This window comes from Enterococcus durans, assembly GCF_002277935.1.
Lineage (GTDB): Bacteria > Bacillota > Bacilli > Lactobacillales > Enterococcaceae > Enterococcus_B > Enterococcus_B durans.
Window position 1 is genome coordinate 1,810,411 of the sequence record NZ_CP022930.1, and the last position, 57,671, is coordinate 1,868,081.

Genomic DNA, 57,671 nt, shown 5'->3' on the forward strand with positions numbered 1-57,671 from the left:
AATAAGAAAGAAGTTTTTGAAACAGACGATGTTTCAAAAATCTCTTTCTTATTTTTATGAAGTTGGTAAGATAGGTATAATATATATTATGAAATAAGTAGAGTACTTTAGAACATTTCTTTTTCTTGTAACCGAACAAAAGTTCTTATATACTGTTCATAGGGGTGAGAGCGATGGAATTACAATTTCCTTTACATAATGATACATCAAGAAAAATCATTCATATTGACATGGATGCTTTTTTTGCCTCCGTCGAAGAACGCGACCATCCTGAGTTTCGCGGACATCCCTTAGTAATTGCTCGACACCCCAGTGATACAGGAGGAAGAGGGGTGGTGACAACGGCAAACTATGAGGCGAGAAAGTATGGTATCCATTCAGCGATGAGTGCGCAAAAAGCATATGAATTATGCCCACAAGCAATTTTTAAACCAGGCGATCATCATAAATACAGTGAAATTTCTAAGATCGTACGTGAAATCTTCTATCGTTACACAGATGTTGTGGAGCCAGTCAGTATCGATGAAGCATACTTAGATGTAACGAATAACAAAATCAACTGTAAATCTGCAATCAAAATTGCCCGTTTGATTCAAAAAGATATTTGGGAAGCTGTCCATCTCACTTGTTCTGCCGGGGTAAGCTATAATAAATTTTTAGCAAAATTAGCCTCTGATTTTCAAAAACCAAGAGGCATTACAGTAGTTGCACCACAAGATGCTGTTTTATTTTTAAAAGCATTACCAATTGAAAAGTTTCATGGTGTGGGAAAAAAGACTGTACCAAAAATGCATGAATTAGGTATTTTTACGGGAGCAGATCTTTATGAATGTACAGAAATGATGTTGATCAGAAACTTTGGTAAGATGGGATATTCACTTTATCGAAAGGTTAGGGGAATCCACGATTCTCCTGTCAATGTGACAAGAGAGAGAAAATCAGTCGGGAAAGAGCATACGTATGGGCAACCTTTGCAGACAGAAGAAGCAGTTTTAGCTCAACTTCGACAATTATCTGAGAACGTGGAAGAAGCGTTGAAACGGGTTCAAAAGCACGGAAAAACAGTTGTGTTAAAAGTACGCTATACGGATTATTCTACTACTACGAAACGAGTGACATTGCCTGAATATATTTATAAAAAAGAAGCACTTTTTTACCAAGCTAGTCTCATCTGGGAAGAAATCCTTGGTGTAGAGAAGGGGATTCGTTTATTAGGGATCACCTTGACTAATTTAGATCCGATGACTTATGAAAACATTGTCTTACCATTATGGGAGACAAAGGAATAAACAAAAGCATTTTTTCTGGTTATGACTTAAGCTAGGTGAAAATTGAAATGGCTTTAAGGAATTAGGATATGATATACTTCAAAGGTAGAAAAGTGAAAAGATGGTGGCTAGTCTCTTGAAAAAGGGGTGATGCCTATGGTTCATCGCTTTATCCCTAGAAGGGAGTAAGTAAGTGTCAACTTTTGAAGCAATTCAACTGATGATCGCGTTTGCGACATTGGTTTTGCTGATCATTGACTCTAAAGACCAAAAAAAATAACCATCTAACACTTTGACCAGTTATAGATGGTTAAAACCGTATATGACAGTCACCGTCTTTTTAACGGTTCTGCATTGGGGCTATGTTCGCGCATAGCTCCTTTTCTTTATATTAGCTGATATAATTCATTAGTGCAAGTGTAGTATTCAATTGAACAGAATGATTTGTATGGTTTGAGGTACAAAAATTGTTGCTAGGTGATGTTTGAACAAGGGGTCCTATGCTGTTAAGGCTATTTTACAGGTTTAATTCAATTTTTCTTCTGGTTGTAACTTAAGCTAAGTAGAATTTGAATGGCTTTTGAAAATTAGGATATGATATACTTCAGAGGTAGAAAAGTGAAAAGATGGTGGCTAGTCTCTTGAAAAAGGGGTGATGCCTATGGTTCATCGCTTTATCCCTAGAAGGGAGTAAGTAAGTGTCAACTTTTGAAGCAATTCAGCTGATGATCGCGTTTGCGACATTGGTCTTGCTGATCATTGACTCTAAAGACCAAAAAAATAACCATCTAATTCGCTTTGGCAGGCTTTAGATGGTTAAAATCCTATTACTGTCACCGTCTTTTTAACGGTTCTGCATTGGGGCTATGTTCACGCATAGCTCCTTTATCGTCTTAAGTATAGCAAAATAATTTTAAATCTGCAAATACTGAAGAATCTTGAAGCCTTTTTCGATTGCCTAGCATAACACTTTACACTCACTATAGATATAATAATACGCCAAATTAAGGAAGCCTTTCCATTTAAGGTCTGTAACTAGAGGTTTTTAGACACAAAAAAACCATTCGTATGAACGAATGGTTACAATTGATAAGGCTAAATCAAGTCTTGTTTTTTGATTTGTTCGTAGGTTTCAGTTGCATCAGTACATTTTTCCCAAATAACTACCTGATTCTCAGCTAAAGAGCGTTGAACATCGATGATACGTTGGTTACTGCTTCCACGAAATTGTAATTTTAAATCTCGTTTGCTGATCTCAAAACGACCATCCACTAAAATATCGATTTTTGACAAGAGCTCCAACTTGTCATCTGAATCTTGCAATAGTTCATCAAAAGTATAGCCAGTCCATGACCAGATATCTTTTGTGTGACCAAATTCCTGACGGATACGATCAACGACTTGCAGGCAGACATCCGTGTTTAAAAATGGTTCGCCACCTAATAAGGTCAGTCCTTGAACATAATCGTGACGTAAATCGTCCATGATTTGCTCTTCAAGTTCTTTAGTGAAGGGAGTGCCATAGCGGAAATTTTGGGCGGCTTTATTGAAGCAACCTTCACAAGCAAATAAACATCCACTAACATAAAGGCTATTTCTTACGCCCTCACCATCCACAAAATTAAATGGTTTGTAATCTGCAATATAGTTCTGGCTGTAATCTTGTGCCAGCCATTCTTTAGGTTTAGGATTTCGCATATAAAAACTTCTTTCTAATATAAGGTTATGAAAGCCCCCGCTTTGCACCATTCGGATAAGAATAGACCGAGCAAAATAGCTTTTCATATTTTGGTGAGGTATAGACTTATCTGAAAAGGTGTAGGGGATTGAATACCGTCAAATAAGGTTATGAAAGCCCCGCTTTGCACCATTCGGAAATAGACCGCGAAGTATGTTGCTCAAGTTATCGAAAACAACGGGCTGACGAGAGTCGTACGCATACAATAAGTAAGGCGAGGTTTGGGCAGAAGGTTTTACCCTGAGAAAGTAAGAAGAGATTCACGAAAATTTTTTTAAAAATTTTTATGCATTTCAGCTTCTTTGCCAAAGGCGTTGTTTCTGCACTAACCGTTTATTCATATTTAGAGCGTGAGACAAAATTATTTCTTTTGGCCCACGCTCTTTCTTTACAAATATAAACTGCTTATTTCATATGTTTTACGCGAGAAGAAATTTCCTTATGACGTCCATGAACCATTGGACGTGCTTGAGGATTTCCTAAATAACCACATGTTCTTTTTACAACATCACATGTTTTAGGATCGTGATTCCCACACTCAGGACATTCAAAGCCGCGTTCTGTTGGTTTAAAATCACCTTCGAAACCACAGTTGTAACAATGATCGATTGGTGTATTTGTTCCTAGATAGCCGATTTTGTCATAAGCATAGTCCCAGACAGCTTCCAATGCTTTAGGATTTTGTTGAAGCATTGGATATTCGCAATAATGGATGAAGCCACCTGAACAATATTGAGGATAATCTTTTTCAAAATCAAGTTTTTCAAAAGGTGTTGGATTCTTTCTAACGTCATAATGGAAACTATTTGTGTAATATTCTTTGTCAGTAATATTTTCGACCAAACCGAATTTTTCTGTATCTAAACGGCAGAAGCGGTCAGTCAAACTTTCACTTGGAGTAGAATAGACACTAAAATGATAACCGTATTCATCGCCCCATGAATCAGCTTTTGCTTTCAATTCTTTTACGATGTCAAGAGTGAAGTTTTTTGCTTCTGGGTTTGTTTCCCATTCGCCACCATAGAAAGCAGAGGCAACTTCGTACAATCCGATATAGCCTAATGAAACAGTAGCACGACGATTTTTGAATAACTCATCAACTGCATCTGTTCTTGAAAGGCGTTTGCCAAAGGCTCCGTACATGTAAAGGATAGGGGCGTTTGCAGGGATTGCTTCTTTACAACGATCTACGCGGTAAACTAAGGCATCTTTCATAATTGCCAAACGATCGGCCAAAATCTGCCAGAACTTTTCTTGATCTCCTTTTGCTTCCATCGCAATACGAGGTAAGTTTAAAGTAACCACGCCTAAATTCATTCTTCCTACATTGACTTCTTGACCATTTTCATCTTTCCATCCTTGTAAAAATGAGCGACAACCCATGGGTACTTTGAAGCTGCCAGTTAATTCAACGATTTTATCGTAGTTCAAAATATCAGGATACATCCGTTTTGTCGCACATTCTAATGCTAACTGTTTGATGTCATAATTAGGATCAGTTGGGTTTAGATTGATGCCATCTTTTAAAGTAAAAATCAATTTAGGGAAGATTGCTGTTCGTTTTTCGCTACCTAATCCATTGATTCTAATTTGTAAGATTGCTTTTTGGATTTCGCGTTCAAACCAATTTTTACCTAAACCAAAACCAAGAGAAGTAAATGGTGTTTGACCATTTGATGTAAACAGTGTATTGATTTCATATTCCAAGCTTTGCATTGCATCAAAAATGTCTTTTTTGGTTTTTGCTTTTGCGTATTCTTTTTGACGTTCGGGTGATTCGATCCATTCTTCGGCATCTTTTAAATGTTTGCTGTAATTTAGTTCAGCGAATGGAGCAAGCAATTCATCTGTTCGGTCAGCAGAACAACCGCCGTATTGGCTAGAAGCAACATTTGCAATGATTTGTGAAATTTGTGCTGTAGCAGTTTGAATCGATTTTGGTGATTCTACTTCGGCATTACCGATCTTGAATCCATTGTTCAGCATCCCTTTAAAGTCGATCAAGCAACAGTTTGTCATAGGCGTATATGGATGATAATCTAAATCGTGGTAATGGATATCTCCTTTTTGATGCGCATTTGCAATGTGTGGAGGTAACATTTTTAGCCCAATTGATTTTCCTACGATCCCTGCAGTCAGATCACGTTGCGTATTGAATACGTTACTATCTTTATTGGCATTTTCATTGACCACAGTTTGGTCTTTATTGATCAATTTTTCGATTGAGAAGTTGATATCAGTAGCTTTGCTTCTTGCAAAGTCACGTTTTGTACGATAATTGATATATTCTTCAGCTAACTCATATTCGTTCTTTTCTAATAAGATATGTTCAACGATATTTTGAATTTCATATATTTTAACATTGTCAGTGAAGCGATTTTTGATTTCTTGGACAACAAGATCAACGATTGTTTGGATTTTTTCATAAGTCAGTGGAGATAAGGAGCCGTGAATTTTCTTTTCTGCTTTGATTAAAGCTTCATTGATTTTTTTGTCATCGAAATCCACACGTCGGCCATCTCGCTTGATGATCGTGATATTCATGGACTCAGTGGTACCCGGATTTGTGTTTTTCACTTTGTATTCTACGTTCATATTCTTCAACTCCTGCTAAATTCTTCTTGTCTATCATAAAACAAAATTCAGCTGTGAGCAACTAAATACTTGCTACATATAGTATGCAAATGGTTGTATATTTGAATGTCTATACTATATATTGTGTATATTTCTTTGTGAAAAGAAGTGAAAACGTAAAGTTATAGCATTTTAAAATCAAAGGTCAGCGTGCAGTGAATAAAATAAATGAATAAAAAAATTTTAAATTTTTGTTTTCTGCGTATGAAGTGACAAAAACTAAAGAGAAAAAAAACTGTGGGTGTGCTACTATGCAAGTAAGACAAGTGCAGGGGGAAATACAATGGATAAGATGATCGAAGTTAGACACTTAAGTAAAAGTTATGGAAATAAACTTTCATCTGTAAAAGTTCTTGATAATATCTCCTTTTCAGTTGAAGAAGGGGAATTTGTCGGTATCATGGGACCAAGTGGTGCAGGCAAAACAACTCTATTGAATATTTTAGCGACTATCAGTTTGCCAACGATGGGAAGTGTTAAGATACAAGGAAATGAGATCACTAAAATGAAAAGCAATGAATTAAGTGATTTTCGCCGAAAAAAATTAGGCTTTATTTTCCAAGAATTCAATCTTGTGGATACTTTGAATGCAAAGGACAATATTTTACTTCCTTTAGCTGTGGAACGGATATCGAAAGTAGAAATGGAACGTAGAGTCTTGCATGCAGCACAGCTATTAAATATTGAAGAGATCCTGAAACGTTATCCTGATGAATTGTCGGTTGGCCAGCGTCAAAGAATTGCTGCTGCAAGGGCACTTGTCGTTCATCCTCAGGTTATTTTTGCCGATGAACCAACAGGATCACTAGATTCTAAGTCAGCGACTGAGCTATTGAACTATCTTAATACGATCAATCAAGTCGAAAAATCAACGATTCTATTAGTGACGCATGACCCGTACACCGCAAGCTATTGTAACCGAATTTTGTTTATCAAAGATGGAGTTATTTTCTCAGAAGTTGTTCGCAGAGGTTCAAGAAATGAATTTTTTGAACGTGTCATTGATATGCAAGCAACGATTGGAGGGGGTGGCAAGGTAAATGCTTTATAAGTTGGCTGCTAAAAGCTTTATGCGACAGTCACGAGGATATCTGGTTTATTTTTTCAGTTTAGTCTTAGCAACGATGATCTATTATTCTTTTAGCGCGATGACTTATGATAAATCATTGATTAGACGGACAAGCCAAGATTTTTCAATCGATGCTTTTTTTAATATTGGAAGCTGGATCATTATCATTGTTTTGTTCTTTTTCGTCATTAGTGCCAATCGTTTTTTTCTCAATCGAAGGCAAAAAGAATTTGGCATCTATCAACTATTTGGTATCAAAAAACGCCAAGTTGCAGTTATCTATGTTCTAGAAACAATGACAATGGGGTTGTTTGCTTGTATAACAGGTGTTGGTTTAGGTATCGTTTTTTCTAAATTATTCTCTATGATCTTGATACGAATGATGAAAATGACGATCAAAAGTCTCTTTTTTGTTTCATTTCCATCAATCGTTGAAACTGTTCTGATCCTTTTGTTACTGTTATCGTCCGTTTCACTCTATTCTTTATGGAAAATATGGCGTTACCCCCGTTTCCGCTCATTCGGTAAAAAAGAGCACACAGAGAGTTCAAAATTACGAATCCGTACACGGCATCGGCTGCTGGGCTTTCTTGGTCTATTGCTTATTTCTAGTGGCTATTTCTTTGCAGTCCATTATCGAGAGTTTATTACCAAAAATTTAGCCGCAACGGGAACATTACATTTTGCGATTTTTTTGACACTTTTGATTATTATTTTTTGCGTGGTGGGCACCTATCTCTTTTTCTGTTATTCTTTTCGCCTGATCTTGAATTTATTCAATCGTTCGGCTGTCAAATATAAAGGAATCAACTTTTTGCTGATTGGAAATACGCAGATCCATTTGCAAAAAAGTTGGCGGATCAATTCATTGATTACATTGGTTATAGCTATTTCATTATCAATGATTGGAGCGATCATGAGTATTTCCACGATCACTGCACGAACGGTCGATATTGCTAATCCAGTTTCTTATCAATTAGAGCCTGAGCTGGCGGAAAAAATCCGGCCGATATTATCTGATGGAAAGCAAAAGATTACAGATGAAATCACTTTGAACTATAAAGTGATCGGGGGCATCAATAATATTGATGATTTAGGTGAAGGTGAGGAGTCAAAGGTATTTAAATTAGTGAATTTGATTTCAGAAAAAGAGTATAATGCCTTTCGCAGAATCAATCCTAAAATGCCTAAGGTTGCGTTGACTTCTGATGAGAGCACTGTCTTACTGGATAGTACGCTTGATTTGTTTAAAAACTTTTCACTGTATGGTTCCACGATCTATCTCCCTGAGGTGAAGCTAGACATCCAGGCAAAAATGGTCAATTTCTTAGGTGATAGTGATGTGAATTATTTAGGCCCCACCTTGGTCGTGAGTGACAAAGTATTTACAGAAGCAAAAGGGGTCCATTATCAGCTCCTTAATTGGAATGTTGAAGGTGGAGATAATGAGCAAATCACAGAACGGTTAACGAAAGAAGTTACTACTACGTGGGACAAAACCGTTTACTACGATTATGATATAAAAGGAGACCAATTAGTCGGTCATATTGAGTCAAAGAAAATCCCTGAAAATATGGATAAAAATAAAGAAAATAATTATTTTTCGGAGGGTAGCCGTCTGAATTTTGTGGCACGTTATCCTGCCGTACGCTGGGCAGATCGAATTATCGGGATCATCACGTTTTTGGCTATTTTTCTCGGAATGATCGTGATCGTGGCAACCGGCAGTATGCTGATGGTGCGATTATTAGCTGAAGCAGAAGAAGAAAAAAGTAATTATCAGTTGTTGACGAAAATTGGAATTGCCCAAAAAAGAACAAATCGGATGATTTTTGAGCAAAATGCCATCATGTTTTTCCCGCCAATGATTTTGGGAATCATGCACACGATATTTGCTGTCAATGTGTTTTCTCAGTTTATAGCGACCGCTAGTTATTGGCTGCCATATCTCATCTGTGGTTTTCTGATCATCATTTATCTACTATTTTATTACATTACGAGTCGACTATATTGTCGAATCATTGAAGAATAACCAGCAGAAGGTGGTATTCCAGTTGAATAAAAAAACAAGTAACCACGAAAATCATGTCCATGATTCGTGGTTGCTTGTTTTTTTTTTGTGAGTGGCTGAAGCAAGTTTGATGAATAGGAAAGTCTGATAGTTTCATTAGATTGATTATTTTTTAATCGTGTATCTAACTTGTGACAAAACTGTTAGCGAGAAAACGCTTTCTGTTAGCGGAACAAATGTTGCTTTTTTCCAAAAGTGGGTAAACTTGTTTTGAGGTTTTAATTGGAGGGAAACAGGAGGGATTTCAAATGAAGAAATGGCGGAGTAATCCTCGGTTCAGGTATTGGGGTACCTTTGTTCTGCGAACACTTTTTTATGGCGCGATACTCTTTGTATTGATTTACTTATACCATTATAAAAATATTCAAGGTGGATCGTTTATTTATAACGAATTTTAGGAGGAAGACGATGAAAAGTAAAACGGTTGTTGAATCCATCGATTGGTTTGGACGTGAAGAACCCGATCGAGTCGCATATCAATCTGATGACGCAAGATATACTTTTGGTGAACTAAAGAAAAAATCAGATGCATTAGCAAATTATTTAGTGAAGAATGTAGTTGGCAATGATCCAATCGTTGTATTTGGAAATTTAGAGTTCGAGATGATTGTTTCATTTATCGGTGCTGTGAAAGCCGGACACGCATATCTTCCTATTGAAGAGCACACGCCGAAAGAACGCATAGAAACGATTCTTCGGGTGGCTCAGCCTTCTATGATCATCAGTGTTGGGGATTGGAAAATCGATTCTACAGATATCCCTGTTATTTCTAAAACTGAACTGGATTCAATCACTAAAGAAGATGTGGCTATTGAACCAAGCTTGATGGTAAAAGGGGATGAAACTTTCTACATTATTTTCACTTCTGGAACGACCGGTGAACCTAAAGGGGTACAAATAAGCCAAGATAATTTATATAGTTTTGTTCAATGGACGTTAGACGATTTTCAAATCAGTGAAGGAATGCGTTTTTTAGCACAGGCACCTTTTTCATTTGATTTATCAGTTTTTTCGATCTATCCCGCACTTGTTTCAGGTGGGGCGTTGAAGCCGCTAGAAAAAGCAGTCATTCAAGATTTCAAGCAATTATTTTCAACTTTAGCTCATTTAGCTATCGATGTGTGGGTCTCTACTCCTTCGTTTATGGATATTTGTTTGATGGAACCAACTTTCGATGAGCAGCATGTACCAGATTTATCAGTTTTCTTATTCTGTGGAGAAGAATTAACCAAAAAAACGGCACAAGAATTACTCACTCGCTTTCCTCATGCGTATATCTACAATACGTATGGACCAACAGAAGCCACTGTAGCCATCTCAGGTGTGCAGATCACTCAAGAGGTACTAGATCAATATGAACGATTGCCAATAGGATACATCAAATCGGACACTCGTGTTCTGATTGCTAGTGAAGGAGAATACGTTTCTGATGATCAAACGGGCGAGATCATTATTTCAGGACCTAGTGTTTCAAAAGGATATCTAAATAATCCGAAAAAAACAGAAGCTGCTTTTTTCAACTATGACGGTCAACCAAGCTATCACACAGGAGATGCGGGAAGATTGACGAAGGAAGGTCTACTCTTTTATGAAGGACGAATTGATCAACAGGTCAAGCTTCATGGCTATCGGATCGAATTAGGTGATATCGAGCATTACCTATTAAAGGATCAACGTGTCAAACAAGCAGTTGTCGTCCCTAAATATCAAGGAACAAAAGTACAGCAACTTGTTGCATTTGTGGTGTTGGAAAAAACAGCAGGACAACCAAACTTTCAATTAACAAAAGCAATCAAAGCGGAGTTAGCAAAAACATTGATGGATTATATGATTCCCCAAAGAATGAATTATGTTGATCTGTTGCCGCAAACAGTCAATGGGAAAATCGATCGAAAAAGACTGATTGCTGAGGTGAATCCGCAATGAATTTTCCACATATGATCCCGTATGCTGAACCGTATTATTTCTTATTTTTAGTCATTGGACTAATACCGATTGTTTTATCATTGCTGATTCGTGGTAAACGTTTATCCATTTATCAAACACTTATTACGCTGGTTTTTCTATTTATCAGTTTTGGTGGCGTTTATTGGCAACAAGGTGTGGCGCTGATTGCTTATGTCATCTGGCAAACATTGCTTGTCTGGGCATATTTTTCTTATCGTCAAAGAAAGAATCAAGGTGGCTGGTTTTATCTAGCCGTATTACTGGCTATTTTTCCTTTGTTTTTGACAAAAGTTACACCATTTGTTGAACATGGTAAGTCATCATTATTTGCTTTTTTAGGGATTTCTTATCTGACATTCAAATCTGTACAAATGATCATGGAAATGAGAGATGGAGCAATCAAAAGCTATCATCCTTTACGCTATATCCAGTTTCTCCTCTTTTTCCCAACGATTTCTTCTGGACCAATCGATCGTTACAGAAGATTTGAAAAAGATCAATTGGAGCCACCTGTACCAGATAAATATGTCGATATGTTGGGAAAAGGTGTTCAAAATATTTTTGTAGGTTTCTTATATAAATTTATTATCGGACACTATTTTGGACAAGTACTCTTACCAATTGTATCAAAAGTAGCATTGCATGATGGTGGCATTTCGTGGGCGCTTGTAGGCTATACTTATGTATACAGTATGTATCTGTTCTTTGACTTTGCCGGTTATAGTCTGTTTGCTGTCGGTACAAGTTACTTAATGGGTTATGACACACCGATAAACTTCAATAAGCCATTTTTATCTTGGAACATCAAAGAATTTTGGAATCGTTGGCATATGACATTGTCATTCTGGTTTAGAGACTATGTCTACATGCGATTGATGTTTTTCTTAATGAAGAAAAAATGGTTCAAAAGTAGAATCGTCACATCGAATATCGGCTACTTTGGCCTGTTTTTATTGATGGGAGTCTGGCATGGATTGACGTGGTACTATATTGTCTATGGCATATACCATGCAGGGTTGATTTGTGTAACAGATGCCTGGTTGAGGTTCAAGAAAAAACATAAACAAAAGATACCGTCAAATCGATTTACTCATGCATTCGCAGTCTTTATGACTTTCCAAGCTGTCTGCTTTAGCTTTTTGATTTTTTCAGGTTTCTTGGATCAGCTTTTCTTTAGATAACAGTAAAGTGAAATGATTGTGTCTATCAAAAAAATATAGAAAAATATGAAGGAGCGATTTTATCATGGAAGAACAAGTTTTGACAATTTTAGAAGAAATAACAGGAACAGATGAAGTAAAAGAAAATAGAGATATCGATTTATTTGGGGAAGGCTTACTTGACTCTCTGGCTTCGGTCCAACTGTTAGTAGAACTAGAAGGGCAATTAGATGTACAAGTACCTGTATCAGAATTTGACCGCGACAATTGGGGGACACCAAATAAAATTATTGCGCAAGTGCAAGAATTGAAGGGATAATGATGAAGAAGAAACTATTCGCTATTTTCGGTCCGATCCTTTTGGCTTTTGGATTAATAGCACTCTTTTTCACTTCTTCTTATCGTGTGAATTTAAATGATCCTACCCTCATAAAAAAAGCATCTACGTCAATGGCTGAGAATGTTTTAAAAGGGGATGCCATTAAGAATGAGGCATTATCGGAAAAACAATATGTTCCCTTTTTTGGATCAAGTGAATTAAGTAGGATTAGTCCATTCCATCCATCGGTATTAGCTGAAAAATACCAACGAAATTATCGGCCGTTTTTATTAGGGGCACCTGGTACACAATCTTTGAGTCAATATATGATGATGCGTTCAGCCGGGGATGACTTGAAACACAAAAAAGTAGTATTCATCATTTCACCTCAATGGTTCGTAAAAGAGGGTGTAAAAGACGACTATTTTAATACGTATTTCTCAGAACTCCAAACATTTGATTGGTTGTTCTCATTGAAAAAGATCACACCAACTGATCGCTATTTAGCAAGACGTCTGTTACATTTTTCTAAAGTAAAAGAGGATGAGGCACTGACAGAGGTGTTAAAAACGATTAAAGCAGGTGAGTTACCAGCGGCAGACAAAATCGATCAGTTCCAAAATAAATGGAACTTGCTGAAAAGGGAAGATGAGCTTTTTAGTAATATTGGCTTGAGCAATCAACAAGCGAAGATCGATCATGAAACAAAGGCTCTGCCAAACTCTTACCAAGAAGATTCTTTGGCAAACTTAGCTGAAAAAATTGGAAGAGCGGAAACGACGAACAATCCTTTTGAACTAAAAAATGATTTTTATACACATCGGATAAAAAAATATGTTGACCGACTAAAAGACTCACAAACACATTGGGATTACCGCTTTTCTCCAGAATTTTCAGATTTCCAATTAGTTTTGCAGCAGTTAGCGGAAGATCATGCGGAAGTCTTATTCATTATCCCTCCCGTTAACCAAAAGTGGAGTGATTACACAGGATTATCACAACAGATGATCCAAGAATTTGCGAAAAAAATCAAATTTCAGTTGAATACTCAAGGGTTTCATCGAATCGCTGACTTTACTCACCAAGCGAACCAACCTTATTTTATGGAAGATACGATCCATTTAGGTTGGAAAGGCTGGTTAGCAGCAGATCAACACATCCAGCCATTTTTAGAAAATGACCAGTCAACAAGCCATTATCAGTTAGACGATTCATTTTATAGTAAGGCGTGGCAAAAGCAATCCCCAGATCAACTGAAGGATGTACAAGTAAAACAGCAGTAAGTTGCGCTGTCTGAAACAATAAGAATGAACTACAAAAAGTAATGCTTGTTGTCTCGGTCTAAAGGAATTGAAAAAAATAGTAAATCCTTTCTCTCAACTGTGGAATAGAACTAAACGACGGGAACAGAAATAACTTCTTTGAACGAAACAAAAATCCTCAAAATTTGAAATTTTTTCGTGGATTTTTGTTTATTCCTTGGAGTTGAATATTTCTGTTCCGGTCGTTTTTCTCTGTTTTTCTTTATAGAAAAACAGAGAAACTAAAAAGTCCACATAATAAATGGTATAATCTTGATATCAATAGTTGAAATGGGGGAAATTGATTTTGGACAAAAAAGAAGAGAAATTACTGATTGATCTAACTTCAGCCAAAGGAGTACCTGGAAATGAAGAAGAGGTCAGAAAAGTTTATAAAAACTATGCCAAAGAATTTGCAGATGATATTTTTTATGATGGCTTAGGAAGTATTATTGCCAAACATGGCGCTGGTGGAGGTCCCAAGGTATTCATCTCTGGTCACATGGATGAAGTCGGATTCATGGTCACAAAAATCACGGATAAAGGATTTTTAGAATTTCAAACATTAGGGGGCTGGTGGGGGCAAGTCATGCTGGCTCAACAAGTAGAAATCAAAACGCAAGAAGGCAAAGTCATCCATGGCGTGATTGGTTCAAAACCACCTCATGTTTTGACTCCAGAAGTTCGGAACAAGCCTTATGATATCAAAGACATGTTCATTGATATTGGTGCAACTAGCGCAGCAGAGGCAAAAGAATGGGGAATCCGCCCGGGAGACATGGTTACTCCTTACATTGAATATAAACGTTTGAATGGTGGGAAATTTCTGTTAGCCAAAGCTTGGGACAATCGAATCGGAACGGCTGTTTCGTTACGCGTTCTTGAAAATTTGGCAAAAGAAAATCATCCGAATGTGTTGTTTGCCGGTAGTGACGTACAAGAAGAAGTTGGATTGCGTGGCGCTCGTACAAGCACGCATTTAGTAAATCCTGATATTGCCTTTGCTTTAGACACAGGGACAGCTGGTGATACTCCAGGAATGACACCGAAAGAAGCAGATTCTGTCTTAGGAAAAGGACCACAGATTCTGATCTTTGATGCTTCAATGATCCCACATAAAAAATTACTGAACTTTGTAATTGGTGTAGCTGAAGAAATGGACATACCTTTCCAATATACTGTGATCACAGGTGGAGGAACGGATGCTGGGCAAATGCATTTAACGAGAGATGGGGTACCATCTGTTGCAATCACTGTCCCTGTTCGATACTTACACTCACATACATCGGTTATCCATGAAGATGATTATTTAAATACAGTGAAGCTAGTCACAGAAGTGGTCAAACGATTGGATAGCGAAACTGTTGAAAAAATTCGGAGTTATGAATAATGAAAGATAGCTTAACTATTTCAGAATATCGTAAAAAAGCGCGCATCTCGCTTGAACATCAATGGGGGATGAATGCGTGGCTGATTTTTCTTTCCATGTTTCTCGTAGGATTAATCCAAGCATTTTTTGAAGGAGCTTTCTCAATAAATGATTCGCAGCATCAAATACTTCGTTTTTTACTTGAAAATCTCCTTCTGTTTGCTTTCTCATACGCTTTGTACTATATCGCTTTAGTCGTTGTACGTGGAGGCAGAGCAAAGTCTAATCTGTTATTCGTTGTCTTCCAAAAAGAATATTTTGGACCGATTTTAGTCATCAATCTGATCAATGTAGCCATTAACTGGCTGATCAATGCGTTGGTTTTATTACCTGGTCTATTGATTGGTGGAGTCAGTTCATATACAAAGTTACTTTTCAATGCAAATTCTGTTGCTCCAAGTATTGTGTCAGGCGACTTATTTGATGTCAGTTTTGTTTTGTTGACTGTGATCATGGTCTTTGTTTCTTTAGTTATCATGAGTATCATTGGTGGTCTATTTCAATTTGCTGCTTGGACAAAATTCGATTATCCAGAGCTTTCGATCATCCAATGTCTTAAATATGCCTGGTATCTATTAAAAGATCGCTTGGTCAAGTATATTTTATTGCAGCTTTCATTTATTGGCTGGTATATCTTGGGTGCTTTAGCCTTATTCATTGGATTACTATGGGTAATTGCTTACGTCAATGTAACGATTGCAGGATTTTATGAACAAGCGAGAATTGAGAAGAAAGATCCAACCGACTATTTTTCACTAGAAGCTAGAATATAGCCCAAAAAGTTTTGGTTATGTTAGGATAAAAAGTTGAGGGGGAATCACTCATGAAATTAACAGTTTTAGGGTGTTTAGGCGCCTATCCATATAAGAATCAGGGAACAACAAGTTATCTGCTGCAATCAGATGGCTTCAATCTTTTGATCGATGCAGGAAGTACAACACTGGTCAAGTTGGAAGAACAGCTTGATCCGTTAGCATTAGATGCAGTGATTTTGAGTCATTATCATCATGATCACATTGCAGATTTAGGTGTGCTGCAATATTATTGGCAATTGCATCCAGAAAAAGATCCTGAGGCGATTTTGCCAATCTATGGTCATACAAAAGATACGACTCATTTCGAGGAATTGACATTGCCAAATGTGACTGAAGGACGACCTTATTTTGAAGCAGAAGAATTAAAAGTAGGACCATTTACGATTACTTTTATGGAAACAATCCATCCGGTCGTATGCTACGCGATGCGAATCGTAGAGGAAACAACCGGCAAGATATTTGTGTTTACAGGAGATTCTGGTTATTTAGAAAGCTTTGCTGAATTTGCGAAAGACGCGGATCTTTTTTTAGCGGACACGTATCTATTTGCAGGAAATGAACGTCATAAAGCACACTTTACTTCAAAAGAGGCAGGCGAATTGTCTAGAGCAGCTGAGGTCAAAAAACTAGTTTTGACTCATTTGCCACAATTTGGTGATTTGGCACAGTTGAAAAATGAGGCACAAGAGGCCGCTGGAGCTAAGATCGAAGTGGAACTTGCCGCAGTAGATAAAGTATTTGACATCTAGGAGGAAAATGAAAATGATTTTTGTACCTAATGAGAACCACGATCCACGGATCAATTTAGCGATTGAACAGTTTTTATTACAAGAAATGCCTATAGATGAACCAATTTTACTTTTTTATATTAATGAACCTTCGATCATCATTGGAAGAAATCAAAATACGATCGAAGAAATCAACCGAGAGTACGTCGACGAACATGGGATACATGTCGTTCGTCGACTTAGTGGTGGCGGTGCGGTGTATCATGATTTTGGTAATTTGAATTTTAGCTTTATCATGCCGGATGATGGCGATTCTTTTCGTGATTTTGCAAAAGTAACCAAACCGATTATTCAAGCTTTGCATGAACTAGGTGTAGCAGGAGCTGAATTAAAGGGACGGAATGACTTAGTGATCGATGGTATGAAATTCTCTGGCAATGCAATGTATGCAACGAATGGACGAATGTTCGCCCATGGAACGATCATGTTTGATTCTGATATCAACGAAGTAGTCAATGCATTGAAAGTCAAGAAAGATAAGATCGAATCAAAAGGGATCAAATCCATTCGTTCCCGTGTGACGAACATCAAACCATTTCTTCCAAAAGAAAAACAAGGGATGACTACAGAAGAATTCCGTGAAGAAATTTTATTGAAGATCTTTGGTGTTCCATCAGTGGATCAAGTGAAAACTTATCAACTGACAGAAGAAGACTGGACAAAAATCAATGAAATCTCTGACCAGTATTATCGTAATTGGGATTGGAATTATGGAAAATCACCCGATTTCAATTTCTCTCGTCAACATCGTTTTCCAATTGGCTCTATCGAAGTCCATTTGAATGTCTCCAATGGTTTGATCCATGATGTTAAGATTTTTGGTGATTTCTTTGGATTAGGGGATATCAAGGATGTCGAGCAATTGCTAGTAGGCCAACGCTATGAAAAAGAAACATTGAAAAAAGTAGTAGAACAGATTGATATCAAAAAATATTTTGGCGCAATCGAACCAGAAGATTTACTTTCACTTTTGTATTGATCAAGTGAAACAACCAGGTTCTATTATTTTCTAGAACTACATCAAAGAGGTATAGATAAAAGTCGTTTCGATTTGAGAAATTAAAAAAACGAACAATACGTTTTTTGTATTGCTCGTTTTTTTTTTTTTTTTGAAATTTCCGAAAAACCTGACTTTTGGACGCCGTTTATTTGAGAGAGGCTGGGACAGAAGTGTTTAACTCCGAGAAATAAGAAGAAATAAACGAAAATTGCTTTTCAAATTTTTGTGAATTTCGGCTTATTTCCGAAGGAGTTGCTTCTGCTCCCGCCGTTTATTCGAGCGTCTGCAGCAAAACTGTTTGTAGATTTGTCCTACATTCTTATTTTGATTTAGAACATGCAATAAAAGTTTTTCTAACTTATTTCATCCTTTTCAAGGAGTCGATCATTTCACATCGCTTTATTTTCTCGGATTTTTGAACGGGTGTTTTAACTGTATCGTTAGGCGATCACTCTTATTGTCTTTTTCTTGCCTCAACGTACCAGCGTATCGTTCAGCGATATCTTTGATCATCGTGAGATCAAACTGTTCTTTTTCTTGCAATTCTTCTGTGATACCGTGAGAAAATAAGTTCGTTTCATAATGAGCGCTATGTTCACAGTGGATCAGTAATTCATCCTCTTTTTCTTTTAAGTGTAATGAAATTTTTCGTTGCATAGGGTCCTCGATAGCGTGAGTTTCCCGAAAAGAATGCTCTAGTACATGAATCAATAACTGTGTTAGATCATTGTCACTAACAGCCGGTTTTTCTGGAAGATCCGCTTTGAATTCTACTTGGATATTACGCTTAGAAGCAATATCTTGATAACGAGCTAGAATCAGATTTGTCAGTTGGTGTGCAGAGTAAGAGAAGATAAATTTAAAGTTCTGTGCCTCATTCAAGATGCCTCTAATTTCATTTTGTGCTTCTAAAGATTTATTTTCTAAAATTAGATCTTCAATGTTTTCCATATTTTGAATAAATTCGTGTCTTAATGAACTGATTTCTTGGATATGCTCTCGTAGTTGGTCATAGTGCTGTTCTAATAAATCGGACTTCACTTCAAGAAAGCCTACTGCCCTTTGGTGTTGGTCGAAACTGACGATATATTCGATGATATTATAAACAACGATCACAATCAAAATGAGCACGAATAAAATAGTTGACCAATTGATATCTGCTTGATAGATTCCTAATGCAGATTGGATATAAATCATGCAATGGAAAATCGCGATCAGGACGATCCATGGCGTACAAGCCACAAAAAAGCGATTGTTCTTATATGCCTCACCTATGGAAGCTAATGAGGTAACTAAGGTGCTAATAACACTTACAACGTTGACGATAGGCATCAGTTCCGGAAGTTCATTTGGTGTCATTAAAGAATAAACGAGCACACCTAGTTGTATCGAAATTTGAACGATACAAAATAAACCATATATTTTTTTATAATAGATCATTCGTGTCAGATAGTAAGAGATAATAAGTACTGATGTTAGAATAATAAAAACATGCGATAAAATCGAATGCACGATCGGTTCGAAGAGAACACCACTCAAGATGTCTTCTGAAACGGATTGGAATCCAAGAACTAATGCAAAACAACTAAGGATCAGTAAAGAAACATCGAGCTTTCTCTTCTTGTAGAGAATAAATGTCGAGTAGGACAAGGTTCCTATAGCTAAAAATACAGCAATGGTCATCGTGACTACTTGGGGAATGGACTGTGAGAAAATAAAGCTGATCATCGGTCCAGTTGTTCCGATATAGACTTTAGGAGGAAACCCAGCATAATTACGATAGGGAGAAGCAACTTCGATTTTTAATATTTTCCCAGCGTAGTCTGTAGGTAGATCGATCACAGCTAAAGAAAGTCCTGGGTTATTTTCTTCTAAAATATGAGAGCGATCATATAAGAGTTGTTTGTCTAGGTATACTCTGATCCATTGATGGTTTCCTTTGATCAATAGATTTGAATCATTTACTTGTTCTTTTAGGGTGGTTTCCATGACAAATGTTTCATTTCGATCGATTTTCGGAAGGTGTGTCACGTAGCGGCTATCAAAATGAAAATCAGGATCACTTTTCGAGTAATAACTCCAAGAATCAGTCAATTCTGTCACGTTGCCACGATCTGTAGGGGCAAAGATATAATAAAAAAAGTAAAAAATACTTAATAAAAATAACGAACATAATATAATCAAAAAAATCCATTTTATTTTTAGACTGGATTGTTCTTTTGTATTATTATTGTTATTGAAAATCTTCATAACATTATCCTTTCTGTCATGTAGTTTTTTTCAGATTATATGTTTTTTCATTTATAGTCAATCAAAAATAGCAATAAATTTAGATAACTAGAGTTATTTTTTGGTTTTCGTTTCAATTTAAAGTTATTCTATTATTAATATGTTATGTTTAGGTTTGATAAAAATATTTAGTTATTATATTATTAGATTGGATAATTGAAGAAGGGGAGTGGGGAGCAGGGCCTCTATACAAAAAAATAACTTTTTTCAGCTCAGTATCTTTGGTTGTACTGTTAGCACTTACCTTAAGTATTATTTTACTTCCTAGGGTTTTTGGCTTGACGCCACAAATCATCGAAGATCACGGAATGAGCCCTTATTATAGTAAAGGTAGCCTGATTTATGTAAGACCAAAAAATCCTAATGAATTATTGGTCGGGGATGTCATCACTTATTATGAAAACTCTGGCGAACACATTATGACAAGAAGAGTTATTGCAGTAGAAGAAGAACATCAAAAATTTTATACGAAAGCGGACAATCAAAGTCAAACGGAATCTGGTGTCGTGTCAAAGAGAAACATTATTGGTGTACCAATCTTTCAAATTCCATACCTTGGAATCGTATTATCCAGAACAGCGTTTGTATGGATTCGCTGGTTGTTCTTTGGGATTGCGTTTAGTTTGTCAGCCATCACTGCTTGGAACACACTTGATACGTTTAAAAAAAGGAAAAGAAACCATTCATTTTTGTCTTCGCACAATGTCAACGACTAATAATTTTTCCGTAGCTTGTAGATTTATTTTATTCTTCGTATAATGGAAGGATAAGGAGGAAGATTATGCGTAATGAAATGATGCATCGTCCTGTAGTGAAAGAAGAGTTAGTTGACTTTATGCGGACGAAACAGAAAAAACTTGAAGGTGAGCTTGGCTTGATTGAAGAAGAGGCACATCTCGCAGAAGTTCCAATCATTCCACATGAGACAGTGGTTTTCATGCAATTTTTATTGGGCCAATTACAACCTAAAAAAATTTTAGAAATAGGCGCAGCTATTGGATTTTCGTCTAGTTTAATGGCACAAACGATTGAAAAAGATGGGCATGTCACCACGATCGATCGTTTTGACGTTATGATCAAGAAAGCAAAAGCGACTTATGAAAGACTAAATTTAACAGATAAAGTAACGTTATTAGAAGGACAAGCTGCTGATATTTTACCAACACTGACTGGTCCTTATGATTTCATTTTTATGGATAGCGCTAAATCAAAATATATTGAATTTTTACCCGAATGTTTACGTCTCTTAAAAAAAGGCGGAGTGTTGATGGTAGATGATATTTTTCAGGGAGGAACGATTCTTTTACCAGATGAAGAAATTCCCAGAGGAAAACGGGCGATCCATCGTAAATTGAATGAGTTCTTACGAGTGGTCATGGAGCATCCAGACCTTACTTCCACTTTAGTACCTTTGGGAGATGGAGTAATCCTTATCACTAAAGAAAAAGATCAGATTGTTTTATAGTAAGAGGAGATTGCCGTACATTTTCCTAAAAAAATAAACAATAGGTGAATCTGAACTTTGCGACAATAAGAACAAATGGATGAAAAAATAAAAGAAACTATTTGTTCTTATTGTTTACTATACCTGATAGGATAAGAGCTACTTATTTATTTAGTAGGTTCAAGAAAAAAATCAAACGATTTAGACGATTGGGCATTTTATCAATAAAATAACTATTTCGTATTGACAGAAACAAAATGATTCTATATAATTATTTTTGTTCCGAAAAAGCTTGTCATAGTAGCTCAGCTGGATAGAGCATCCGCCTTCTAAGCGGACGGTCGGGGGTTCGAATCCCTCCTGTGACGTAATCAAACCGCTAGAAACGTTTGTTTCTAGCGGTTTTTCTTTTGTTTTGTGCCAAATTTGTGGCAAAAAAATGAGTATATTTTTTGGTGGATCAATTTAGTTTTGATAGGCTGCTTATAGGAGTGACATTTACAAGGTCTTATTTTTAATACAAGAAATTTATTTATGCTTTACAGCTTTGTTACCCTTTGTCAATTACATGATTTCAAAAGTTATTCAATGTCAAAACATTCATATGACATTTTGAAATCGTAAAATTAAAATGTGTTGCAAGTATTAATTGGTTGAATTTAATATATTTATCTCTTCTTTCATTTCTCATTTGTCTATATGAGTATATGAAAAAAATTTAGTCAAACAACCAACAATGTAAAAGGTTTGATTTTTTATTTTTAGGCTGTTCAGCTATACTATTTTTATTCATCCCTTTTCTTTTGGGATGGTAGAAATATCTTCAAAGGGGGAAGTAGGATGTCAGTCATTTCACAAATTTTGATCACACTTGTTGCGATTGAATTCTTTTATATCATGTATCTTGAAACTTTTGTACCTAGCTCTAAAGCCACAGGCAGGGTCTTCAAAATGAGCCAAAAAGAATTGGCCAATCCAACGGTTCAAACGTTGTTCAAAAATCAAGGAATCTATAATGGGTTGATTGCTGTGGGGCTTTTATACGGAGCTTATTTTGCAACGGCTCAAAAGGAAATTTCACTTTTACTGCTAATCTACATTTTATTCGTCGCTGCGTATGGAAGTTTTACTAGTGATAAAATGATTTTCTTGAAGCAAGGCGGACTAGCAGTGATTGCACTTGTGACGCTAGTATTCTAAATAATGAAAATGCAGAAAATTTCATGAAAAAATGGACTAACTTTGTGAAAAATATTACTTTATGGTGGAATATATGCTATCCTAGTACTCGCGTGTTTGAAAAAAACAATAGTAAAAAGGAGTTTATAGGTTGTTCAAAAAGTATGTTTTTTTATTAAAAGAAGAGTTCACAGGATATGATTTTTCAAAGTTTCAAAAGGACTTGCTAGCAGGAATCACTGTGGCGGCGGTAGCCTTACCGCTTGCATTAGCTTTTGGTGTATCTAGTGGGGCGAATGCGGCTGCTGGTTTGATTACAGCAGTGATTGCTGGATTAGTTATTGGTAGTTTATCAGGCGGATTCTATCAGATCTCTGGTCCTACAGGTGCTATGGCTGCTATCTTGATGTCGATCGCGGCAACACAAGGAATGCAAGGTGTATTGCTTGCGACATTTTTAGCCGGTATCTTGTTGCTTCTTGCGGGTATTCTCCGATTAGGGACGTTGACTTCATTTATTCCAGCTCCCGTGATTACTGGGTTTACCTCGGGGATTGCGATCATCATTGCATTGGGGCAAGTGGATAATTTGTTTGGTGTTCACTCGGAGGGAGCAAATGTCATTGAAAAACTGTCTAGCTATCATACCTTAGGCTTTCCAGTGAATATCGCTTCATTCTTGATGGGATTCGTCGTAATTGTAGGAATGATCCTTTATCCTAAAAAATGGGCTGCGAAAGTGCCAAGTTCACTTTTAGCGATCATTCTCACTACTGTCGTGATGCTGCTGTTCAAGTTACCAATTGCAACAGTTGGGAAGATTCCCCAGACATTAATCAGCAGTGATCGCCTGATGATCGATGCTTTCAATCTTTCTGCATTAAAAGAAGTGATGGTACCTGCTATCAGTATTGCACTTTTAGGTATGGTCGAGAGTTTGCTTTGTGGAGCATCTGCTGGGCGTATGGCCAACAAACCTTTGGATAGTAATCAAGAACTTGTAGCACAAGGAATTGGGAATTTAGTATTACCTTTTTTTGGTGGGATTCCTGCAACAGCCGCGATTGCTAGAACGAGCGTGGCTATCAAATCTGGAGCACAAACTAGATTAGCTGGGATTATCCATGCGTTCGTTTTATTCTTATCAATGATCGTTTTTGCACCGATTATGTCAAATATCCCAATGCCTGCTTTAGCGGGTGTTTTGATCGTTACAGCTTGGCGGATGAATGAATGGAGTACGATAAAAACGTTAGTAGCCAATAAATACTGGTCAGGGATCTTGCTATTTGGACTAACCATGGTTTGTACAGTCATCTTTGATTTGAGTATTGCGATCGTCATCGGTATCATCGGTGGGTGTATTTTCTTTGTTGTCAAAAGTGCAGCTATCACGATTTCTGTTGAAACGATTGATTGGCAAAGAATGAATCTGCCAGAAACAAAGAAACTGGAAAATTGGACAGTTGTTTATATCAGCGGACCACTCTTTTTCATGTCAGCGGAAAAATTAAAAAACAAATTAGCGCAATTGAATCATAAAGATGGCCTGATTTTTTCAATGCGCGGAGTACCAAGCATTGATCTGACAGCAAAAGCAGTTTTTGAAGAGTTTCAAGAGAAGGCGGAAAGCAGAGGCCAAACGATCATTTATACTTCCTTACAACCAGAAGTTGAGAAACAGTTACAACATCTATGGAAAAAAGAGGGAACTGAACAACATCAGACTGTTGCCCATGCACTTTCAGCATTACACGAACAATATACTTAATTTAGGTCATAACAAAAGTATTTAACCCTGTGAAAAAAGAAGCACGAAATTTTTAAAATTTGGAAAACTTGACTTATTTCCCAGGAGTTGCTTATGATCCGCCGTTTATTCGCATTAAGAGCGTGAGGCAAAGTACTTTTTACTTTTGCCTCACGCTCTTAATTTTCTTTTTTCAGATATTCAGCCAGAGTAAGCCAGTCGTGATTGATCATCTCTGCTAAAGAACGATTATAGAAAATGGCAGCTGGATGGAATAGGGGGAAGACGTGATATGTTTTTTCACTCCATTTATAAGCATCCATTTTCTCGTTCAATCTCAAAATAGGGCCAGTATACAATTGACCATGATTTTTTGAAATTTTATATGACTGTCCTAGTAAGCGTTGTAGTCCGATATTTCCCAAAGTTGCAATCAATTGGGGTTGGACATGTTCAATTTCATAATCCAAGATCGGTGCGTGAGCGAATACCTCCGCTTTTGAGGGTGTTCGGTTCGGATAGACAGTTTCCGTTGCTTGTTTGCGTTTGTTCAAGCGGTGTACCGTACGGTAAGGCCGACTTCTGACTGCACTTGTGATATAAACATCCTCGCGTGTCAATCCAGCGAGGGAGAGTGCTTGCATCAATTCTTTGCCAGCTTGTCCGCTAAAAGGAATATGGTTTTCGATTTCTGTTTTTCCAGGAGCCTCTCCTACGAGCATCAGCTTCGGGAAAAGCGGTCCCTGTCCAGCCACAAATCCTTCTACTGGACGGTTTTGCATCCGGGTTTTTGCTTCTTGGACCAATTCATCTGGATAATGCAATTGAATCTCCTCCTTTATACGACTTATTATAAATAGAAAAGAATAAAATTGCGATTGAACCACATTATGTAAAAAAAAGGGAAAGTTACATGTAAACTAGAGTTGACGGATGCGCGTGTTTCTGGTAATCTAGTACTGTTGTAATTGTGGACTCCACAGCTACAACCGCACAGAACGAGTTTATTAAGTACAGTTTACTGTCACTCTGGATGGCGAGTCTAAGTCTATTATAAGGAGGTGCTTTATAGCATGTACGCAATTATTAAAACTGGTGGTAAACAAGTAAAAGTTGAAGTTGGACAAACAATCTACATTGAAAAACTTGACGTTGAAGCAGGCGAAAAAGTTGTTTTTGACGAAGTTATTTTAGTAGGTGGCGAATCTACAAAAGTAGGCGCTCCAACAATCTCAGGTGCAACTGTTGAAGGAACTGTTGAAAAACACGGCAAACAAAAGAAAGTCGTTACTTTCAAATACAAACCTAAAAAACATTCACACCGCAAACAAGGTCATCGTCAACCATACACAAAAGTGGTTATCGACGCAATCAACGCTTAATTAGCGCTTGAGAAAGAAGGCCTGAATAGAATGATCAAAGGAACATTTAAACGTAATGACGCTGGTCAAATCGTTTCATTTACTTTGACAGGGCATGCTGATGCAGGTCCTTATGGTAGTGATATCGTTTGTGCAGGAGTTTCCGCATTAGCTATCAGTACAGTAAACGGAATTGCCTCATTAGCTGGTTTTGAACCGATTGTCGAAATGAATGAAGAAGAAGGCGGCTATTTATATACCGAAGTAACTTCAGGAATGACACAAGAACAAAACAATATTGCCGAGATTCTATTAGAAAATCTCTTGTTGGGATTACAATCAATAGAAGCTGAAAATTCAGAATATATCCAAATTAAAACAATCAACGATAAATAGGAGGTGCAGACCATGTTGTTATCAATGAATCTACAATTATTTGCCCACAAAAAAGGTGGCGGTTCTACATCTAACGGCCGTGACTCAGAATCAAAACGTCTAGGTGCTAAACGTGCTGATGGACAAACAGTTACAGGTGGATCAATTCTTTACCGTCAACGCGGAACAAGAATCTATCCAGGTGTAAACGTGGGTATTGGTGGAGACGACACTTTATTTGCTAAAGTTGATGGCGTAGTACGTTTTGAACGTAAAGGCCGCGACAAAAAACAAGTGTCTGTTTATCCAGTAGCTCAAGAAGCTTAATAAACGACTAGCTCTATTCCTTGTATCGCAAGGAATAGAGCTTTTTTGTATGTTAAAGATATTTTTTGACCATATTTTTGACTATACTTTTTAAAAATCGAGATAGTTCGATTGTTTATGTAAGTGTCAATCCATACAAACAAAAATATCTCAAATATCGATTGCTTGAAAATTTTTGCTTTTCTTAAATTATAGAGCAATTAAAACCAACTAGGTCATGAAATCATTTTATTCCTTTTTTTGTTATACTATTTGTGGGAATTGCTCATTCTTTTACACGAGGAGGAAGGTTTTTGGAAAATTTATTTATGACGTTTCTTACTTATTCTTTTATAGGCTGGCTTTGGGAAAGTGTTTTTTGTTCGATCAAGGCAAGGCATTTTGTGTATCGTGGTTTTTTACTTGGTCCGTATTGTCCGGTTTACGGATTTGGTGTAGCAGCTGTACTGACGCTTGTGCCAAGTAATGCGGGAACATTGCTGAATCTTTACTTTAATGCAGTGGTGATCGTAACGATCGTGGAATTTGTTACAAGCTGGCTATTAGAAAAATTATTTGGTATGAAATTATGGGACTACACAAAAGTTCCCTTTAATATTGAGGGAAGAGTGGCGGTTCCTGTGTCATTATTTTGGGGGATAGGGTGTCTCTTGTTGATCAAATGGATCAATCCGATGATTCAAGACGTCATTGAGTTATTCATTAGGAATACAGAAAATATTGGGCCGTTGGTGGTTGCGTTTCTTTTCTTACTGGATGTACTCTCTACCTTTGTTTTTACATTTACGACCAAGAAAGAAGTGGCTTCTGTAATTGATGATTCTGATCCTGAAAATGCAGCGATAAAAGAATTCCGCTTAAAACACTTATTGATGAATCGTCGATCTTCTAGAAGTAGAGAAAGAGTCGCTCAGTTCCTTAGAAACCAGCCAATGAAAATAAAACATCACAATTTGAATCGTTTGATCAAAAATTATCCGAATATTCGATTTAAGAAATAATCAGTTTTTCATAATGATTTAATCGTTAATGAGACAACTTTCTAACAGGTACTTTGTTTAGGGAGTGTCTTTTTTTAGTAATTTGTTTTTTTATGAATTAGTTATAGATAATTTGTCATTTTAATAATCTGTTGATTTCAATTGTAAGAAAGATTAAAGTAATAACACGCACTAGTACTAAGGAGAGTGGAACAAAAGAATTTTTATATGAAAAATAGTAGAATCAATAAATGTTTTAATAAACACTGTTTTTTTACGAGGAATCCTATTATAATAGAGTTTTTAAAAGAGAGTATTATGGTAAATAGTTGACGAAATCTAATTAAATCAATAGTATTATGTTTTGAAACCAGTCTAAAAAAAGGAGCGAGAAAATTGGCAAAACGAATTGACCGAATTTATACGTATGTCAAAGAGAAAACCGCTCATCTTACACCTGCTGAATATGATCAAGGCGTAACAACACAAGAAATCGCTGAAGTTTTAGGAATTCAACGAACGAATAGCAGTAAAGATCTTAATCAGCTTGTACGTGAAGGAAAATTGTTGAAGACAGACGGACGACCTGTACGTTACATATATCAAATGCATGTCACTTATAATCAACCAGCTGTTAAACATGTGATCAGCTATAAAGAAACGACGAATGAAATTGAAAAACCAATGATTCAAATTGATACAAAGGATATCTTTGCTAAAATCATCGGTGCAAATGGCAGTATGAAAAATTCTGTCGAACAAGCAAAAGCGGCGATTTTATATCCTCCAAAGGGTTTGAATTGCTTGATTACAGGACCAACGGGATCAGGGAAGACCTACTTTGCACACGCAATGTTCCACTTTGCCAAGGCCAATAATGTGGTAGGGGAAGAAAATGAGCTAATCGTATTCAATTGTGCAGATTATGCAAATAATCCAGAACTGTTGATGAGTCATCTATTCGGCTATGTAAAAGGTGCTTTTACTGGGGCGGAAGAAGAAAAAATGGGGATCATCGATCAAGCAGATGGCGGAATGCTGTTTCTGGATGAGATCCACCGTTTGCCACCAGAAGGGCAAGAAATGATTTTTTATTTTATGGATCATGGCACGTATAGTCGTTTGGGTGAGACGACAAAATCTCATGAAGCGAATGTTCGGATCGTTGGGGCAACCACAGAAGATCCAGGTTCTTCTTTATTGGAAACTTTTGTTCGCCGTATCCCGATCAATATCAAGTTGCCGGCATTTGAAAAACGACCAGCAAACGAAAAAATCGATTTAGTAAAAATCATGATCGCTCATGAAGCCAATCGCACGCAAAGGAAAATCACGTTGACTGAAGATGTTGTCAAAGCTTTAGTAGGCAGTGTGACCTATGGAAATATTGGGCAGCTGAAATCGAATATCCAACTGGTTTGTGCAAGAGGCTTCCTTAATCATATGAATTCACCGGAAATCTCGATCACGATCGATGATTTGACGGAAGGAATCAGAAGTGGTTTGATCCAATTAGCGAGTAACAGAGAAGCAATGTCTGAATTATCAAAATTACTGGAACCTAAAATCACTGTTTTACCTAATGATATGATCATGAAGATCCAGTCCGATTCCTATGAGCTTCCTTATAATCTTTATGATATCATCGGCGATAAGGCTGCTCTTTTGAAGTCAGATGGATTAGACCAAGAAGCAATCAATCATTTTATTTCGACAGACATCAATATCCATTTGAAATCTTTCTACAAGGATCACGGGTTCTCCTTTAATGCGGATAACAAATTAGCAGAATTTGTCGATCCAAAAATCATTGAGGTAACAAACCAAATTTATGTGATGGTCAAAAAAGCATTACCTTATGAATTTCAACAGAATTTCATTTATGCCATGAGCTTGCATATTAGTTCGTTTTTAAAACGCATCAATATTGGCGAGGAACGTCATACGAATGACAATATACGTGAAATGGCGATTGATTTTCCGGAAGAATACACGATCGCACAAGAAGTAAGAAAATATATCGAAACCTATTTTCAAGTGAAAATTCCCGATAGTGAGGATTATTATTTGACGGTCCTGCTTGTGTCACTTCGAGCGAACCAAGCAAGTGGAAGAATCGGGGTCGTAGTGGCAGCTCACGGTACAAGCACAGCAAGCAGTATGGTACAAGTAGTCCAACAGTTATTAGATGCTGATAATGTACGAGCAGTCGACATGCCGTTGGATATGGATCCAAAAACTGCGCTTGCTAGGATCGAACGTAATGTTGAAGAAGTGGATGAAGGCAGTGGAACCATCTTATTAGTGGATATGGGCTCCTTAGCTTCGTTCAATACACAGATCCAAAGAGATACTGGGATTCCTGTTCGGACAGTGGATATGGTAACGACTTCCTTAGTTTTAGAAACGGTGCGGAAAGTATCTGTTTTGGGTACAGACTTGGATATGTTGTATGAATCGTTGAAAAATTTCCGCGGCTATGCAGAAATCTCAACAGAGGTTACAGATGATCTATCAGATATTCGCAAAAAAGCTGTTTTGGCTGTTTGCGCATCAGGAGAGGGTACGGCTCAACGAATCAAAGAATTGATCGAACGAGCTGTCAGCAAACGCCAAGAGACGGAGTTAACAGTTTTAGCTTTATCGATCATTGAATTAAAAGATGCATTACCTAAGATCCAAGAAAACTATCAGATCATTGCAACAACAGGGATCACTGATCCACATATTGCAGCTCCATTTATACCTTTAGAACACTTCATTGATCAAAATATCGAACTGATTTTAGATCAATTACTTCTGGAATCGGAATTAGAGGACATGGATGAAGTCTCATTAGATGAAGAAACATCAAAAAAATCTTGTTTGGAGTTCATTACACAAAACTTTACGTTTATCAATGGAGCAAAATTGATTGATCCGCTGTGGGAATTTGCCGGAGATATGGCACATGCCGTAGCGATAGATGAAACAGAATATGGTTTTAAGATCAATCTTGTTTTGCATACTGTAGGGATGATTGAGCGGATCATTTTGAATGAACCCTTGACCGTTGAGGCGGATGAGCTGAAAGGCATGCTTACAGATGAATATTATTTGTTAGTAGAAGAACAGTTGAACAATCTAGAATATCAAATAAAGGTCAAAACACCACCGGCGGAAATCTACTTTTTAGTAAAACTGATCCACAATCATTTGGAGAAAAATGAATACACTAATCTATAAATACACAAAAACGATACACTTTATTAGTGTATCGTTTTTGTGTATTGCTTAAGAAACCTTTAAAATCAACTAGTGTATTATAAAAAAGTTGGCACGCTTCTTGCTTTTAATAAAGTGTGCTAGGAGGTGGTTGTCACACAGAAATGATAGGGGTTTCTGTGAAGTAGTTTGAAAGAAGGAGATTTACTGATGGATATTCGGTTAGCACGTATAGATGATCGTTTGATCCATGGACAAGTTGCAACTGTCTGGTCAAAATTGACTGGCGTAGAGCGAATCATCGTTATTAGTGATTTAGTGGCCCAAGATAAATTGCGAAAGTTTCTATTAAAGGAAGCTGCACCGCCTGGGATCATGGCGAATGTGATTACTGTTCAAAAAATGATCCAAGTTTATCAAAGTGGTTTATTAGCGAAAGCTAAGGTCATGTTACTATTTACTAATCCCCAAGACGTTGAGACGATTGTCCGAAGCGGTGTACCGCTACATTCACTGAATATCGGTGGCATGAGTTTTTCTGATGGGAAAACAATGATCACAAATTTTGTTTCAGTTGATCAGCGAGATATTGAATCATTTCACTACTTGGATCGTCAAGGTGTGGAATTGGAGATTCGTAAAGTACCCGCAGATAGAAAGGTCCTTTTGATGGAATTACTAGCGAAAACCAAAAAGGCATAAAAGTTGTTGTTGGGAAATGGTCAAATTCATCTGTTGTAATAGGTAGCAATTATTTTTAATTTTTGATTTTGTTACAACAAAAAGAAACAGGAGGTATAAGTATGGTAGGGATTATCCTTGCAAGTCATGGACAATTTGCTGAAGGAATCTTGCAATCTGGTTCAATGATTTTTGGCGAACAAGAAAACGTCAAAGCAGTCATTTTAAAACCCAGTGAAGGTCCAGATGACTTGAGAGCCAAATTAGAAGAAGCTGTTGCTTCTTTTGATAATCAAGACGAAGTATTGTTCTTAGTTGATTTATGGGGCGGAACGCCATTCAACCAATCAAACACATTGTTTGAAGAACACAAAGACAAATGGGCAATCGTTAGTGGTTTGAACTTGCCTATGTTGATCGAAGCATACGCATCTCGCTTCTCAATGGAATCTGCACATGAAATTGCAGCGCATATCATTGAAACAGCAAAAGAGGGCGTGAAAGTAAAACCAGAAGAATTAGAACCACAAGAAGCACCAAAAGCAGCTGCACAACAAGCAGTAACATCGGGTACTCCTGGTAAATTCAGCTATGTGTTAGCTCGTATCGATTCACGTTTGCTTCACGGACAAGTTGCGACAGCTTGGACGAAAACAACAAATCCAACACGGATCATCGTTGTTTCAGATGCAGTAGCGAAAGATGAACTTCGTAAGAAATTGATTCAACAAGCTGCTCCTCCAGGTGTTAAAGCACACGTGGTACCAGTGGAACAAATGATCAAACTTGCAAAAGACGATCAACATTTTGGTGGTCAACGCGCATTACTATTGTTTGAAAACCCTCAAGACGTTTTACGAGCAGTAGAAGGCGGAGTTCCATTAGAAACAGTTAACGTTGGTTCAATGGCGCACTCACCTGGTAAAGTACAACCAAATAAAGTATTAGCTTTCAGTCAAACAGATATTGATACATTCAATCAGTTAAAAGAAGCTGGAATCAAATTTGATGTACGTAAAGTGCCAAATGATTCAAAAGGAAACATGGATGAAATTTTGAAAAAAGCGCAAGAAGAATTGAACAAACACGCATAATTCAATTATCAGAAAAAATGGAGGATTAATATCATGGAATTAAATATTATTCAAGTGATCTTAGTCGTTATCGTTGCATTTTTGGCTGGTATGGAAGGAATTCTTGATGAATTTCAATTCCACCAACCAGTAGTCGCATGTACGTTAATCGGCTTAGTTACTGGGAACCTACTCCCTTGCCTTATCCTAGGTGGTACATTACAAATGATCGCTCTTGGCTGGGCAAATATCGGTGCTGCTGTAGCTCCTGATGCCGCTTTGGCATCTGTTGCATCTGCAATTATTTTAGTATTAGGTGGTCAAGGAAGAGCTGGGGTTTCTTCAGCTATCGCAATCGCTGTTCCTCTTGCTGTTGCTGGTTTGTTACTAACAATCATCTGTCGTACGATTGCAACTGCCTTCGTTCACTTGATGGATGCTGCTGCAAAAGAAGGTAACTTCAGAAAAGTTGAATTTTGGCATATCGTTGCAATTTGTTTACAAGGTGTTCGTATTGCAATCCCTGCTGGTTTGATCCTAGCAATTGGCGAAGGTCCAGTAAGAAGCTTACTTGAATCTATGCCAGCTTGGTTAACAGACGGTTTAGCAATCGGTGGTGGTATGGTTGTGGCTGTTGGTTATGCAATGGTTATCAACATGATGGCTACTAAAGAAGTATGGCCATTCTTCGCTATCGGTTTCGTTTTGGCAACTGTAACACAAATCACTCTTATCGGACTTGGTGCAATTGGTGTGGCTCTTGCTCTTATCTACTTGGCACTTTCTAAACAAGGTGGCGGTTCAGGTAATGGCGGGGACTCAAACACTGGTGACCCACTAGGCGATATCATTGACAACTATTAAAGGAGGCGTACACGAAAATGGCAGAAGAAAGAATTCAATTATCTAAAAAAGATCGTATTTCTGTTTGGTGGCGTTCGACTTTCATTCAAGGATCTTGGAACTACGAACGTATGCAAAATGGTGGTTGGGCATATTCAATGATCCCAGCGATCAAGAAATTATATAAAACAAAAGAAGACCGTGCGGCTGCATTGGAACGTCATTTAGAGTTCTTCAATACGCACCCATACGTAGCTTCACCAATTATCGGTGTAACATTAGCGTTAGAAGAAGAACGTGCAAATGGCGCACCTGTAGATGACGTAACAATCCAAGGGGTTAAGGTCGGTATGATGGGACCTTTAGCTGGTATCGGAGATCCGGTTTTCTGGTTTACAGTAAGACCTATTCTTGGTGCATTAGCAGCTTCACTAGCGATTAGTGGTAATATCTTAGGACCAATCATCTACTTCTTAGGATGGAACATCATCCGTATGGCTTTCACTTGGTACACACAAGAATTTGGTTATAAAGCCGGTTCTAAAATCACTGAAGATTTATCTGGTGGATTATTGCAAGATATCACTAAAGGGGCTTCGATTTTGGGGATGTTTATCCTTGGATCATTAGTTAACCGTTGGGTATCGATTAAATTCACACCAGTTGTTTCAACTGTAAAACTTGATAAAGGTGCCTACATTGACTGGAATTCACTACCTTCAGGTTCTGCAGGGATCAAGAGTGCATTGGAACAACAAGCAGCTGGATTGTCTCTAACATCTGAAAAAGTAACAACTTTACAAGATAACTTAGACAGCTTGATTCCTGGATTGGCTGCATTATTGTTAACATTGTTCTGTATGTGGCTACTTAAGAAGAAAGTTTCTCCAATCATCATCATTCTTGGTTTATTCGTGGTAGGTATTGTCTTCCACTTGATCGGATTAATGTAATTTGTAGAAATGATTCTGTTGAAGCTGTGGCAAAAGTCATATTTGATTTTTGTCACAGCTTCTTTTATAATCGCTTCGAAGACACTGTCGGATTATGTGAGGTTGGTAAAATATACATTTTTTCTTCAAAATTTACTTAATGCAAGACTACTTTTCCCAACCTCGGAAATGGAGTATAAGAAATGGTACAATCTATCAATACAAAAGTCGACTTAACAACAAATGCTACTTCTTATTTAGGGATCACAGATTATGGTAAGATCATGATCGGTGATAAGGGTTTTGAATTTTATAATGAACGAGATGCACGTAAATTTGTCCAGATACCTTGGGAGGAAGTAGATCAGGTGATTGCTTCTGTCATGTTCAAGGGAAAATGGATTCCTCGTTTTGCCATCAAATCAAAAAGAAATGGTACGTATACTTTTTCTGCTAAAGACCCTAAAAAAGTGTTACGTGCGATTAGAAACTATGTTGACCCTAGCAATATGGTTAGATCATTAAGTTTATTAGATGTAGTGAAACGCGGCGTGAAGAATATTTTTAAACGCAAATAAAATTAGGCGAATGCGGTCGAGACAAAAGTGTTTCTTACTTTTGTCCCACGCTCGTTCGTTTTTTTTTGTCAGAAAACCACATACAATCCATCGAATCAACTGATCGAAAGACAAGTATACGAACTGATCCAAAATCATATCATGACCGTGGCACAAAAAATAAGGAATACTTTGGTGCTACGCTTTAAATACGGATAAACATTGGAAATAAAGAAATATCTCGCAAAAAAACAAAATCCACAAAAGTATGAAAAGCAATTATCGTGAATTCTTCTTATTTCTCGGAGTTACACAAGCTACCATAACATCTTCTTGCTACTTGTAGTTCAATCATTTGCTCGCTTTAAAACGTGTATGCTAGAATTATAACGTACAAAAAGGAGGTTATATTATGGGTTGGTTATGGACATTGATCGTGGGAGCGATTATTGGTGCGATTGCTGGAGCAATTACCAGTAAAGGAAATTCCATGGGATGTATCACAAACATCATTGCCGGATTGATTGGTTCAATTATAGGACAAGCAATTTTTGGTTACTGGGGACCGCAAGCAGCAGGTATGGCACTTATTCCGTCGATTTTAGGGGCTGTTATTTTAGTAGCGGTTGTTTCATTCTTCTTCGGAAGAAAATCATAAAGGTATAATTATTTTCTATTGGGTATGATAGCTAGGGCAAATCACTAGATGATTTGTTCCAGCTATTTTTTTCTTATAAATTTATCAATAAAATTCGCTTTATTTGTCGTGAAGAAGCGAAAATTTGCTATAATAGAAAAAAGAGGCAAAGAAAGAAGGAGTTTCATTTATGATGCTACGAGTAGAAAAATTACGTAAAAAAATGCGGGAAAACAATTTAGATTCATTTTTGATCACAAGTCCTTATAATCTCCGTTATTTGACAAACTTTACTGGAACAACAGGTTTAGCGGTGATTACATTAGAGAAAGCATTCTTTATTACAGATTTTCGTTATACTGAACAAGCCGCAGCACAGGCACAAGGATTTGAGATCATCAAAAATGTCGGACCGATTTTTGATGAAGTAGCTAACTTAGTTCGTAAAGAAGGCTTACGTATGTTAGCTTTTGAAGAATCAACTGTTTCATTTTTAGAATACTCAGTGTTAGAAGAAATCATTGATGCAGAATTGATTCCTGTTTCTGAGATGATCGAAGAATTACGAGAAGTGAAAGATGAAGAAGAAATCGCGATCATTGAGAAAGCTTGTAGCATAGCCGATATGGCCTATGACCATATCTTGAAAATGATCCAACCAGGCATGACAGAGATCGAAGTAGCCAATCAAGTAGATTTCTATATGCGTTCCCTAGGGGCTTCAGGCGTTTCATTTTCTACGATCGTTGCTAGTGGACTACGTTCTGCAATGCCTCATGGTGTAGCAAGCAATAAAGTCATTGAACAAGGCGATATGATCACTTTGGATTTCGGTTGCTACTATGAAGGATACGTTTCTGATATGACACGTACATTTGCAATCGGCGACCCAGGTGAAAAACTTAAAGAAATCTATGAGATCGTATTGGGTGCTCAATTAGCAGTGATCGAAGCTGCTAAGCCAGGTGTTACAGGTATCCAACTAGATGCAGTCGCAAGAGACTATATCACGAAGCATGGTTATGGAGAAGCCTTTGGACATTCCACTGGTCATGGTATCGGACTAGAGATCCATGAAGGACCGAATGTTTCAGCTAGAGCAGAGAAACAATTTATCGTTGGGAATATCATTACAGATGAACCAGGAATCTATCTTCCAGGAATCGGTGGTGTTAGAATCGAAGACGATTTGTTGATCACACCAGAAGGAAATCGAGTATTGACGCATTCACCGAAAGAATTGATTATTTTATAATCTGTTTGACAGATGCAAGATTCATGCGGACTTTGTTATAGAAAATCACTCGATTTAATGATACACTATATAAGAAATCGAGCTTCGACAATTATACAGAAGCTTGCTTGAAAGAACGAGCTGAAAGAAGCAAGTGAACAGTTTACCTTTGTGTATTGCGAGTAAATCGAAGAAAATATCTTTTACGCGTAAGCAATATGCACATAGGCAAAAGGAGGAATAGATAAAATGGCAGAGGACAAAAATTTGATCTTGAATGCGAGCCAAGAGCTAGGTGAAATCGTTATTGCGCCAGAAGTGATTGAAGTGATTATTGGGATCGCTGCTTCAAAAGTTGAAGGTGTTTATGGGATGCGTGGCACATTTGCCAGCAACGTGACCGAATTGTTAGGACGGGCAGCTCATGGTAAAGGTGTTTACTTAGTAAATGATGAAGACGGCTTGAAAGTAGATCTTTACTGCTATTTAGAATATGGTGTCTCTGTTCCTAAGGTAGCAATGGAAATGCAAGAACGTGTCAACCAGCAAGTTCTTTTCATGACTGACATTGCTTTAGCAGAAGTGAATATCCATGTTGTAGCAGTAGTACCCGAAAAGTTGGAACAACCAGCGATCGAAGAACTTTTTGAAGACGAAGAGGAAGAAAATGAATAAAGAACTATCAAGACACGAGATTCGTGAAATGGCTTTGCAAGCATTGTTTCCATTGGATTTCAATGCTGACCTGACAAAAGAAGATGCAATTTTCCACGCAATTGAACTTGATCATAAAGACATGATCAATGAAGAGGAGTCAGAATTCGTTCCTGTTTATCTAGATACGCTAGTTGGCGGGGTATGTGCCAAAAAAGATGAACTAGATCGTACGGTCGAAAAACATCTTCGAGGGAACTGGCGAATCAACCGTATTTCCAAAATGGACTTAGTCATCTTACGTATTGCTATTTTTGAAATGATGTATATTGAGGATGTACCATCCGCCGTTGCATTAAATGAAGCAATCGAATTGACGAAAACTTTTAGTGATGATCAATCACGTAAGTTCGTTAATGGGGTATTATCAAATGTATTGAAGGAAATAGAAGCTGGGGCGTAAGTCCTAGCTTTTTTCTGTTAATGAGTCAAAACGGGTTATAAAACAACGATTATCTATGGTAGAATAAAAGCACAAAAAAATCTGGGAGTGATTGTATGGCAGAATTGATCAATGGAAAAGAATTAGCTGAAAAAATGCAAGCAGAGATTGCTATAAAAGTAAATAAACTAAAAGAAAAAGACATCCATCCCGGATTAGTCGTTTTACTAGTGGGTGAAAATCCAGCTAGTCAAGTCTATGTTCGAAACAAGGAACGTTCCGCAAAAACGATCGGTATTTATTCAAAAGTCGAACGATATGCGCAGACGATTTCTGAAGCGGATCTGTTGGCTGAAATTGAAAAGTATAATCAGGATCCTAGATTCCATGGTATCCTAGTTCAGTTGCCACTACCAGAACACATAGATGAAGAGAAAGTCTTACTTGCAATCGATCCTAAAAAAGATGTCGATGGATTCCACCCAATGAATTTAGGCCGATTATTAGCGGGAAATCCTGACAAGATTCCATGTACACCTTATGGAATCATGAAAATGTTTGAAGCTTATGACATTGATCTTTCTGGCAAACGAGCAGTGGTGATCGGACGAAGCAATATTGTTGGCAAACCGATGGCGCAACTGATGTTGATGGCGGATGCTACTGTTACGATCGCGCATTCAAAAACAAAACAACTTCCAGAGTTAGCTAAAGAAGCAGATATCTTGGTCGTAGCCATTGGTCGTGGTCATTTTGTAACGAAAGAATTTATTAAACCAGGCGCTGTTGTGATTGATGTGGGGATGAATCGTGATGAAAACGGCAAGTTGATCGGTGATGTGAAGTTTGATGAAGTCGAACCTTTGGCAAGCTACATCACACCTGTTCCAAAAGGTGTTGGACCGATGACGATCACGATGTTGATGTACCAAACAGTCATGGCCGCTGAAGCAGGTGAGTAGATGACCCAAGAATATTTAACAGTTACTACGTTAACGAAGTATTTAAGAAGAAAATTTGATGTAGACCCTTATCTTGAAAGGGTCTATTTAACAGGAGAAATTTCTAATTTCCGTTTGCGTGCAAATGCACACCAATATTTTAGTTTGAAAGATGATCATGCCAAAATATCTGCCATCATGTTTAAAGGAGCTTTTCAGAAACTGCGCTTTCAGCCAAAAGAGGGGATGAAAGTATTAGTTGTCGGGAGAATCTCGCTTTATGAAGCTGCTGGATCTTATCAGATCTACGTGGAACACATGGAGCCTGATGGTGTAGGGGCACTTTACCAAGAACTGGAAGAGCGAAAAGAAAAACTGTTGAAAGAAGGACTTTTTCAAGGGCCAAAACGGACACTTCCCCGCTTTCCGAAAAGAATCGCTGTTTTGACTAGTCCAAGCGGTGCGGTGATCAGAGATATCATCACTACAGTAAAACGGCGTTATCCGATTGTTCAGTTAGTCTTATTTCCAACCGTTGTCCAAGGAAACCAAGCGGCAGACAATATCGTAAAAAATATCCAGCAAGTAGAAAAATTGGGGAATTTTGATACGATGATCATAGGCCGTGGTGGTGGATCAATCGAAGATTTATGGCCATTTAATGAAGAGCGAGTTGCTAGAGCAATCTATGAAGCAAAAACGCCTATCATATCCTCCGTTGGACATGAGACAGATACAACAATTGCTGACTTAGTTGCGGATGTGCGGGCTGCGACTCCGACTGCAGCAGCTGAATTAGCTGTCCCAGTGTTATCAGAAGAATTGTTGAAGATCAAGGATCGACAAGCTAGACTTGAACAGGCATTTATGCGCCAGATTCAGCGCAAACAAGAACGCTTTGAACGGGCAAAACAATCTTATGTCTTTCGTCAACCCGATCGCCTATATGAGGGTCAGACCATCAAATTGGATCAATTGAAACAACGATTGATGCAGTCAACACAGCAAATTTACCATCAAAAAGAAAAAGAAACATTGAATTTATCGCATCAGTTGCAACAAGTTGCTCCTCTTTATCGAGTGAAGTCTGCGAAACAAGAAGCAGGTTATCTTGAGAAAAGGTTAGCAGAGAAAATGCAGCAATACATGCAAATGCAAAGGCAACAGTTTCAACAAGCAGTTCAATCTCTGGACCTGTTAAGTCCACTGAAAATCATGGGACGCGGTTATACGTACACGACCATAAATGAGCAAGTGGTCAAAAGTGTGACAGAGATCCAACCAGACGATTCTTTGGTCATCCACTATCAAGATGGGCAAGTAATCGGCAAAGTACAAATAGTAGAAAAGGAGCATAAACAAGATGGCAAACCCAACATTTGAAGAATCATTGCAAGAGTTAGAAAAAATCGTCATGCAGTTGGAACAAGGGGATGTTCCTTTAGAATCAGCACTAGATGCATTTAAACGTGGAATGGAATTAAGCAAGCAATGTCAGGATACTTTAACAAAGGCAGAAGAAACACTAACGAAAATGATGACAGAAGCAAACGAAGAAATTTCTTTTGAAGGAAAAGAGGAAGCCTAATGAAATTAGCTGATTTTTCTGCTATTCATCTTCCTGCTGTCGAAAACGAGATGCTTGCTTTTCTTGACGAGTATACATCTGATGAAAAGTTAAAAGAAAGCATGGTGTATTCGATCCGTGCGGGGGGTAAGAGAATCCGCCCTTTACTTTTGTTGACTACAGTTGCTTCATTTGAAGAAGTTATCAATACGACTGTTTATCAAGTAGCTGCCGCCCTTGAAATGGTTCATACGTATTCGTTGATCCATGACGATCTGCCAGCGATGGACAACGACGATCTGCGTCGAGGGAAGCCAACGAATCATAAAATCTATGGCGAAGCACTGGCTATATTGGCGGGTGATGGCTTACTCACAGGTGCGTTCCAGCTGATTAGTATGACTCATTTAGCAAATTCACCAAAACTTCTGCTGTTACAACAGTTAGCTGTGAGTGCAGGGACGCAGGGAATGGTTGCTGGCCAAGCTGCCGACATTGAAGGCGAAACAAAACAGCTTGCTTTAGAAGAATTAGCGTTCATCCATGAGAGAAAAACAGGGCGGTTGATCCATTATGCGCTACTAGCCGGCGGAGTTTTAGCAGATCAGCCGGAAGAAGTAGTAGGGGAATTGCAACAGTTAGCCAGACACCTAGGACTGGCTTTTCAAATTCGAGATGACTTATTAGATGTGATCAGTACTACTGAGGAGTTAGGAAAAACTGCTGGCAAAGATGCGGAAATGGAAAAAAATACCTATCCCCGATTGCTAGGGATCGAAAAGACAAAAACAGCATTGAAAGCAGAAATCGCTAGTGCGAATGAAATCATCGAACGTCTAGAACAAACCGTCTATTCGTTTAAAGGACAACTGCTTCGTCAATTAGTACAGCAATTTGATATATAGGAATGAGGAAAAAAATGGAAAAAGAACGTGTGGACGTTTTAGCGGTCAAACAAGGATTATTTGAAACGAGAGAACAAGCAAAACGTTCAGTCATGGCAGGACTGATTTACAATGAAAAAAATGAACGTTTTGATAAACCTGGTGAAAAGATCCCTGTTACCAATGAATTGAAAATCAAAGGGAAAAAATTACCATATGTTTCCCGCGGCGGGTTGAAATTGGAAAAAGCACTAAACGTTTTTGATCTATCTGTTGCCGATAAAATCTTGCTTGATATTGGTGCTTCTACCGGTGGCTTCACGGATGCAGCGTTACAAAATGGCGCCAAAATGAGTTATGCGTTGGATGTTGGCTACAATCAACTGGCGTGGAAGATCAGACAGGACGAGAGAGTAGAAGTAATGGAAAGAGTTAATTTTCGTTATTCAAAACCCGAAGATTTCAAGTTGGGAGCACCTGAAATTGCGGTGATCGATGTTTCGTTCATTTCTTTGAAACTAATGCTTCCTCCTTTACACGACATTTTAACAGATGGTGGCGAAGTGATCACCTTGATCAAGCCACAATTCGAAGCTGGCAGAGATGCGGTTGGGAAGAACGGTATCGTGCGTGATCCGCAAACCCATATACAAGTAGTTGAGGATATCTTGCGTTTTGCTATCGGTCATGGCTATGATGTTTTAGAACTAAGCTATTCCCCAATCACTGGTGGCGAAGGAAATATTGAATTTCTGGCACATTTGAAAAAAACAAAAGACGAAGGAACGTTATCTCCAACGATCGACGTAGTAAAAATCGTTGAACAAGCCCATGAACAATTCAATCACAAATAAATGCGAGCCAGATGATAAAGAAGTCAACGAATTCTTCTTTATTAAGCGCTTGAAATAAGCTATCATAGTAAAGAAGAATAAACGAAGGAGCGAAGAGCGTATGAGAAAAAAGGATCGACATCGTTTGATTACTCGGTTACTGAACGAAAATGATATCAGAAAACAAGAAGAATTCGTAGAAATCTTAAAAAACAAAGGGATATCTGTGACTCAGGCAACCATCTCTAGAGATATAAAAGAACTCAAACTTATCAAAGTCCCTGCCTCAGATGGCGGTTATCGTTATAGTCTTCCGGCAGAAACAAGTGAAGATGTGAATACGAAATTAGAAAAATTACTGAGAGATGCCTTTGTAGCTGTTGACCAAATGGAAAAATTTGTGATTTTGAAGACATTGCCTGGAAATGCATCAGCAGCTGCTAATCTTATCGATAAGCGCTATAAAAAAGAATTGTTTTCGATCATTAATGATGATGACAACGTGCTGATGATTACGCGTACAGAAGAAGATGCTGTGACATTAAAGAAAGATTTTCTACATTACCTTTGATAGAAGGAGTGAGTGCGATGTTACAAGAAATCAGTATTACTAATTTTGCGATTATTCCTGAACTGCGGTTGTCTTTTCATGAGGGAATGACGGCACTCACAGGTGAAACAGGCGCAGGAAAATCAATTATTATTGATGCTCTTGGGCTGTTGGCAGGAGGAAGAAGCTCAAGTGACTATATCCGACAAGGTGCAGATAAGTGTATTCTGGAAGGTTTATTTGAGTGGCCTAAACAAGACGGTTTTTCTGCATTGATGAATGAGTTAGGAATCGAATCTGATGGAGACAACCTGATTGTTCGAAGAGATATGTCTTTGACAGGGAAAAATATTTGTCGTGTCAATGGGCACATCGTAACATTAGCTAATCTAAGAAAAATAGGCAGTTATTTGGTAGATATCCAAGGCCAAAATGAACATCAGGAATTGTTACAACCAGAGGCACACTTAGTTTTACTCGATCGTTTTGGCGATAATGAATTTCAGCGTAAGAAGAAAAATTATCAGAAAGAGTTTTCGCGCTACCGCGAACTTGAACGGCAAGTTCGTAAGATCCAGAAAAATGAAAAATCTTTTGTCCAACGAATTGACATGCTTCATTTTCAGCAAGAAGAAATCGCTGCGACACAATTAGAAGTAGGCGAAGAAGAACAGTTAAGTGAAGAGCGAGAAAAATTAAGTAATTATCAAAAAATAGTGGATAGTTTATCTAGTGGCTATAGTGCGCTGAGCGGGGAAGAGCGGAGCAGTGTAGACAATGTAGGATTGGCAGTAGCTGAGCTGCAAAGTATCGCGCACTTGGATAATGAGTACGAGGCGATTTTTGAAAATGTCCAAAGCGCCTATTATTTATTGCAAGATGCAATCGGTGATATGAGTCGTCAAATCGACTTGCTAGAGTTAGATGAGAATCGCTTAGAAGAAGTGAATCAACGATTAGAGCTGATCCGTCAATTAAAGCGTAAATATGGGGAATCGATCGAAGCCATCTTGAACTATTATGATGATATCACTCAGGAACTAGCCTCTTCCGATTTTTCCGAAGGACAACTTGAAAAAATGAAAAGTGAACTGGCTGAAAAAGAAGAGAAACTTCAGAAACAGGCAGTAGAATTACATGAGATACGAAAGAAAATCGCTAAAGGATTAGAGCAATCTATCTTAAAAGAATTAAAAAGTCTTTATATGGAAAATACTGAATTCGAAGTACGCTTTTCAAAATCTGACAAGGCACAACTAGATATGAATGGATTTGACCAAGTGGAGTTCTACATAACCACGAATCCTGGGGAGCCTTTGAAACCTTTAGTCAAAGTAGCTTCTGGCGGCGAGCTTTCTCGGATGTTATTAGCATTGAAGACGATCTTTTCTTCTGAGCAAGGAGTAACTAGTATTATTTTTGATGAAGTAGATACAGGGGTCAGTGGAAGAGTCGCACAAGCAATCGCAGATAAAATCTCACAAATCTCACGTTATTCACAGGTGTTATGTATTACACATCTTCCTCAAGTAGCAGCCGTGGCTGACTATCAGTATTACATTAAAAAAGATGTCATCAAAGGGCGCACTCAAACCTCTGTAGCAGAATTGGCGCCAGCACAGCGTGAAGAAGAAATTGCACGGATGTTGGCAGGAAGTGAAATCACCCCTTTAACGATGGAACATGCAAAAGAATTACTACGCTTAGCGAAACAAGACTAAGTATTTTGTTTGATCAATAAGCGGTTGACACTAAGACAGCAATAGATGATTATTGTGAAAAGAAATGAAACGTGTTTTTCGGTGGTTGAAGAAGCTGTTTTAAGAGCATTGTTTATTCGAAAAAAAGAGAAGGCTGACAAAATCTTTGTCAGCCTTCTTTTTTTTTAGTTCAAACAATCGATGTTACATGACACTCATTACAGCAGTTAAAACAACTGAGCCAACAGTTAGAATAAGCATTGTCCAAATGACAATTTTGGTGATCTTGGAAAACGTACTTGTTTGTTTTTTCTCACGCATAGTATCTACCTCGAAATTTTATTGTTGCCCTTAGTTTACATGCTTTTTCTTTATTCGACAAGGGGGGGTGTTTATAAAAACTTCCCCTTTTTTAAATAATAAGCGGTTAGTATACTAATGAGTAGCATAAAAAGGGTCAGCCATAAAAAGGCGTCATCCCGTTCAGCAATAGGAAGTTTGATATTCATCCCGTAGAGACTTCCGATGATTGTCGGGATCGTTAAAATAATTGTAAGAGAAGTTAAAATTTTCATAATATTGTTTAGGTTATTCGATATAATAGCAGAAAATGTTTGATTCATTTGTTCTACGAGATTCAACTGGATGCGGGCAGTCGTTCTAGCTTGTTCCGTTTCAATGATCACGTCATGTAGATGAGCTCTTAGCGCATGATTTTCTTGGATCGCTTTATTTTTTATCAGGGTGTTTAGTGTAGTGGAATTTGCGGCTGTTGCTTCTCTGAAATACACTAAGCTTTTCTGGATATCCATGATTTGATATAGCTGACTATTTTCCGTAGAAACACGTAATTGTTTTTCTAAAACATCACATTGAGATTGTAAAGTAGACAAATACGTGTTGTATGAAAAAGTGATCTGCCAAATGATCTGCATGAAAATATTTAGATTGGTCGATAAATCATTTTTTTCAAACGTTTGACTGAATACTTTTTTCAAAAAGAGTGGTTCGTGATTCGTAATTGTGATAAGCTTTTTTTGAGGTGTCACTATAATTGAAAAAGGATACGTATCCACTTGGAAATAGCCACTGGGACTTGTCTTTACAAAAGGATATTGTAATAATAATAACGCTGGTTTTGTTAGTTTTGTTTGATTGAATTCCTCTTCTCTTGAATTCTCAGCATCATCTAGTATCGACGTAATATAATCGGAAGGAATCTGGAATTGATGAGTTAGTGCATTGATTTCTTCTTCGTTTGGACGTTCCACACAATACCAAACTGTTTCAGCAGTTTCTTTTTGTGTATTTACTAGTTGCTGGTTAGTCATAGAAAAATACTTGATCATAGTCGAACCTCCTAAAATCTTTGTTTCTTCTATTATAACGGATAATCCAATCGAACACAGTTGGGGAGATTGGACTAGGCAACTTTTCTGATTGATGTCGTCATTTGAAGTAGAAGACTCGATAAAGCAAAGAAAACTGTATAAATTTAAAATAAATGAAATAGTTGTGTAAAGTTTATAGCGTATACTTGAAACAACTAGAAGAAGGAGTTTTTGTCAGATGGGCACTTTTACGCCAATTGTTTTATTTTGGTATATTTTTCCTGCAATCGTCTTATTTGGTTGCAACTTTTTGGTAAAACTATTTTCATTGGACCGTCGTTTTAAAATTAAAGCTCCTGATCTTGCTGTCCCTTTTTTGTGGGGAGGCATGCATGCTTTATCACGTAATATGGCCACTTTTTCATTCCTACCATTTTTCATGATTTCCATGCTTTTAATGGCAATATGTATTGCTGTATTCCAAGCTTATTATTATGATGAAATCATTTATTCGCGTTATTTGAAAATGACTTGGCGGTTAGCATTTTTACTGACGATCGTCTTTTACGGACTATTGATCGTTTTAAATATCCTTACGTATCTATGATAAAAAACGGTTTCGAGCTGTAAAAAGTTTTTTTAAAGACTTTTTACAGCTTAATTCTTAAAAAAGTTTTTATGAATAAAAAAGTTATTCTCGGATTTTCCATAAAAGGTGGTAGAAAGTGGGGGATTGTGGTAGACTAATTTTAGTTAGTGGAGGAACGGGGGTAGTTTCAATGTTGATGGGCGAATATCGGCATAATATTGATACAAAAGGTCGTATGATCGTACCTTCGAAACTTCGTGAAGAACTGGGCGAAGAATTTGTCCTTACCAGAGGATTAGATGGCTGTCTTTTTGGCTATCCCATGAGTGAATGGCAGAATCTAGAGTCCAAATTAAACGAAATGCCCTTAGCTAAAAAAGATGCTCGTACGTTCGTGCGTTTTTTTTACTCGGCTGCCACTGAATGTGAATTAGATAAACAAGGACGTATCAATATCCCCAGCACATTGAGAAATTATGCTGCTTTGACAAAAGAATGTGTAGTGATCGGCGTTTCAAATCGAATTGAGATATGGGATGAAGAACGCTGGCAAGAATTTTCCGAAGTTGCAGAAGAAAACTTTGATGAAATTGCTGAAAATATGATTGATTTCGGACTATAAGATAGGAAGAGGCTGACTAATGACTGAAACATTTCAACACTATACAGTCATGTTGAAAGAGACGGTTGATGGATTGAACATCAAACCTGATGGCATTTATGTAGACTGTACACTTGGCGGTGCCGGACATAGTGAATATTTATTGAGCCAATTGAATTCAAATGGGCACCTTTATGCATTTGATCAAGATCAAAAAGCAATCGATCATGCGACAGTACGATTAGCCCCATACGTTGAAAAAGGCATGGTTACTTTTATCAAAGCAAACTTTCGAGAATTAGAAGAGCAGATAACAAAATATGTTTCCCATGTGGACGGTATTTTGTATGATCTAGGGGTATCTTCGCCTCAACTTGATGAAGCAGAAAGAGGATTTAGCTACCATCAAGACGCACCGCTAGACATGCGCATGGATCAATCAGCGCCTTTGTCTGCGTATCATGTGATCAATGAATATCCTTATAATGAACTAGTAAAAATTTTCTTTCGCTACGGTGAAGAGAAATTTTCAAAACAAATCGCTCGAGAAATTGAACGAGTTAGAAAAATACGCCCAATCGAAACGACTGGCGAGTTAGTAGAAATCATTAAAGATGTGATTCCTGCACCAGCGAGAAGAAAAGGCGGTCATCCGGCAAAACGGATTTTCCAAGCTGTGAGAATCGCAGTCAACGATGAATTGGGTGCGGAAGAAGCATCATTAGAACAAGCGATTCGTCTTTTAAATCAAAATGGTCGTATCAGTGTGATCACGTTCCATTCGTTAGAGGACCGTATCGTCAAAAGTATGTTCAAGGAATATAGTACAGTCCGAGATTTACCGCCAGGATTGCCAGTCATTCCAGAAGAATTTCAACCAGAATTAAAATTGATCAATAGAAAGCCGATCCTTCCTTCTGAAGAAGAATTAGCTGAAAACAACCGATCTCGTAGTGCTAAATTACGAATTGCTGAAAAAATACGTGTGAAAGAGGAGTAGAATAATGGCAGAATTAAGAAAAGCACAAGAATATCCATATGATTTACCAGATATGGTCGAACAACCTGAACATCAGCTGCCAGATTCGAATCAAGAAGTTATTCTTCCTCAATCGCCAGCAAAACGGTTAAAACATATATCCAATTTAGAAAAACTGGCTGTAGTAAGTATTACGCTTTCGGTGATTGCACTTTGCATACTAACTGTAATGTTGCGTACGAATATCAGTGGTGTAGAAAACGAAATTACAACGATCCAAACTAAAATCGACAAAAAAAATGTCGAAAAAACAAGTTTAGTACAAGAAAAGAACGAGTTGTCACGTACTGAACGAATCAAAAAAATCGCAGAAGAAAAAGGGTTGTCGATCAACGACGACAATTTAAGGAAAGTGAAGTAAATGAGTCTTAAAAATAAATTCCGGCGGTTTATGGAAAAGAAAAATCTAAATCCGATGAACAATCGCAAAAAAGTAGGTATCATTTTATTTGCTACGAGTATTGGATTGTTCTTTTTATTTGCCGTCCGTTTTTCGTATATCGTTATTGGAGGCCATGTCGCTGGGACCTCTCTAGCGGAAAAAACTGAACAGCTATACAAAGGTAGTGAAGTCGTCAAAGCAAAACGCGGAACGATCTATGACCGCAATGGAGTGGCACTTGCTGAAGACGCTAAATCTTATTCGATCAAAGCTATCTTATCCAAAACGTATACAACTGGTGATAAAAAACTGTATGCCCAAGAAAAGGATTTTGATAAAATCGCTACGATTTTGCATAAAAATCTTTCAATCGAAAAGAGCCAGGCACTAAAGATCCTACAAGATGGGGCAAAAAATGAGCTATACCAAGTAGAGTTTGGAAACTATGGAAAAAATATCTCACAGGAGACCAGACAAACGATCGAATCAGAAATGAAAAAAGAAAATATCGCAGGGTTATATTTTGAAGATCATTCTGCACGGATGTATCCTAATGGTGTATTTTCTTCTCATTTTATCGGGTATGCTGTCCCAAATAAGGACGATACAGGTCTAGTTGGTAAATTGGGATTAGAGGCTGCTTATAATGACGTATTGAGCGGAAAAAATGGGAAAATCATTTATCAAAAAGATAATTACCAAAATGCCTTGCCAGGGACAGTCGCTGAAGAAGAAAAAGCAGTGAATGGGCAAGATATTTATACGACTTTAGATAGTCGTCTTCAAAGTTATTTAGAAACCTTGATGGATCAAGTCAATGGTGAGTATCAGCCAGAAGAATTGACGGCTGTCTTAATGAAAGCCAAAACTGGTGAGATCTTAGCTATGGGTCAACGACCTACTTTCAATCCAGAAACAATGGAAGGATTACAAGAAAAAGATTCCGTTTGGCGTAATTTCTTGGTTCAAGATAGCTATGAACCAGGCTCTACAATGAAAGTCTTCACGACAGCAGCTGCTATCGAAGAAGGCAAATTCAATGAAAATGAAACGTATCAATCAGGTAAGATCAAAGTTGCAGATGCAACGATCAATGACCACGATTACGGCGCAAAAGGTGTCTTAACAATGAGACAAGCACTTTCTTGGTCAAGTAACGTTGGGATGGTCATGTTGGAACAACGGATGGGTGGTGCATGGTATAACTATCTGCAAAAACTAGGTTTTGGACAAAGTACTCACTCTGGCTTAGATGATGAAGTTTCGGGAGCTTTGCCAACTGAAAACATCGTTGACCGTGCCATGAGTGCTTACGGACAAGCTGTAGGAGTGACGAACTTCCAGATGATGAAGGCATTCACGTCAATAGCAAACAATGGTACGATGATCCAACCACGTTATATCAGTAAAATCGTCGATCCAACGACTGGTGAAGAAAGGGCAACGCAAACAGAAGTATTAGGACAGCCATTTTCAAAGGAAACGACTCAAAAAGTACGCGAATATATGCGTGATGTGGTAGAAAGTGAAAATTATGGTAGTGCCTATGGTGTATATAGTGTACCTGGTTACAATGTTTCGGCTAAAACGGGTACTGCGCAGATTGCTTCTGATACTGGTGGTTACCAAACAGGTGAGACAGCTTACTTGTATTCAATCGTTGAAATGGTTCCGTCAGAAGATCCTGAATATGTATTGTATCTAACGATGAAACACCCTAAAACATATGACCGTGACGCATTAGCAAAAATCGCTAATCCATTGATGAAACGTGCAATGGACTTTAAAGAAACAGAAACAGATGAAAAAACAGAAGAAGCAACTGAAAAAGTGACAGTAGCTGATTACCGTAACCTAGGTACAGATGTTGCTGCAGCAGATGCACAAAAAAGCGGACTACAACCAATTGTTATTGGTGATGGTAAAAAGGTGAAAAAACAGTCAACAGAACAAGGCGATCAATTGATTTCTGGTGAAAAGATCATCTTATATACTGGTGGCGAGAAATTGATGCCTGATGTCACCGGTTGGTCTAAAGCAGACATCATGAAATTAGGTAAAATATTAGGGATCGAGGTAACTTTCGACGGTGATGGCTATTGCACAAAACAAAGTCTTGCGCCGTATGAAAAAATTACCGATGATAAATTAAGCTTTACATTAGAAGAATAAGAAGAGAATTAGGAGAGAAAAGAGCATGGAGTGGACACAAGCATTAATTCCTATCGTTAGTAGCTGTGCAATGACAGTTGCAGCAATGCCGCTATTTATTGGATATTTTCAAATGAAAAAACAAGGACAAGCAATTCGGGAAGAAGGACCTAAATGGCATAATGTCAAAGCCGGAACTCCTACCATGGGTGGTTTAGTGTTCTTGGTTGCAGCTATATTGACAGGGATTTGGGTAGGTGCTTGGCAAGAGCAACTTACTCCTACTCTTTTCATTCTATTATTTGTTTTAGCACTGTATGGCGCGATTGGTTTTTTAGATGACTTTATCAAAATTTTCAGAAAAAGAAATATGGGTCTAAATTCAAAACAAAAACTGATTGGACAAATCGTCGGCGGCATCATTTTCTATGCAGTCTATCGTTCAGAAAATTATGCCGGTACACTGAACTTCTTTGGTATTGAGATTCCTCTTGGGATCATCTACGGAATTTTTGCTATTTTTTGGTTAGTCGGTTTCTCAAACGCTGTGAACTTAACTGATGGTATTGATGGATTAGTGGCAGGGTTAGGTAGTATTTCATTTGCCACTTATGGAATCATTGCTTGGCATCAACAGCAATATGATGTACTGGTCATTTGTTTGAGTGTACTTGGTGGACTCTTGGGATTCTTTGTGTATAACCATAAACCAGCAAAAATCTTTATGGGGGATGTGGGCTCACTTGCCCTAGGTGGATTACTGGCAGCAATCTCAATGATGTTGAATCAAGAATGGACATTATTGTTAGTTGGTTTGATCTATGTAGTGGAAACAGCTAGTGTTATGTTGCAAGTGACATCATTCAAACTAACTGGAAAAAGAATTTTTAAAATGTCTCCGATCCATCATCATTTTGAAATGAGTGGTTGGACAGAGTGGAAGATCGATATTGTTTTTTGGGCAATTAGTCTAGTGACTTCTTTGATTACATTATGGTTCATTTGGTAGGAGATGACAGGAAATGAAAAAAATTTCAACGTATGAAAATAAAAAGGTCCTTGTTTTAGGATTAGCAAAGAGTGGATTTAGTGCGGCCAAATTGTTACATGAATTGGGCGCACTTGTCACTGTAAATGATGGGAAACCTTTTGATGAAAACCCTGAAGCACAAGAATTGCTGTCAATGGGGATAAAAGTGATCACAGGGAGTCATCCAATCGAATTATTGGATGAAGAATTTTCGTTATTAGTCAAAAATCCCGGTATCCCTTATAGTCATCCTTTCGTTTCAAAAGCACAAGAACTGGGTATTCCGGTAATTACGGAAGTAGAATTAGCTTACGAGGTAGCGGAATGTCCGATTATTGGCATCACTGGGACGAATGGTAAAACGACAACTACCACCATGACTGGTTTATTATTGAATGCTGAAAAAAATGATGGCATTGCTCGCTTAGCTGGAAATATTGGTTATCCTGCAAGTAGTGTGGCACAAGAAGCAACTAAAGAAGATAAAATCGTGATGGAATTATCAAGTTTTCAATTGATGGGAATCACTGAATTTCGTCCTCACATTGCTGTGATCACGAATATTTATGAAGCGCATATTGATTATCATGGTACGCGTGATGAATATGTCAAAGCCAAATGGCAACTTCAAAAAAATATGACTGAATCAGACTACTTGATCCTCAACTGGAATCAGTCTGAATTAAGAGAACTAAGCAAAACGACAAAAGCAACTGTTTTACCATTTGCAACAGAACAAGAATTGTCGAAAGGTGCCTATTCATTGAATGGAAGTATCTTCTATGATCAAGAAAAAATCATGGATAGTTCTGAAATGGGTGTGCCAGGCGCTCACAATGTTGAAAATGCATTGGCCGCCATTTCAGTTGCTAAATTGTATGGGGTATCTAATACCGCAATCAAACAAACATTACAGCTTTTCCATGGTGTACCACACCGTACGCAATATGTAGGGGAAGTTCAAGGACGTAAATTTTATAATGACTCAAAAGCCACGAATATTTTAGCGACAAAAATGGCTTTAAGTGGATTTACACCAGAAAACTTAGTATTGATCGCTGGTGGGCTAGATCGAGGGAATTCATTTGATGCATTGATTCCTTCCTTAACAGGTCTTAAAGCATTGATCGTTTTTGGTGAAACAAAAGAGAAATTGATGGAGGCTGGCAAAAAAGCAGGTATTCCTATTATTGAAACAGCGGAAAATGCTGAATCAGCAGTGCCTGTTTCTCTTCGCTTAAGTGGAGAAGGCGATGTGATCTTGTTGTCACCAGCTAACGCTAGTTGGGATCAATACCCTAACTTTGAAATCAGAGGCGAACGCTTTATGGACGCTATCAATAAACTAGAAAATGTAGAAGCGAGCGATAATTAATGAAAATTTTGGTTACAGGTGGAGGAACTGGAGGACATATCTATCCAGCATTAGCCTTCGTCAATTATGTTAAAACACAAGTGCCAAATGCTGAATTTATGTATGTTGGTGCACAAAGAGGGTTGGAGAATAAGATTGTTCCAGAAACAGGGATTCCATTTCGTACCTTAGAGATCCAAGGATTTAAACGAAAAATTTCACTGTACAATGTTAAAACAGTCCAACTATTCTTGAAAAGTATCCGTTCAGCAAAAAAAATTTTAAAAGAATTTCAACCAGATGTTGTGATTGGTACAGGCGGTTATGTTTCAGGAGCCGTCGTCTATGCGGCTGCAAAATCAAATATTCCAACGATCATCCATGAACAAAACAGTGTCCCAGGGATGACGAATAAATTTTTAAGTCGCTACGTGGATCGAATCGCTATTTCCTTTAAGGATGCTCAAGCATTTTTTCCAGAAGAAAAATCTGTGTTAGTGGGCAATCCACGTGCACAAGAAGTAGCGAATATGAATAAGACGGATATCGTCGAATCGTTTGGACTGGACCCCAATAAAAAGACTGTCCTGATCTTTGGTGGAAGCCAAGGAGCGCTAAAAATAAATCAAGCTGTAACAGATTTTTTGACTGATTTTGAAAGTACGGATTATCAAGTGCTTTATGCTTCTGGCGAGCGTTACTATGAAGCAGTGAGAGAAAAAATAAATGCTTCACCAAACGTTAGTGTCCAACCCTATATCTCTAAAATGGCAGAAGTCATGGCTGCGAGTGATTTACTAGTCGGTAGAGCGGGAGCCACTTCCATCGCTGAGCTAACGGCGATCGGTTTGCCAGCAATCTTGATCCCAAGTCCTTATGTGACGAATGATCACCAAACAAAAAATGCCATGAGTTTAGTGCATGCGCATGCAGCTAAGATGATCAAAGATGACGAGTTGACAGGAAAAACATTGAGATATGCAATCGAAGAAATCATGACAAACGACAAGCTGCAACAAAGCATGTCCGAGGCGTCTAAACAACAAGGGATTCCAGATGCCTCAGAACGGCTATATCGATTAGTAGAAGCTGTTATTCAGAAATAAAGGCGGGTGGTCTAAAGTGAGTAAGAAAAAAGAACCAGAAAATTTGCCGAATCAATCTGTTGATGAGAACAATCTAACTCCTTGGCAAAAGGCCAACCGGAAATATTTAGCAGAACATGGTAAAAAAGAAAAAGAAGCAACGAAAAAAGCGGATAATGAAGTTCAACCAGACGAACAAGAAGCGGATACAGAACAAGCAACTGAAAAGGATGTTCCAGAACATGAGCATGACACTCCATCCGAAGATGAAACGGAACAAACAAAAGCGGGTGGCCCTTACAATGGTTCTTTCCTCAATCGATTGCCCAATCTAAAAAATCAGCGAAATAAAGTATTGTATCGGCGCTTGGCTTTGATTATCACGATTCTAGGTATACCATTGATCTTTTTGATTTATTACGTATCTCCATACAGCAAGTTGCAAGCAGTCACTGTATCGGGCAATGAAAATGTCGCTGCCCAGACAGTCATTACGGATACGAAGTTAACGATGGGTACGAATATTTGGAAACAATACTGGCATAAGGCTGACTACATCAACAATTTGAAAGAAGAACAGCCACGGATCGAAAATGCACAAATCAGTTTTAAAACGCTCAATACGTTTACTTTAAAAGTCAAAGAGTACAAAGAAATTGCTTTAGTAACGAAAAACGGGCAGTATTATCCTGTAATGGAAAATGGGACAGTTCTAAGTGAAAAAGTGGCTAATCCCACAAAAAATCTTCCTATCTTAGATGGATTCACGAACAATGAAAAAATCAAATCATTAACAAAGGAATACAACAAACTGTCAGCTGAATTGCAAAAAGCAATTTCTGAAATCAAATATACACCAAGTGATACGAATAAAAACTTGCTCCGATTGAATATGAATGATGGCAACCAAGTCATTGTAAATATCCAAAATCTAGCTAGTCAAATGAAATACTACGCACAAGTAGCAAAAGATATGGATGAAAAAGGTGTGATCGATATGGAAGTCGGTATTTTCTCCTATCCTTATTCAGAAAGCAGTGCAGAAGCAGAACAGACCTCTGGAACAAATTCGATGGAAACAACGACAGAACAAACAAATGGATCCTCTGCGAGTTCCGAACCTTCATCAGAAGAAACAGTACCAAGTGAGTCGGAACAGACAGGGAATACGTCAGGTGGTACAAGTGAAACAAATCAAAATGACGATAATTCAAGTTCGTCTTCTTCGATTTCAACAGAAAATTGATAAAACAACTTTAAAAAGTGAGAATCTACTTTCTAAAAACCAGTAATTTATGGTAGAATTGAAAGCAGTGAATATATCTATTAAAGTATATTTAAAAACGGACGTTAGTTGTTCGCTTGTATATGGAATAGTAAGTAGGAGGGAATCCCATTCATGGCAAAAACAGGAATGTATGTAGGCCTTGATATTGGAACGACATCTGTCAAAGTTGTCGTGGCTGAATATATCGACAGCCAAATGAATATTATTGGAGTAGGAAACGCAAAATCAGAAGGGATTAACCGCGGCATTATCGTTGATATCGATAAAACGGTCCAAGCGATACAACGAGCAGTACGACAAGCAGAAGAAAAAGCAGGAATCCAGATCAAGAGCGTAAGTGTTGGTTTGCCCGCAAACATGCTTGAAGTTGAAAATTGCCAAGGAATGATCGCAGTTAACGGAGATTCAAAAGAAATCACCGACGAAGATGTCCGAAATGTGGCTTCAGCTGCCCTAGTTCGTTCAATTCCTCCTGAACGTCAAATCGTATCAATTTTGCCACAGGACTTTACCGTGGATGGATTCGAAGGAATCAAAGATCCGCGTGGAATGATCGGTGTCAGACTAGAAATGTATGGTCTATTGTTTACTGGACCAAAAACTATTGTTCACAATATTCGTAAATGTGTAGAAAATGCAGGATTGGTCGTAAATGAATTAGTCATTACGCCATTAGCTTTAACAGAAACAATCCTTTCAGATGGAGAAAAAGATTTCGGTACGATTGTTATTGATATGGGTGGGGGCCAAACAACAACGGCTGTTATGCATGATAAACAATTGAAGTTTACCAGTCTAGATCAAGAAGGTGGAGAATTCGTCACCAAAGATATTTCCATTGTATTGAATACTTCATTCAATAATGCCGAAGCGCTAAAAATCAATTACGGTGATGCTTATCCAGAACGGACTTCTGATCAAGAAGAATTTCCAGTTGATGTGATCGGACAATCTGAACCAGTGAAAGTTGATGAACGCTATTTGTCAGAAGTCATCTCTGCACGTATGGAACAGATTTTTAACAAAGCAAAAGCTGCTTTAGATCAAATCGAAGCACTAGAACTACCTGGTGGAGTAGTGCTTACTGGTGGAGCAGCAAGTCTTCCTGGCGTTGTTGATCTAGCCCAAGAAATTTTTGGTGTAAACGTCAAACTATATGTACCAAATCAAATGGGTCTACGTAATCCAGTTTTTACTAATGTGATCAGTATCGTTGATTATTCAGCAAACTTGAGTGAAGTTTACCAATTGGCTAAAATTGCTGTAACTGGGGAAACAACTATTGCTCATCATCCGACTGTTGAACAAGAAGTAACTACTTATGATAGTTATGAGGTTCAAGAAGAAACTGATTATGACGAATCTGAACAAAAGAAATCTGGCGAAAACGTAACGAATAAAATTAAAGGTTTCTTTTCAAATATTTTTGATTAATTCATCCTGGGAGGAATAAAATATGGAATTCTCAATTGATAATAATATCAATGACGGCGCAGTAATCAAAGTCATCGGTGTCGGTGGCGGCGGAGGAAATGCTGTAAACCGAATGATTGAAGAAAATGTAAAAGGCGTAGAATTTATTACTGCCAACACAGATGTACAAGCTTTGAAAAATTCAAAAGCTGAAACTGTCATCCAATTAGGCCCTAAATATACACGTGGGTTAGGTGCAGGTTCACAACCAGAAGTTGGACAAAAAGCTGCTGAAGAAAGTGAACAATCTTTAAGAGAAGCATTAGATGGCGCAGATATGATCTTTATCACAGCCGGAATGGGTGGCGGAACTGGTACAGGTGCTGCACCTATCGTAGCTGGAATCGCTAGAGAATTAGGCGCTTTAACAGTCGGCGTTGTGACACGTCCATTCACTTTTGAAGGACCAAAACGTGGCCGTTTTGCTGCAGAAGGAATTGCACGTTTGAAAGAAAACGTGGATACATTATTGATCATTTCAAACAACCGCTTATTAGAAGTAGTTGATAAAAAGACACCAATGTTAGAAGCGTTCCGTGAAGCGGACAACGTTTTACGCCAAGGTGTTCAAGGTATCTCTGACTTGATCACAGCTCCTGGTTACGTGAACTTGGACTTTGCTGATGTGAAGACAGTAATGGAAAACCAAGGAACTGCTTTGATGGGTATCGGCGTTGCAAGCGGTGAAGATCGTGTAGTTGAAGCAACGAAGAAAGCTATTTCTTCTCCACTATTAGAAACATCAATCGATGGAGCAGAACAAGTCCTATTGAACATCACAGGCGGGTTAGATATGACATTGTTTGAAGCTCAAGATGCTTCTGATATCGTTGCAAATGCAGCTACAGGAGATGTAAACATCATCCTAGGTACTTCGATCAATGAAGAAATGGGCGATGAAATCCGCGTAACGGTTATCGCAACAGGTATCGACGAATCAAAAAAGGAACGCAAGTCTAGTCGTCCAACTAGACAAACATCTATGCAATCATCTACTCAAAAACCAGTATTGGATATGGATCAAGCAAAACCTACTCCAGTAGACGAAGAAAGTAGTTTTGGAGACTGGGACATCCGACGTGAACAAAATGTCCGTCCTAGAGTTGACGAATCTAATTTTGATACTATTGAAAAAAAAGAATTTGATACATTCAATCGTGAAGAAACAAAATCAAATGGTGATGACGAATTGAATACACCACCGTTTTTCCGTCGTAAAAAATAAGGGAGAGGGAGAGCACATGATTGCTGACAACTTGCTAAAAATCGAGCAAGACATTCAGGATTCGTGTGCTCTTGTTCATCGTAATCCGAAAGAAGTTACTTTAGTGGCCGTGACAAAGTCTGTGGACTCTGACAAGGCAGAAGAATT

The 57,671-nt window shown here is 37.8% G+C and carries 57 protein-coding genes, 1 tRNA gene, 1 pseudogene and 1 other annotated feature (1 of these 60 running past the window's edge); of the genes and pseudogenes, 53 read left to right on the forward strand and 6 right to left on the reverse strand.

The genetic code is table 11. From position 1 onward, the window contains the following. Positions 1–173: 173 nt before the first annotated feature. From dinB to CJZ72_RS15285, 3 genes are all read left to right on the forward strand, one after another. The gene (gene dinB / locus CJZ72_RS08605; protein ID WP_081133921.1) at positions 174–1,289 is read left to right on the forward strand and encodes a DNA polymerase IV; all 1,116 of its coding nucleotides are present in this window, start codon (positions 174–176) and stop codon (positions 1,287–1,289) included. 172 nt (positions 1,290–1,461) lie between these two features. Continuing rightward, a complete protein-coding gene (locus CJZ72_RS15280; protein ID WP_016177055.1) occupies positions 1,462–1,548 on the forward strand; it encodes a putative holin-like toxin in 87 nt (28 codons plus the stop codon). Between the two features lie 418 nt (positions 1,549–1,966). Further along, on the forward strand, positions 1,967–2,080 hold the full coding sequence (locus CJZ72_RS15285; RefSeq protein WP_220150106.1) for a putative holin-like toxin: 114 nt from the start codon (positions 1,967–1,969) through the stop codon (positions 2,078–2,080). 283 nt (positions 2,081–2,363) lie between these two features. Here the strand turns inward: CJZ72_RS15285 and nrdG are convergent, their stop codons facing one another. Together nrdG and nrdD are read right to left on the reverse strand one after the other, a co-directional pair. Further along, positions 2,364–2,966, reverse strand: a complete 603-nt coding sequence (gene nrdG, locus CJZ72_RS08610) for an anaerobic ribonucleoside-triphosphate reductase activating protein (RefSeq protein WP_005878087.1) — start codon at positions 2,964–2,966, stop codon at positions 2,364–2,366. 445 nt (positions 2,967–3,411) lie between these two features. Then, positions 3,412–5,550: an anaerobic ribonucleoside-triphosphate reductase gene (nrdD, locus tag CJZ72_RS08620; protein WP_226103317.1), complete on the reverse strand. Its 2,139-nt coding sequence runs from the start codon at positions 5,548–5,550 to the stop codon at positions 3,412–3,414. A gap of 373 nt (positions 5,551–5,923) precedes the next feature. On the opposite strand from nrdD, the gene CJZ72_RS08625 reads away from it, so the two are divergent. The 12 genes and pseudogenes from CJZ72_RS08625 to CJZ72_RS15100 all read left to right on the forward strand — a co-directional run. Continuing rightward, a complete protein-coding gene (locus CJZ72_RS08625) occupies positions 5,924–6,691 on the forward strand; it encodes an ABC transporter ATP-binding protein (RefSeq protein WP_005878090.1) in 768 nt (255 codons plus the stop codon). Next, complete coding sequence (locus CJZ72_RS08630) at positions 6,681–8,741, forward strand: FtsX-like permease family protein (protein ID WP_081133919.1); 2,061 nt, start codon at positions 6,681–6,683, stop codon at positions 8,739–8,741. The genes CJZ72_RS08625 and CJZ72_RS08630 overlap by 11 nt, the downstream gene beginning before the upstream one ends. Before the next feature lie 287 nt (positions 8,742–9,028). Beyond that, positions 9,029–9,178 (forward strand): teichoic acid D-Ala incorporation-associated protein DltX, encoded by a 150-nt coding sequence (locus CJZ72_RS08635; protein WP_081133918.1) that lies wholly within the window; start codon positions 9,029–9,031, stop codon positions 9,176–9,178. 10 nt (positions 9,179–9,188) lie between these two features. Further along, positions 9,189–10,706 carry a D-alanine--poly(phosphoribitol) ligase subunit DltA gene (gene dltA, locus CJZ72_RS08640; protein ID WP_081133917.1) on the forward strand — a complete coding sequence of 506 codons (1,518 nt, stop codon included), beginning with the start codon at positions 9,189–9,191 and terminating at the stop codon, positions 10,704–10,706. Beyond that, on the forward strand, positions 10,703–11,908 hold the full coding sequence (gene dltB / locus CJZ72_RS08645; protein ID WP_005881132.1) for a D-alanyl-lipoteichoic acid biosynthesis protein DltB: 1,206 nt from the start codon (positions 10,703–10,705) through the stop codon (positions 11,906–11,908). Before dltA ends, dltB begins: the two co-directional genes overlap by 4 nt. Positions 11,909–11,972: 64 nt before the next feature. Continuing rightward, positions 11,973–12,206, forward strand: a complete 234-nt coding sequence (gene dltC, locus CJZ72_RS08650; RefSeq protein WP_005881129.1) for a D-alanine--poly(phosphoribitol) ligase subunit DltC — start codon at positions 11,973–11,975, stop codon at positions 12,204–12,206. Between the two features lie 2 nt (positions 12,207–12,208). Next, positions 12,209–13,489, forward strand: coding sequence for a D-alanyl-lipoteichoic acid biosynthesis protein DltD (gene dltD, locus CJZ72_RS08655; protein ID WP_081133915.1), 1,281 nt, complete (start codon positions 12,209–12,211; stop codon positions 13,487–13,489). A 325-nt stretch (positions 13,490–13,814) separates the two neighbouring features. After that, a complete protein-coding gene (locus tag CJZ72_RS08660) occupies positions 13,815–14,897 on the forward strand; it encodes a M42 family metallopeptidase (protein ID WP_081133914.1) in 1,083 nt (360 codons plus the stop codon). Continuing rightward, positions 14,897–15,709: a DUF975 family protein gene (locus tag CJZ72_RS08665; RefSeq protein ID WP_081133913.1), complete on the forward strand. Its 813-nt coding sequence runs from the start codon at positions 14,897–14,899 to the stop codon at positions 15,707–15,709. The genes CJZ72_RS08660 and CJZ72_RS08665 overlap by 1 nt, the downstream gene beginning before the upstream one ends. A gap of 50 nt (positions 15,710–15,759) precedes the next feature. Next, positions 15,760–16,500, forward strand: a complete 741-nt coding sequence (locus CJZ72_RS08670) for an MBL fold metallo-hydrolase (protein WP_081133912.1) — start codon at positions 15,760–15,762, stop codon at positions 16,498–16,500. 13 nt (positions 16,501–16,513) lie between these two features. Beyond that, positions 16,514–17,518 (forward strand): lipoate--protein ligase, encoded by a 1,005-nt coding sequence (locus tag CJZ72_RS08675; RefSeq protein ID WP_081133911.1) that lies wholly within the window; start codon positions 16,514–16,516, stop codon positions 17,516–17,518. 180 nt (positions 17,519–17,698) lie between these two features. Continuing rightward, positions 17,699–17,818, forward strand: a pseudogene (locus tag CJZ72_RS15100) (DUF3788 family protein); the annotation flags it as partial. A 120-nt stretch (positions 17,819–17,938) separates the two neighbouring features. Here the strand turns inward: CJZ72_RS15100 and CJZ72_RS08680 are convergent. Continuing rightward, the gene (locus tag CJZ72_RS08680) at positions 17,939–19,789 is read right to left on the reverse strand and encodes an ATP-binding protein (protein ID WP_095443764.1); all 1,851 of its coding nucleotides are present in this window, start codon (positions 19,787–19,789) and stop codon (positions 17,939–17,941) included. A gap of 194 nt (positions 19,790–19,983) precedes the next feature. Here CJZ72_RS08680 and CJZ72_RS08685 point away from each other — a divergent pair, with 194 nt between their 5' ends. From CJZ72_RS08685 to CJZ72_RS08705, 5 genes are all read left to right on the forward strand, one after another. Then, a complete protein-coding gene (locus CJZ72_RS08685; protein WP_095443765.1) occupies positions 19,984–20,544 on the forward strand; it encodes a signal peptidase I in 561 nt (186 codons plus the stop codon). A 65-nt stretch (positions 20,545–20,609) separates the two neighbouring features. Beyond that, positions 20,610–21,293: an O-methyltransferase gene (locus CJZ72_RS08690; RefSeq protein ID WP_005881112.1), complete on the forward strand. Its 684-nt coding sequence runs from the start codon at positions 20,610–20,612 to the stop codon at positions 21,291–21,293. A 273-nt stretch (positions 21,294–21,566) separates the two neighbouring features. Further along, positions 21,567–21,640, forward strand: a tRNA-Arg gene (locus CJZ72_RS08695). Positions 21,641–22,112: 472 nt separating this feature from the next. Further along, positions 22,113–22,472 carry a DUF1304 domain-containing protein gene (locus CJZ72_RS08700; protein ID WP_005881110.1) on the forward strand — a complete coding sequence of 120 codons (360 nt, stop codon included), beginning with the start codon at positions 22,113–22,115 and terminating at the stop codon, positions 22,470–22,472. 130 nt (positions 22,473–22,602) lie between these two features. Further along, entirely contained in the window at positions 22,603–24,222 is a 1,620-nt protein-coding gene (locus tag CJZ72_RS08705) for a SulP family inorganic anion transporter (RefSeq protein WP_081133909.1), read from the forward strand. A gap of 158 nt (positions 24,223–24,380) precedes the next feature. On the opposite strand, the gene CJZ72_RS08710 is transcribed toward CJZ72_RS08705, so the two are convergent. Beyond that, a complete protein-coding gene (locus CJZ72_RS08710; RefSeq protein WP_081133908.1) occupies positions 24,381–25,025 on the reverse strand; it encodes a uracil-DNA glycosylase in 645 nt (214 codons plus the stop codon). 153 nt (positions 25,026–25,178) lie between these two features. Further along, positions 25,179–25,255 (forward strand) — a sequence feature (ribosomal protein L21 leader region). 19 nt (positions 25,256–25,274) lie between these two features. On the opposite strand from CJZ72_RS08710, the gene rplU reads away from it, so the two are divergent. The 21 genes from rplU to recN all read left to right on the forward strand — a co-directional run bounded on the left by rplU (position 25,275) and on the right by recN (position 43,997). Next, entirely contained in the window at positions 25,275–25,583 is a 309-nt protein-coding gene (gene rplU, locus CJZ72_RS08715) for a 50S ribosomal protein L21 (RefSeq protein WP_005881104.1), read from the forward strand. Between the two features lie 30 nt (positions 25,584–25,613). Further along, a complete protein-coding gene (locus CJZ72_RS08720) occupies positions 25,614–25,958 on the forward strand; it encodes a ribosomal-processing cysteine protease Prp (RefSeq protein WP_002289451.1) in 345 nt (114 codons plus the stop codon). A 12-nt stretch (positions 25,959–25,970) separates the two neighbouring features. Continuing rightward, the gene (rpmA, locus tag CJZ72_RS08725; RefSeq protein ID WP_016177062.1) at positions 25,971–26,264 is read left to right on the forward strand and encodes a 50S ribosomal protein L27; all 294 of its coding nucleotides are present in this window, start codon (positions 25,971–25,973) and stop codon (positions 26,262–26,264) included. Positions 26,265–26,557: 293 nt separating this feature from the next. Next, positions 26,558–27,265, forward strand: a complete 708-nt coding sequence (locus tag CJZ72_RS08735; RefSeq protein WP_081133907.1) for a putative ABC transporter permease — start codon at positions 26,558–26,560, stop codon at positions 27,263–27,265. Positions 27,266–27,640: 375 nt separating this feature from the next. Continuing rightward, a complete protein-coding gene (locus CJZ72_RS08740) occupies positions 27,641–30,469 on the forward strand; it encodes a sigma-54-dependent transcriptional regulator (protein ID WP_081133906.1) in 2,829 nt (942 codons plus the stop codon). Between the two features lie 189 nt (positions 30,470–30,658). Next, entirely contained in the window at positions 30,659–31,150 is a 492-nt protein-coding gene (locus tag CJZ72_RS08745) for a mannose/fructose/sorbose PTS transporter subunit IIB (protein WP_005881097.1), read from the forward strand. Between the two features lie 101 nt (positions 31,151–31,251). Beyond that, a complete protein-coding gene (locus CJZ72_RS08750; RefSeq protein WP_005881096.1) occupies positions 31,252–32,223 on the forward strand; it encodes a mannose/fructose/sorbose PTS transporter subunit IIA in 972 nt (323 codons plus the stop codon). Positions 32,224–32,256: 33 nt separating this feature from the next. Continuing rightward, on the forward strand, positions 32,257–33,066 hold the full coding sequence (locus CJZ72_RS08755) for a PTS mannose/fructose/sorbose transporter subunit IIC (protein WP_081133905.1): 810 nt from the start codon (positions 32,257–32,259) through the stop codon (positions 33,064–33,066). 17 nt (positions 33,067–33,083) lie between these two features. Then, the gene (locus tag CJZ72_RS08760; RefSeq protein ID WP_005881094.1) at positions 33,084–33,998 is read left to right on the forward strand and encodes a PTS system mannose/fructose/sorbose family transporter subunit IID; all 915 of its coding nucleotides are present in this window, start codon (positions 33,084–33,086) and stop codon (positions 33,996–33,998) included. A gap of 182 nt (positions 33,999–34,180) precedes the next feature. Next, positions 34,181–34,555, forward strand: a complete 375-nt coding sequence (locus CJZ72_RS08765; RefSeq protein ID WP_005881093.1) for a DUF956 family protein — start codon at positions 34,181–34,183, stop codon at positions 34,553–34,555. A 391-nt stretch (positions 34,556–34,946) separates the two neighbouring features. Then, positions 34,947–35,192, forward strand: a complete 246-nt coding sequence (locus CJZ72_RS08770) for a GlsB/YeaQ/YmgE family stress response membrane protein (protein WP_095443767.1) — start codon at positions 34,947–34,949, stop codon at positions 35,190–35,192. Between the two features lie 169 nt (positions 35,193–35,361). Then, positions 35,362–36,426 carry a M24 family metallopeptidase gene (locus CJZ72_RS08775; RefSeq protein ID WP_081133903.1) on the forward strand — a complete coding sequence of 355 codons (1,065 nt, stop codon included), beginning with the start codon at positions 35,362–35,364 and terminating at the stop codon, positions 36,424–36,426. 228 nt (positions 36,427–36,654) lie between these two features. Further along, positions 36,655–37,080 (forward strand): Asp23/Gls24 family envelope stress response protein, encoded by a 426-nt coding sequence (locus CJZ72_RS08780; RefSeq protein WP_081133902.1) that lies wholly within the window; start codon positions 36,655–36,657, stop codon positions 37,078–37,080. Next, positions 37,073–37,522: a transcription antitermination factor NusB gene (gene nusB, locus CJZ72_RS08785; RefSeq protein ID WP_095443768.1), complete on the forward strand. Its 450-nt coding sequence runs from the start codon at positions 37,073–37,075 to the stop codon at positions 37,520–37,522. Before CJZ72_RS08780 ends, nusB begins: the two co-directional genes overlap by 8 nt. Before the next feature lie 95 nt (positions 37,523–37,617). Continuing rightward, positions 37,618–38,463, forward strand: a complete 846-nt coding sequence (locus CJZ72_RS08790; RefSeq protein WP_081133901.1) for a bifunctional methylenetetrahydrofolate dehydrogenase/methenyltetrahydrofolate cyclohydrolase — start codon at positions 37,618–37,620, stop codon at positions 38,461–38,463. After that, the gene (xseA, locus tag CJZ72_RS08795; RefSeq protein ID WP_081133900.1) at positions 38,464–39,825 is read left to right on the forward strand and encodes an exodeoxyribonuclease VII large subunit; all 1,362 of its coding nucleotides are present in this window, start codon (positions 38,464–38,466) and stop codon (positions 39,823–39,825) included. It abuts the gene before it with no gap. Further along, positions 39,806–40,030 (forward strand): exodeoxyribonuclease VII small subunit, encoded by a 225-nt coding sequence (locus CJZ72_RS08800; protein WP_081133899.1) that lies wholly within the window; start codon positions 39,806–39,808, stop codon positions 40,028–40,030. Before xseA ends, CJZ72_RS08800 begins: the two co-directional genes overlap by 20 nt. Next, positions 40,030–40,914, forward strand: coding sequence for a polyprenyl synthetase family protein (locus tag CJZ72_RS08805; RefSeq protein ID WP_081133898.1), 885 nt, complete (start codon positions 40,030–40,032; stop codon positions 40,912–40,914). The genes CJZ72_RS08800 and CJZ72_RS08805 overlap by 1 nt, the downstream gene beginning before the upstream one ends. Before the next feature lie 14 nt (positions 40,915–40,928). Further along, on the forward strand, positions 40,929–41,747 hold the full coding sequence (locus CJZ72_RS08810; protein WP_081133897.1) for a TlyA family RNA methyltransferase: 819 nt from the start codon (positions 40,929–40,931) through the stop codon (positions 41,745–41,747). 100 nt (positions 41,748–41,847) lie between these two features. Next, the gene (argR, locus tag CJZ72_RS08815; RefSeq protein ID WP_005881063.1) at positions 41,848–42,297 is read left to right on the forward strand and encodes an arginine repressor; all 450 of its coding nucleotides are present in this window, start codon (positions 41,848–41,850) and stop codon (positions 42,295–42,297) included. Positions 42,298–42,314: 17 nt separating this feature from the next. Next, positions 42,315–43,997 (forward strand): DNA repair protein RecN, encoded by a 1,683-nt coding sequence (gene recN / locus CJZ72_RS08820; protein ID WP_095443769.1) that lies wholly within the window; start codon positions 42,315–42,317, stop codon positions 43,995–43,997. A gap of 183 nt (positions 43,998–44,180) precedes the next feature. Here the strand turns inward: recN and CJZ72_RS08825 are convergent, their stop codons facing one another. Together CJZ72_RS08825 and CJZ72_RS08830 are read right to left on the reverse strand one after the other, a co-directional pair. Continuing rightward, positions 44,181–44,297 (reverse strand): DUF4044 domain-containing protein, encoded by a 117-nt coding sequence (locus tag CJZ72_RS08825; protein ID WP_005881061.1) that lies wholly within the window; start codon positions 44,295–44,297, stop codon positions 44,181–44,183. A gap of 71 nt (positions 44,298–44,368) precedes the next feature. After that, positions 44,369–45,325 (reverse strand): magnesium transporter CorA family protein, encoded by a 957-nt coding sequence (locus CJZ72_RS08830; RefSeq protein ID WP_081133895.1) that lies wholly within the window; start codon positions 45,323–45,325, stop codon positions 44,369–44,371. Between the two features lie 220 nt (positions 45,326–45,545). On the opposite strand from CJZ72_RS08830, the gene CJZ72_RS08835 reads away from it, so the two are divergent. From CJZ72_RS08835 to CJZ72_RS08890, 12 genes are all read left to right on the forward strand, one after another. Beyond that, the gene (locus tag CJZ72_RS08835) at positions 45,546–45,914 is read left to right on the forward strand and encodes a DUF3397 domain-containing protein (protein ID WP_005881059.1); all 369 of its coding nucleotides are present in this window, start codon (positions 45,546–45,548) and stop codon (positions 45,912–45,914) included. Between the two features lie 172 nt (positions 45,915–46,086). Continuing rightward, the gene (gene mraZ / locus CJZ72_RS08840) at positions 46,087–46,518 is read left to right on the forward strand and encodes a division/cell wall cluster transcriptional repressor MraZ (protein WP_005881057.1); all 432 of its coding nucleotides are present in this window, start codon (positions 46,087–46,089) and stop codon (positions 46,516–46,518) included. Between the two features lie 19 nt (positions 46,519–46,537). Further along, positions 46,538–47,497, forward strand: a complete 960-nt coding sequence (rsmH, locus tag CJZ72_RS08845) for a 16S rRNA (cytosine(1402)-N(4))-methyltransferase RsmH (RefSeq protein WP_081133894.1) — start codon at positions 46,538–46,540, stop codon at positions 47,495–47,497. 4 nt (positions 47,498–47,501) lie between these two features. Next, entirely contained in the window at positions 47,502–47,897 is a 396-nt protein-coding gene (gene ftsL, locus CJZ72_RS08850) for a cell division protein FtsL (RefSeq protein WP_005881053.1), read from the forward strand. After that, positions 47,898–50,090, forward strand: a complete 2,193-nt coding sequence (locus CJZ72_RS08855; protein ID WP_081133892.1) for a penicillin-binding transpeptidase domain-containing protein — start codon at positions 47,898–47,900, stop codon at positions 50,088–50,090. 25 nt (positions 50,091–50,115) lie between these two features. Continuing rightward, the gene (gene mraY / locus CJZ72_RS08860; protein WP_081133891.1) at positions 50,116–51,078 is read left to right on the forward strand and encodes a phospho-N-acetylmuramoyl-pentapeptide-transferase; all 963 of its coding nucleotides are present in this window, start codon (positions 50,116–50,118) and stop codon (positions 51,076–51,078) included. 13 nt (positions 51,079–51,091) lie between these two features. Next, positions 51,092–52,474, forward strand: coding sequence for a UDP-N-acetylmuramoyl-L-alanine--D-glutamate ligase (gene murD / locus CJZ72_RS08865; RefSeq protein ID WP_081133890.1), 1,383 nt, complete (start codon positions 51,092–51,094; stop codon positions 52,472–52,474). After that, positions 52,474–53,559 carry an undecaprenyldiphospho-muramoylpentapeptide beta-N-acetylglucosaminyltransferase gene (gene murG, locus CJZ72_RS08870; protein WP_081133889.1) on the forward strand — a complete coding sequence of 362 codons (1,086 nt, stop codon included), beginning with the start codon at positions 52,474–52,476 and terminating at the stop codon, positions 53,557–53,559. Before murD ends, murG begins: the two co-directional genes overlap by 1 nt. 16 nt (positions 53,560–53,575) lie before the next feature. After that, positions 53,576–54,784, forward strand: coding sequence for a cell division protein FtsQ/DivIB (locus CJZ72_RS08875; RefSeq protein WP_081133888.1), 1,209 nt, complete (start codon positions 53,576–53,578; stop codon positions 54,782–54,784). Between the two features lie 153 nt (positions 54,785–54,937). Further along, the gene (ftsA, locus tag CJZ72_RS08880) at positions 54,938–56,260 is read left to right on the forward strand and encodes a cell division protein FtsA (protein WP_081133887.1); all 1,323 of its coding nucleotides are present in this window, start codon (positions 54,938–54,940) and stop codon (positions 56,258–56,260) included. 22 nt (positions 56,261–56,282) lie between these two features. Then, positions 56,283–57,524 carry a cell division protein FtsZ gene (ftsZ, locus tag CJZ72_RS08885; protein WP_095443770.1) on the forward strand — a complete coding sequence of 414 codons (1,242 nt, stop codon included), beginning with the start codon at positions 56,283–56,285 and terminating at the stop codon, positions 57,522–57,524. Positions 57,525–57,540: 16 nt separating this feature from the next. Continuing rightward, positions 57,541–57,671, forward strand: the 5' portion of a protein-coding gene (locus CJZ72_RS08890) for a YggS family pyridoxal phosphate-dependent enzyme (protein ID WP_095443771.1). 556 nt of this gene lie beyond the right edge of the window; the window shows 131 of its 687 coding nt (coding positions 1–131); it begins with the start codon at positions 57,541–57,543; the stop codon falls past the right edge of the window.

What these genes read in the sequence shown, in the direction of transcription:
- dltC (WP_005881129.1), top strand. Translation starts at nt 11,973, where the DNA reads ATGGAAGAACAAGTTTTGACAATTTTAGAAGAAATAACAGGAACAGAT.
- murD (WP_081133890.1), top strand. Translation starts at nt 51,092, where the DNA reads ATGAAAAAAATTTCAACGTATGAAAATAAAAAGGTCCTTGTTTTAGGA.
- rplU (WP_005881104.1), top strand. Translation starts at nt 25,275, where the DNA reads ATGTACGCAATTATTAAAACTGGTGGTAAACAAGTAAAAGTTGAAGTT.
- CJZ72_RS08780 (WP_081133902.1), top strand. Translation starts at nt 36,655, where the DNA reads ATGGCAGAGGACAAAAATTTGATCTTGAATGCGAGCCAAGAGCTAGGT.
- CJZ72_RS08720 (WP_002289451.1), top strand. Translation starts at nt 25,614, where the DNA reads ATGATCAAAGGAACATTTAAACGTAATGACGCTGGTCAAATCGTTTCA.
- CJZ72_RS08760 (WP_005881094.1), top strand. Translation starts at nt 33,084, where the DNA reads ATGGCAGAAGAAAGAATTCAATTATCTAAAAAAGATCGTATTTCTGTT.
- CJZ72_RS08750 (WP_005881096.1), top strand. Translation starts at nt 31,252, where the DNA reads ATGGTAGGGATTATCCTTGCAAGTCATGGACAATTTGCTGAAGGAATC.
- argR (WP_005881063.1), top strand. Translation starts at nt 41,848, where the DNA reads ATGAGAAAAAAGGATCGACATCGTTTGATTACTCGGTTACTGAACGAA.
- CJZ72_RS08770 (WP_095443767.1), top strand. Translation starts at nt 34,947, where the DNA reads ATGGGTTGGTTATGGACATTGATCGTGGGAGCGATTATTGGTGCGATT.
- CJZ72_RS08690 (WP_005881112.1), top strand. Translation starts at nt 20,610, where the DNA reads ATGCGTAATGAAATGATGCATCGTCCTGTAGTGAAAGAAGAGTTAGTT.
- CJZ72_RS08765 (WP_005881093.1), top strand. Translation starts at nt 34,181, where the DNA reads ATGGTACAATCTATCAATACAAAAGTCGACTTAACAACAAATGCTACT.
- ftsL (WP_005881053.1), top strand. Translation starts at nt 47,502, where the DNA reads ATGGCAGAATTAAGAAAAGCACAAGAATATCCATATGATTTACCAGAT.
- CJZ72_RS08700 (WP_005881110.1), top strand. Translation starts at nt 22,113, where the DNA reads ATGTCAGTCATTTCACAAATTTTGATCACACTTGTTGCGATTGAATTC.
- CJZ72_RS08835 (WP_005881059.1), top strand. Translation starts at nt 45,546, where the DNA reads ATGGGCACTTTTACGCCAATTGTTTTATTTTGGTATATTTTTCCTGCA.
- CJZ72_RS08830 (WP_081133895.1), bottom strand. Translation starts at nt 45,325, where the DNA reads ATGATCAAGTATTTTTCTATGACTAACCAGCAACTAGTAAATACACAA.
- CJZ72_RS08810 (WP_081133897.1), top strand. Translation starts at nt 40,929, where the DNA reads ATGGAAAAAGAACGTGTGGACGTTTTAGCGGTCAAACAAGGATTATTT.
- CJZ72_RS08775 (WP_081133903.1), top strand. Translation starts at nt 35,362, where the DNA reads ATGATGCTACGAGTAGAAAAATTACGTAAAAAAATGCGGGAAAACAAT.
- CJZ72_RS08755 (WP_081133905.1), top strand. Translation starts at nt 32,257, where the DNA reads ATGGAATTAAATATTATTCAAGTGATCTTAGTCGTTATCGTTGCATTT.
- dltD (WP_081133915.1), top strand. Translation starts at nt 12,209, where the DNA reads ATGAAGAAGAAACTATTCGCTATTTTCGGTCCGATCCTTTTGGCTTTT.
- CJZ72_RS08745 (WP_005881097.1), top strand. Translation starts at nt 30,659, where the DNA reads ATGGATATTCGGTTAGCACGTATAGATGATCGTTTGATCCATGGACAA.
- CJZ72_RS08665 (WP_081133913.1), top strand. Translation starts at nt 14,897, where the DNA reads ATGAAAGATAGCTTAACTATTTCAGAATATCGTAAAAAAGCGCGCATC.
- murG (WP_081133889.1), top strand. Translation starts at nt 52,474, where the DNA reads ATGAAAATTTTGGTTACAGGTGGAGGAACTGGAGGACATATCTATCCA.
- CJZ72_RS08625 (WP_005878090.1), top strand. Translation starts at nt 5,924, where the DNA reads ATGGATAAGATGATCGAAGTTAGACACTTAAGTAAAAGTTATGGAAAT.
- recN (WP_095443769.1), top strand. Translation starts at nt 42,315, where the DNA reads ATGTTACAAGAAATCAGTATTACTAATTTTGCGATTATTCCTGAACTG.
- mraZ (WP_005881057.1), top strand. Translation starts at nt 46,087, where the DNA reads ATGTTGATGGGCGAATATCGGCATAATATTGATACAAAAGGTCGTATG.
- rsmH (WP_081133894.1), top strand. Translation starts at nt 46,538, where the DNA reads ATGACTGAAACATTTCAACACTATACAGTCATGTTGAAAGAGACGGTT.
- ftsA (WP_081133887.1), top strand. Translation starts at nt 54,938, where the DNA reads ATGGCAAAAACAGGAATGTATGTAGGCCTTGATATTGGAACGACATCT.
- CJZ72_RS08680 (WP_095443764.1), bottom strand. Translation starts at nt 19,789, where the DNA reads ATGAAGATTTTCAATAACAATAATAATACAAAAGAACAATCCAGTCTA.
- CJZ72_RS08825 (WP_005881061.1), bottom strand. Translation starts at nt 44,297, where the DNA reads ATGCGTGAGAAAAAACAAACAAGTACGTTTTCCAAGATCACCAAAATT.
- CJZ72_RS08635 (WP_081133918.1), top strand. Translation starts at nt 9,029, where the DNA reads ATGAAGAAATGGCGGAGTAATCCTCGGTTCAGGTATTGGGGTACCTTT.
- ftsZ (WP_095443770.1), top strand. Translation starts at nt 56,283, where the DNA reads ATGGAATTCTCAATTGATAATAATATCAATGACGGCGCAGTAATCAAA.
- mraY (WP_081133891.1), top strand. Translation starts at nt 50,116, where the DNA reads ATGGAGTGGACACAAGCATTAATTCCTATCGTTAGTAGCTGTGCAATG.
- dltB (WP_005881132.1), top strand. Translation starts at nt 10,703, where the DNA reads ATGAATTTTCCACATATGATCCCGTATGCTGAACCGTATTATTTCTTA.
- CJZ72_RS08790 (WP_081133901.1), top strand. Translation starts at nt 37,618, where the DNA reads ATGGCAGAATTGATCAATGGAAAAGAATTAGCTGAAAAAATGCAAGCA.
- nrdD (WP_226103317.1), bottom strand. Translation starts at nt 5,550, where the DNA reads ATGAATATCACGATCATCAAGCGAGATGGCCGACGTGTGGATTTCGAT.
- rpmA (WP_016177062.1), top strand. Translation starts at nt 25,971, where the DNA reads ATGTTGTTATCAATGAATCTACAATTATTTGCCCACAAAAAAGGTGGC.
- CJZ72_RS08805 (WP_081133898.1), top strand. Translation starts at nt 40,030, where the DNA reads ATGAAATTAGCTGATTTTTCTGCTATTCATCTTCCTGCTGTCGAAAAC.
- CJZ72_RS08855 (WP_081133892.1), top strand. Translation starts at nt 47,898, where the DNA reads ATGAGTCTTAAAAATAAATTCCGGCGGTTTATGGAAAAGAAAAATCTA.
- dinB (WP_081133921.1), top strand. Translation starts at nt 174, where the DNA reads ATGGAATTACAATTTCCTTTACATAATGATACATCAAGAAAAATCATT.
- CJZ72_RS08675 (WP_081133911.1), top strand. Translation starts at nt 16,514, where the DNA reads ATGATTTTTGTACCTAATGAGAACCACGATCCACGGATCAATTTAGCG.
- CJZ72_RS08670 (WP_081133912.1), top strand. Translation starts at nt 15,760, where the DNA reads ATGAAATTAACAGTTTTAGGGTGTTTAGGCGCCTATCCATATAAGAAT.
- CJZ72_RS08800 (WP_081133899.1), top strand. Translation starts at nt 39,806, where the DNA reads ATGGCAAACCCAACATTTGAAGAATCATTGCAAGAGTTAGAAAAAATC.
- nusB (WP_095443768.1), top strand. Translation starts at nt 37,073, where the DNA reads ATGAATAAAGAACTATCAAGACACGAGATTCGTGAAATGGCTTTGCAA.
- nrdG (WP_005878087.1), bottom strand. Translation starts at nt 2,966, where the DNA reads ATGCGAAATCCTAAACCTAAAGAATGGCTGGCACAAGATTACAGCCAG.
- CJZ72_RS08630 (WP_081133919.1), top strand. Translation starts at nt 6,681, where the DNA reads ATGCTTTATAAGTTGGCTGCTAAAAGCTTTATGCGACAGTCACGAGGA.
- dltA (WP_081133917.1), top strand. Translation starts at nt 9,189, where the DNA reads ATGAAAAGTAAAACGGTTGTTGAATCCATCGATTGGTTTGGACGTGAA.
- xseA (WP_081133900.1), top strand. Translation starts at nt 38,464, where the DNA reads ATGACCCAAGAATATTTAACAGTTACTACGTTAACGAAGTATTTAAGA.